The 56,790-nt window shown below is 63.2% G+C and carries 54 protein-coding genes and 2 pseudogenes (2 of these 56 running past the window's edge); 29 read left to right on the plus strand and 27 right to left on the minus strand.

The window, feature by feature from the left end; all coding sequences use genetic code 11:
- On the plus strand, positions 1–57 hold the final stretch of the coding sequence (gene flhC, locus BG60_RS02845) for a flagellar transcriptional regulator FlhC (protein WP_033535835.1). It extends 552 nt beyond the left edge of the window; only the last 57 of its 609 coding nucleotides appear in the window; its start codon lies off the left edge, out of view; its stop codon occupies positions 55–57.
- Positions 58–66: 9 nt separating this feature from the next.
- Here the strand turns inward: flhC and BG60_RS02850 are convergent, their stop codons facing one another.
- From BG60_RS02850 to BG60_RS02905, 12 genes are all read right to left on the minus strand, one after another.
- Positions 67–1,539, minus strand: coding sequence for a mechanosensitive ion channel family protein (locus BG60_RS02850; RefSeq protein ID WP_033535811.1), 1,473 nt, complete (start codon positions 1,537–1,539; stop codon positions 67–69).
- 82 nt (positions 1,540–1,621) lie between these two features.
- Positions 1,622–2,146, minus strand: coding sequence for a DUF2889 domain-containing protein (locus tag BG60_RS02855; RefSeq protein ID WP_008346878.1), 525 nt, complete (start codon positions 2,144–2,146; stop codon positions 1,622–1,624).
- Between the two features lie 2 nt (positions 2,147–2,148).
- Positions 2,149–3,081, minus strand: coding sequence for an electron transfer flavoprotein subunit alpha/FixB family protein (locus tag BG60_RS02860; protein WP_008346880.1), 933 nt, complete (start codon positions 3,079–3,081; stop codon positions 2,149–2,151).
- 2 nt (positions 3,082–3,083) lie between these two features.
- A complete protein-coding gene (locus BG60_RS02865; RefSeq protein WP_008346882.1) occupies positions 3,084–3,833 on the minus strand; it encodes an electron transfer flavoprotein subunit beta/FixA family protein in 750 nt (249 codons plus the stop codon).
- Between the two features lie 25 nt (positions 3,834–3,858).
- Positions 3,859–4,653 carry an HpcH/HpaI aldolase/citrate lyase family protein gene (locus tag BG60_RS02870; protein ID WP_008346884.1) on the minus strand — a complete coding sequence of 265 codons (795 nt, stop codon included), beginning with the start codon at positions 4,651–4,653 and terminating at the stop codon, positions 3,859–3,861.
- Between the two features lie 19 nt (positions 4,654–4,672).
- Positions 4,673–5,422: a GntR family transcriptional regulator gene (locus BG60_RS02875; protein WP_051078976.1), complete on the minus strand. Its 750-nt coding sequence runs from the start codon at positions 5,420–5,422 to the stop codon at positions 4,673–4,675.
- Between the two features lie 71 nt (positions 5,423–5,493).
- Positions 5,494–6,684 carry a CaiB/BaiF CoA transferase family protein gene (locus BG60_RS02880; protein WP_008346888.1) on the minus strand — a complete coding sequence of 397 codons (1,191 nt, stop codon included), beginning with the start codon at positions 6,682–6,684 and terminating at the stop codon, positions 5,494–5,496.
- Positions 6,681–7,865 (minus strand): acyl-CoA dehydrogenase family protein, encoded by a 1,185-nt coding sequence (locus BG60_RS02885; protein WP_008346890.1) that lies wholly within the window; start codon positions 7,863–7,865, stop codon positions 6,681–6,683. Before BG60_RS02885 ends, BG60_RS02880 begins: the two co-directional genes overlap by 4 nt.
- 27 nt (positions 7,866–7,892) lie before the next feature.
- Positions 7,893–9,290: an MmgE/PrpD family protein gene (locus BG60_RS02890; protein WP_008346892.1), complete on the minus strand. Its 1,398-nt coding sequence runs from the start codon at positions 9,288–9,290 to the stop codon at positions 7,893–7,895.
- The gene (locus tag BG60_RS02895) at positions 9,287–10,633 is read right to left on the minus strand and encodes an MFS transporter (protein WP_008346894.1); all 1,347 of its coding nucleotides are present in this window, start codon (positions 10,631–10,633) and stop codon (positions 9,287–9,289) included. The genes BG60_RS02890 and BG60_RS02895 overlap by 4 nt, the downstream gene beginning before the upstream one ends.
- A gap of 174 nt (positions 10,634–10,807) precedes the next feature.
- A complete protein-coding gene (locus BG60_RS02900) occupies positions 10,808–11,311 on the minus strand; it encodes a MaoC family dehydratase (RefSeq protein ID WP_008346896.1) in 504 nt (167 codons plus the stop codon).
- Between the two features lie 99 nt (positions 11,312–11,410).
- Positions 11,411–11,812: a hypothetical protein gene (locus BG60_RS02905; protein WP_008346898.1), complete on the minus strand. Its 402-nt coding sequence runs from the start codon at positions 11,810–11,812 to the stop codon at positions 11,411–11,413.
- Between the two features lie 193 nt (positions 11,813–12,005).
- Between BG60_RS02905 and BG60_RS02910 the strand changes: the two genes are divergently transcribed.
- The 3 genes from BG60_RS02910 (at position 12,006) to BG60_RS02920 (ending at position 15,455) form a co-directional block, all read left to right on the plus strand.
- Complete coding sequence (locus tag BG60_RS02910) at positions 12,006–13,043, plus strand: amino acid ABC transporter substrate-binding protein (protein WP_008346900.1); 1,038 nt, start codon at positions 12,006–12,008, stop codon at positions 13,041–13,043.
- Between the two features lie 18 nt (positions 13,044–13,061).
- Positions 13,062–14,402, plus strand: coding sequence for an ArsB/NhaD family transporter (locus tag BG60_RS02915; protein WP_008346901.1), 1,341 nt, complete (start codon positions 13,062–13,064; stop codon positions 14,400–14,402).
- Between the two features lie 216 nt (positions 14,403–14,618).
- Positions 14,619–15,455, plus strand: coding sequence for a bifunctional allantoicase/(S)-ureidoglycine aminohydrolase (locus BG60_RS02920; protein ID WP_008346903.1), 837 nt, complete (start codon positions 14,619–14,621; stop codon positions 15,453–15,455).
- A gap of 3 nt (positions 15,456–15,458) precedes the next feature.
- On the opposite strand, the gene BG60_RS02925 is transcribed toward BG60_RS02920, so the two are convergent.
- Positions 15,459–16,658 carry an amidohydrolase family protein gene (locus BG60_RS02925; RefSeq protein WP_008346905.1) on the minus strand — a complete coding sequence of 400 codons (1,200 nt, stop codon included), beginning with the start codon at positions 16,656–16,658 and terminating at the stop codon, positions 15,459–15,461.
- Between the two features lie 113 nt (positions 16,659–16,771).
- Between BG60_RS02925 and BG60_RS02930 the strand changes: the two genes are divergently transcribed.
- Positions 16,772–17,653, plus strand: a complete 882-nt coding sequence (locus BG60_RS02930; protein ID WP_008346906.1) for a LysR family transcriptional regulator — start codon at positions 16,772–16,774, stop codon at positions 17,651–17,653.
- Between the two features lie 46 nt (positions 17,654–17,699).
- Here BG60_RS02930 and BG60_RS02935 read toward each other — a convergent pair whose 3' ends face one another.
- Positions 17,700–18,629, minus strand: a complete 930-nt coding sequence (locus BG60_RS02935) for a LysR family transcriptional regulator (RefSeq protein ID WP_008346907.1) — start codon at positions 18,627–18,629, stop codon at positions 17,700–17,702.
- A gap of 57 nt (positions 18,630–18,686) precedes the next feature.
- The gene (locus BG60_RS02940) at positions 18,687–19,934 is read right to left on the minus strand and encodes an MFS transporter (protein ID WP_008346909.1); all 1,248 of its coding nucleotides are present in this window, start codon (positions 19,932–19,934) and stop codon (positions 18,687–18,689) included.
- A gap of 238 nt (positions 19,935–20,172) precedes the next feature.
- Here BG60_RS02940 and BG60_RS02945 point away from each other — a divergent pair, with 238 nt between their 5' ends.
- A complete protein-coding gene (locus tag BG60_RS02945) occupies positions 20,173–20,469 on the plus strand; it encodes a DUF4148 domain-containing protein (protein ID WP_008346912.1) in 297 nt (98 codons plus the stop codon).
- A gap of 50 nt (positions 20,470–20,519) precedes the next feature.
- Entirely contained in the window at positions 20,520–20,918 is a 399-nt protein-coding gene (locus tag BG60_RS02950) for an FKBP-type peptidyl-prolyl cis-trans isomerase (RefSeq protein ID WP_008346914.1), read from the plus strand.
- A 36-nt stretch (positions 20,919–20,954) separates the two neighbouring features.
- Here the strand turns inward: BG60_RS02950 and BG60_RS02955 are convergent.
- A pseudogene (locus BG60_RS02955) lies at positions 20,955–21,665 on the minus strand (GNAT family N-acetyltransferase); the annotation flags it as partial.
- 93 nt (positions 21,666–21,758) lie between these two features.
- On the opposite strand from BG60_RS02955, the gene BG60_RS02960 reads away from it, so the two are divergent.
- Both BG60_RS02960 and BG60_RS02965 read left to right on the plus strand, forming a co-directional pair.
- Positions 21,759–21,977 (plus strand): ATP-binding protein, encoded by a 219-nt coding sequence (locus BG60_RS02960; protein ID WP_404989940.1) that lies wholly within the window; start codon positions 21,759–21,761, stop codon positions 21,975–21,977.
- A 64-nt stretch (positions 21,978–22,041) separates the two neighbouring features.
- Entirely contained in the window at positions 22,042–22,575 is a 534-nt protein-coding gene (locus tag BG60_RS02965) for an SRPBCC family protein (RefSeq protein ID WP_008346919.1), read from the plus strand.
- A 72-nt stretch (positions 22,576–22,647) separates the two neighbouring features.
- On the opposite strand, the gene BG60_RS02970 is transcribed toward BG60_RS02965, so the two are convergent.
- The 4 genes from BG60_RS02970 to BG60_RS02985 form a co-directional block, all read right to left on the minus strand.
- Positions 22,648–24,228, minus strand: a complete 1,581-nt coding sequence (locus BG60_RS02970; RefSeq protein ID WP_008346921.1) for an isocitrate lyase — start codon at positions 24,226–24,228, stop codon at positions 22,648–22,650.
- A gap of 270 nt (positions 24,229–24,498) precedes the next feature.
- A complete protein-coding gene (locus BG60_RS02975) occupies positions 24,499–25,308 on the minus strand; it encodes a DeoR/GlpR family DNA-binding transcription regulator (protein ID WP_008346923.1) in 810 nt (269 codons plus the stop codon).
- Between the two features lie 54 nt (positions 25,309–25,362).
- On the minus strand, positions 25,363–26,712 hold the full coding sequence (locus BG60_RS02980; RefSeq protein WP_033537184.1) for a GntT/GntP/DsdX family permease: 1,350 nt from the start codon (positions 26,710–26,712) through the stop codon (positions 25,363–25,365).
- A 59-nt stretch (positions 26,713–26,771) separates the two neighbouring features.
- On the minus strand, positions 26,772–28,151 hold the full coding sequence (locus tag BG60_RS02985) for a homoserine dehydrogenase NAD-binding protein (protein WP_008346927.1): 1,380 nt from the start codon (positions 28,149–28,151) through the stop codon (positions 26,772–26,774).
- Positions 28,152–28,337: 186 nt separating this feature from the next.
- On the opposite strand from BG60_RS02985, the gene otnK reads away from it, so the two are divergent.
- Positions 28,338–29,639: a 3-oxo-tetronate kinase gene (otnK, locus tag BG60_RS02990; protein WP_034470207.1), complete on the plus strand. Its 1,302-nt coding sequence runs from the start codon at positions 28,338–28,340 to the stop codon at positions 29,637–29,639.
- The gene (gene otnC / locus BG60_RS02995; RefSeq protein WP_008346930.1) at positions 29,639–30,274 is read left to right on the plus strand and encodes a 3-oxo-tetronate 4-phosphate decarboxylase; all 636 of its coding nucleotides are present in this window, start codon (positions 29,639–29,641) and stop codon (positions 30,272–30,274) included. The genes otnK and otnC overlap by 1 nt, the downstream gene beginning before the upstream one ends.
- Before the next feature lie 132 nt (positions 30,275–30,406).
- On the opposite strand, the gene BG60_RS03000 is transcribed toward otnC, so the two are convergent.
- The gene (locus BG60_RS03000; RefSeq protein WP_008346931.1) at positions 30,407–31,192 is read right to left on the minus strand and encodes an IclR family transcriptional regulator; all 786 of its coding nucleotides are present in this window, start codon (positions 31,190–31,192) and stop codon (positions 30,407–30,409) included.
- Positions 31,193–31,380: 188 nt separating this feature from the next.
- Here BG60_RS03000 and BG60_RS03005 point away from each other — a divergent pair, with 188 nt between their 5' ends.
- Positions 31,381–32,664 (plus strand): MFS transporter, encoded by a 1,284-nt coding sequence (locus BG60_RS03005; protein WP_008346933.1) that lies wholly within the window; start codon positions 31,381–31,383, stop codon positions 32,662–32,664.
- Between the two features lie 4 nt (positions 32,665–32,668).
- Positions 32,669–33,115, plus strand: a complete 447-nt coding sequence (locus BG60_RS03010; RefSeq protein WP_008346936.1) for a type II 3-dehydroquinate dehydratase — start codon at positions 32,669–32,671, stop codon at positions 33,113–33,115.
- Here the strand turns inward: BG60_RS03010 and BG60_RS03015 are convergent.
- Positions 33,106–33,612 carry an NUDIX domain-containing protein gene (locus tag BG60_RS03015; protein ID WP_033537185.1) on the minus strand — a complete coding sequence of 169 codons (507 nt, stop codon included), beginning with the start codon at positions 33,610–33,612 and terminating at the stop codon, positions 33,106–33,108. The genes BG60_RS03010 and BG60_RS03015 overlap by 10 nt on opposite strands.
- 55 nt (positions 33,613–33,667) lie before the next feature.
- A complete protein-coding gene (locus BG60_RS03020; protein WP_008346940.1) occupies positions 33,668–35,215 on the minus strand; it encodes a methyl-accepting chemotaxis protein in 1,548 nt (515 codons plus the stop codon).
- A gap of 203 nt (positions 35,216–35,418) precedes the next feature.
- Between BG60_RS03020 and BG60_RS38100 the strand changes: the two genes are divergently transcribed.
- Complete coding sequence (locus BG60_RS38100) at positions 35,419–35,688, plus strand: hypothetical protein (protein ID WP_152563169.1); 270 nt, start codon at positions 35,419–35,421, stop codon at positions 35,686–35,688.
- A 133-nt stretch (positions 35,689–35,821) separates the two neighbouring features.
- On the plus strand, positions 35,822–36,709 hold the full coding sequence (locus BG60_RS03025) for a PTS sugar transporter subunit IIA (protein WP_008346942.1): 888 nt from the start codon (positions 35,822–35,824) through the stop codon (positions 36,707–36,709).
- Positions 36,710–36,723: 14 nt separating this feature from the next.
- Here the strand turns inward: BG60_RS03025 and BG60_RS03030 are convergent, their stop codons facing one another.
- Positions 36,724–37,182, minus strand: a complete 459-nt coding sequence (locus BG60_RS03030) for a septal ring lytic transglycosylase RlpA family protein (RefSeq protein ID WP_008346944.1) — start codon at positions 37,180–37,182, stop codon at positions 36,724–36,726.
- A gap of 125 nt (positions 37,183–37,307) precedes the next feature.
- On the opposite strand from BG60_RS03030, the gene BG60_RS03035 reads away from it, so the two are divergent.
- Entirely contained in the window at positions 37,308–37,901 is a 594-nt protein-coding gene (locus tag BG60_RS03035; RefSeq protein ID WP_008346946.1) for a BPSL1445 family SYLF domain-containing lipoprotein, read from the plus strand.
- Positions 37,902–37,907: 6 nt separating this feature from the next.
- Here the strand turns inward: BG60_RS03035 and BG60_RS03040 are convergent, their stop codons facing one another.
- Positions 37,908–39,944: an NADH:flavin oxidoreductase gene (locus BG60_RS03040; protein ID WP_008346949.1), complete on the minus strand. Its 2,037-nt coding sequence runs from the start codon at positions 39,942–39,944 to the stop codon at positions 37,908–37,910.
- 122 nt (positions 39,945–40,066) lie between these two features.
- Here BG60_RS03040 and BG60_RS03045 point away from each other — a divergent pair, with 122 nt between their 5' ends.
- Together BG60_RS03045 and BG60_RS03050 are read left to right on the plus strand one after the other, a co-directional pair.
- Entirely contained in the window at positions 40,067–40,690 is a 624-nt protein-coding gene (locus BG60_RS03045; protein WP_008346950.1) for a TetR/AcrR family transcriptional regulator, read from the plus strand.
- Between the two features lie 156 nt (positions 40,691–40,846).
- Positions 40,847–41,830 carry a phytanoyl-CoA dioxygenase family protein gene (locus BG60_RS03050; RefSeq protein ID WP_008346952.1) on the plus strand — a complete coding sequence of 328 codons (984 nt, stop codon included), beginning with the start codon at positions 40,847–40,849 and terminating at the stop codon, positions 41,828–41,830.
- A gap of 46 nt (positions 41,831–41,876) precedes the next feature.
- Here the strand turns inward: BG60_RS03050 and BG60_RS03055 are convergent, their stop codons facing one another.
- Complete coding sequence (locus BG60_RS03055; protein WP_008346954.1) at positions 41,877–42,767, minus strand: LysR family transcriptional regulator; 891 nt, start codon at positions 42,765–42,767, stop codon at positions 41,877–41,879.
- 97 nt (positions 42,768–42,864) lie between these two features.
- Between BG60_RS03055 and BG60_RS03060 the strand changes: the two genes are divergently transcribed.
- The 11 genes and pseudogenes from BG60_RS03060 (at position 42,865) to BG60_RS03110 (ending at position 55,856) form a co-directional block, all read left to right on the plus strand.
- Positions 42,865–44,064 (plus strand): YbfB/YjiJ family MFS transporter, encoded by a 1,200-nt coding sequence (locus BG60_RS03060; RefSeq protein ID WP_008346955.1) that lies wholly within the window; start codon positions 42,865–42,867, stop codon positions 44,062–44,064.
- Between the two features lie 74 nt (positions 44,065–44,138).
- Positions 44,139–45,011, plus strand: a complete 873-nt coding sequence (locus BG60_RS03065; RefSeq protein ID WP_034470248.1) for a GNAT family N-acetyltransferase — start codon at positions 44,139–44,141, stop codon at positions 45,009–45,011.
- A gap of 5 nt (positions 45,012–45,016) precedes the next feature.
- A complete protein-coding gene (locus BG60_RS03070; RefSeq protein WP_008346958.1) occupies positions 45,017–45,943 on the plus strand; it encodes a 2-hydroxyacid dehydrogenase in 927 nt (308 codons plus the stop codon).
- A gap of 172 nt (positions 45,944–46,115) precedes the next feature.
- Entirely contained in the window at positions 46,116–47,525 is a 1,410-nt protein-coding gene (locus BG60_RS03075; RefSeq protein ID WP_008346959.1) for an aspartate aminotransferase family protein, read from the plus strand.
- Positions 47,526–47,568: 43 nt separating this feature from the next.
- Positions 47,569–48,066 (plus strand): Lrp/AsnC family transcriptional regulator, encoded by a 498-nt coding sequence (locus BG60_RS03080; RefSeq protein ID WP_008346961.1) that lies wholly within the window; start codon positions 47,569–47,571, stop codon positions 48,064–48,066.
- A gap of 95 nt (positions 48,067–48,161) precedes the next feature.
- Entirely contained in the window at positions 48,162–49,226 is a 1,065-nt protein-coding gene (locus tag BG60_RS03085; RefSeq protein WP_008346962.1) for a tartrate dehydrogenase, read from the plus strand.
- Between the two features lie 17 nt (positions 49,227–49,243).
- Positions 49,244–50,716 (plus strand): NAD-dependent succinate-semialdehyde dehydrogenase, encoded by a 1,473-nt coding sequence (locus BG60_RS03090; protein WP_008346965.1) that lies wholly within the window; start codon positions 49,244–49,246, stop codon positions 50,714–50,716.
- Positions 50,713–51,693, plus strand: coding sequence for a M14 family metallopeptidase (locus tag BG60_RS03095; protein WP_008346967.1), 981 nt, complete (start codon positions 50,713–50,715; stop codon positions 51,691–51,693). Before BG60_RS03090 ends, BG60_RS03095 begins: the two co-directional genes overlap by 4 nt.
- 836 nt (positions 51,694–52,529) lie before the next feature.
- Positions 52,530–52,874, plus strand: coding sequence for a cupin domain-containing protein (locus BG60_RS03100; protein ID WP_008346969.1), 345 nt, complete (start codon positions 52,530–52,532; stop codon positions 52,872–52,874).
- Between the two features lie 196 nt (positions 52,875–53,070).
- Positions 53,071–54,132 (plus strand): ABC transporter substrate-binding protein, encoded by a 1,062-nt coding sequence (locus BG60_RS03105; protein ID WP_008346971.1) that lies wholly within the window; start codon positions 53,071–53,073, stop codon positions 54,130–54,132.
- Positions 54,133–54,139: 7 nt separating this feature from the next.
- Positions 54,140–55,856 (plus strand): annotated as a pseudogene (locus BG60_RS03110) (GMC family oxidoreductase).
- On the opposite strand, the gene BG60_RS03115 reads toward BG60_RS03110, so the two are convergent.
- On the minus strand, positions 55,844–56,790 hold the 3' portion of the coding sequence (locus BG60_RS03115) for an aldehyde dehydrogenase family protein (protein WP_008346974.1). The gene runs 481 nt beyond the window's last position; the window shows 947 of its 1,428 coding nt (coding positions 482–1,428); its start codon lies beyond the right edge, outside the window — the gene reads right to left on this strand; its stop codon occupies positions 55,844–55,846. The pseudogene BG60_RS03110 and the gene BG60_RS03115 overlap by 13 nt on opposite strands.

Here is a 56,790-nt window from a genome sequence, read left to right on the forward strand (position 1 = left end):
ACTGACGAGAATGTCATCGATCCGGCCGCGCTACCCATCTCCGCTGAAGCAGCTTGAGCCGTATGTTCAATCGCTTCGGGAGTCGTGATTCAGCGAATGCGCGTTCCATACTTTCCCGATCAACCACTGGAACAGCGAGTGGCCTTGTTCGTGCTCGGCGGGCATCGGAGTCGCGAGCTTGCCGAGCTTATCCTGCCGATACGCCAGAAGCTCGCACATTTGCTTCGCTACTTCCGGATGATCTTTGAGAAACGACGTCATGTCGTCCTTGGCCAGCTGAAATAGAACCGATGGCGTGAGCGTCGAGATCGATACTTGCATCGCGATTCCGGCGAGCAATCCCGCTTCCCCGAATGCTTCGCCCGGCCCGATGCGAGCAACCTCGCGAGCGCCTGCCGCTTCGACGACCGCGACCGAGAGCACGCCCGAATGCACGATCGACAAGCTATCGGGCACGGTGTCGGGCGCCAGGATCTGATGATTCGCCTGATATTCGTGTCGCGACAAACGCTTCGCGAGCCGCGTTATTTCCTCGCCTGAAAGGCTGTCGAACAAGTCGACGCGTCTTAACAAGGCTTCTTTTTCATCTCTCGATGCAAGCGCGGGCGCCGCTACGCCCAGCGCGCGCCATGCCACGCCAGCCGCGGTGAGATGGCGGTAGCAGAGGTCGAAGAGCTCGTTGCATACGGCGAGCTTTTTGTTCATGTCGTCGACGAAGGCCACCACTTCATACTGGACCGAGTTCGTCGTCGTGCGCTTCATGCGCGCGTATGGGGCCGGCGTCGCGAGAATCAGATTACAACCGGTAAGCGCGCGCCCGAGTCCGTCCAGCACGGTCTTCGGCCGCGCCTCGGGTTCGATCTCGAGGACGATCGATATGCCGTGGACGTCGCCCGGTCTGCTGTTATTGGTGATTTTCGCCTTCGCCGCGACAGCGTTGGGGACGATGAGCGTATTGCCTTGCCCCGTCAACAGATGTGTCGCGCGCCAGTTCATCTCGACGACCTTGCCCTCGACGTCGTCGATCGTCACCCAGTCACCTATCGCGTAGGGTTCCGTCGTGTTGATGACGATGCCCGCGAATACATCGCTGAGCGTGCTCTGGATAGCGAGGCCCAGCACGATCGCCAGTGCGCCCGATGTCGCAACGAGGCCGCGTACCGGCAGTTCGAGCACGAAGCCAAGCGCCGCCACGGCCGCCGCGAGAAACACCACGGCACCGAAAACGTCCGAGAACAGCCGCTGTTTTCTCCAGGCGCGTGGAAGCAGCAGCGTGTCGAGTGAGAGCGTGAGCAGGCGCGCGCCCATCAACCACCAGATGATTTCGAGAATTTGCCCCGCCCAGTGCAATTCGACGACGTCGGCGAACGGCGCCTGCGTGAACGGACTCAGACCCGACGAAAAGAGTACCCAGCTCAACAGAAAAAAGAGCGCGAGCCGTATGAAGAGCCGGGCCAGGTCATTGTCGGGCAATCGCGCGCGCCACACGATCACGTCGATTGCGACGATGCCGAAGCCCAGAAGCAAGGGGTATTTCACGGATGCTCCTCTCGAGGAACGACTTCGAGAGAATACACATTTGCTGGCAACGCGCGCTAGCCACGGCTCGCACGCCGATGCGTCACAGGCGCTTCGGCGCCTCGTACCACTTCGGATGAAATGCCTTCACGAGCGGACCATCCGTACGAAGCGCGTGACAGCCGTCGAGCTGGAACGGCCGCATGGTGCCGCTCGCGTTGATTTCCTCGCTCATCGTCTGAAATGCGGCGGTGGCCACCGCGCCGATGAGTTCGGTCAGATGCGTGCAGCCGCGCAAGCCGCCGAACACGTTTCTGATTTCGCGCATGAAGCCCGGCGCGAGCTTCATGCCTTCGAGCTTGCGATAGTCGGGCGCGATCGTTTCGCAATGGCCGACATACGGCACGATGATCGATTCGGCCTTCGCCTCGCGGATGACGAAATCGACGCCGATGGTCATGCGCAGCATCATCTCGTGCACCGGATCGCCCGCCTTGACGATCACGCCATGGGAATCGCGATCGTATGACTTCGTGTCGCGCAGATGGCCTTCGATGTCGTAGAGGCCATCCGCGCGTCTGAAGCCTTGCAGCGTGATCTGGCGCGTGTGCAGCGGCACTCGATCCATCGTCACAGCGTGCTCGCGAGATCCGGCACGACCGAGAACAGATCGCCGACGAGACCGTAATCGGCGACGCTGAAGATCGGCGCTTCGGGGTCTTTGTTGATGGCGACGATGACCTTCGAGTCTTTCATGCCGGCCAAGTGCTGAATCGCGCCCGAGATGCCGACTGCAACGTACAGTTGCGGCGCGACGATCTTGCCGGTTTGACCGACCTGAAAGTCGTTCGGGACATAGCCGGCATCGACTGCCGCGCGCGATGCGCCCAGCGCCGCGCCGAGTTTGTCGGCGAGCGGTTCTAGCGTCTTCGTGTAGTTCTCGCCGCTGCCCAGACCACGGCCACCCGACACGATGATGTGCGCGCTCGTCAGTTCCGGACGATCGAGCTTCGTCACTTCACGGCTCACGAACTGCGAGATGCCTGCATCGGTTGCGGCTTCGATCTTTTCGACCGATGCGCTGCCGCCTTCCGCCGCAACCGGATCGAAGCCCGTCGCGCGAACGGTGATGACCTTGATCGGATCGCTCGATTGAACCGTGGCGATGGCGTTGCCTGCGTAGATTGGGCGTTCGAAAGTATCGGCGCTATCGACGGCGGTGATGTCGCTGATTTGCGCGACATCCAAGTGTGCAGCGATACGCGGCGCGATGTTCTTACCGTACGCGGTCGCCGGAGCCAGAATGTGCGAATAATCCTTCGCGATGTTCAACACCGTAGCTTCGACGTTCTCCGCCAAGCCTTCAGCGAGTTGCGGCGCATCGGCGAGGAGCACTTTCGAAACGCCCGCGAGCTTCGCCGCCGCATCCGCCGCGCCCTGCGCGTTCGAGCCCGCGATCAGCACATGCACATCGCCACCAATCTTCGATGCCGCCGCAACCGTGTTCAGCGTCGCTGCCTTGATCGACGCATTGTCGTGTTCTGCAATTACGAGAATCGTCATGTTCAGATCACCTTCGCTTCGGTTTTCAGTTTTTCGACCAGCGTCTTCACGTCGGGCACGGTGATGCCCGCGCTGCGCTTCGGTGGCTCGACGACTTTCAGCGTCTTGAGACGCGGCGCGACATCGACGCCGAGATCGGCGGGCTTCACCGTCGTCAGCGGCTTCTTCTTCGCCTTCATGATGTTCGGCAGCGTCACATAGCGCGGCTCGTTCAGGCGCAGGTCTGTCGTGATTACCGCGGGCAGCTTCAACAAAAGCGTCTCGGCGCCGCCATCGACCTCACGCGATACAGTCGCTCTACCATCGGCGATAACGACCTTCGATGCGAACGTCGCTTGCGGCAAACCCGTCAATGCAGCAAGCATCTGACCGGTCTGATTCGAATCGTCATCGATAGCCTGCTTGCCGAGGATCACGAGTTCAGGCTTCTCCTGATCGACCAATGCCTTCAACAGCTTCGCCACCGCCAACGGCTGCAATTCCTCTGCGCTTTCGATCAGCACAGCGCGATCCGCACCGATAGCCAACGCCGTCCGCAACGTCTCCTGACATTGCGTAACACCACACGACACGGCGATCACTTCCGTAGCGACGCCCGCTTCCTTCAATCGCACCGCTTCCTCAACAGCGATTTCATCGAACGGGTTCATCGACATCTTCACGTTCGCGATATCGACACCCGTGTTATCCGATTTCACGCGGACCTTCACGTTGTAATCGACGACGCGCTTCACTGGAACCAATATCTTCATTCGGTTGTTCTCCGTTGAACCGCGTTCACGCGGCTTGAATTCTTCGCGCGCGATCGACGATCGGCTTGTCGACCAGTTTCCCGTCCACCGAGATCGCGCCGCGCGGATTCGCTTCCAGCGCAGCGAGCACGCGTGCCGCCCATTCGCGTTCGGCGGCGCTCGGTGCGAAGCCGTCATTCACGGCGTCCACCTGCTTCGGATGAATGCATAGCTTGCCGCCGAAACCGAAGCGGCGCGCATCGAGCACGTCGGCGTTGATCGCGTCGAGGTCGCCCGTCGCGAGCGTTACGCCGTCGATCGGCGGCGGCAGGCCCGCAAACCGCGACTCGATCACGAACTGCGAACGCACATAGTCCAGTTCGCGCCCGGTGCCGTCGATGCCCGCGTCCACGCCGAAATCGAACGAGCCGAACGCGAGCCGCGCAACGCGCCCGCATTGCGCGATCTCGCGCATACGCACCACGCCCGCAACGCTCTCAACCAGCGCGATCAACTCGACGTCATCGGCGCAACGTGCCGCGATATCCGCGAGTTGCGCCGCATCTTCGGCCTTCGGCACCATCACGGCGCGCACGTTCGCCGCGCGAATCATCGCGACGTCTTCTTCGTGCCATGGCGTACCGAAAGCGTTGACGCGAATCACGACGCGCTCATGCGTCTCACGTAACCAATGCGCGATCTGCGCGCGAGCTTGCGCCTTGGCATCGACGGCCACGGCATCTTCCAGATCGATGACCACGCGATGCGCGTGCGTCGCCAATGCCTTGTCGAACCGTTCCGGACGATCGCCCGGAACGAACAGAAAACTGCGTGCAATCATGCGGATTTCCTCGAATGCGTCAGGTGCCGCTCCAGCCGCGCTGGAACGTCTCCGAATAACTGAAGCGGTCGGCGGGATGAATGCTGACCGCCGCTTCGACGATCTCGCCGCGCTTGTTGAAGTAGCGGCGCGACAGCCATAGCGCGGGCGAACGCGCCTTCGCGTTGACGAGACGCGCGATGTTCGCGGGCAGCGCCACCGCGCGAATCTCCTGCTCCACGCGCGCGATCTGCTCGCCGAACTGACGCTCGATCATCGTGAAGATCGGCGTGTGTGGATCATCCTCGATGCCTGTCAGCGAACGAAACGCCGGCTGGATATAGACCTCGGTATGACAGATCGGATCGACGCTCTCCGGCGAACGACGAATGCCTTCGAGACGCAACCACGTTTCGCCGGGCTTCGCCTGCAACATCTTGCAGAGCGACGCATCGCTCACTTCGACGGTCTCTTTCTTCAGGACCTCAAGCGCGGTATCGGCGGAATAGCGATGCAGGTCGCTCAACTGCTGCATGACCTGCCGATAGCTGCCTTCCGAATTCACGGCCTTGACGGTCGTGCCGATGCCCGCCTGCCGCACGACCATGCCGAGCTGCACGAGCTGCTTGACTGCCTCGCGCACGGTCGAGCGGCTCGCGCCGAACTGCTCGCAGAGTTCGAATTCGGTGGGAATGGTGGAGCCCACCGGAAAGCGCCCGCTCTGTATTTCGTTAATGAGCGTCTGCGCCAATTGCAGATAGCGCGGCTGCTGACCGAGCACGTTGACCATCTTTTGCACGCACGATGAAGGATTGACGGAGGGATCCGCCTGTCGCGCGACATCATCCGGTGCGAGCATCGTCATTGCACCGCACCGCTCTCGCGCAACCGGGCGATCCGACCAGCATCGTAACCGAGTTCGGCGAAAAGCCTCGCGTTGTCCTGTCCCAGTTCGGGCGCCGAACGCGCGGGCAAGGTCTCGTTCACGCGAACCGGCGCCGCCACGTTGCGCACCTTGCCGAAGCGCGGATGCTCCGCTTCGGTCACGCCTTGCCGCTCCGCGACGAACGGATTGTCGAGCGCCTGCTTGATGTCGTACACCGGCGCGGCGGGCACGCGTCCGCCCAGACGTGCGAGCCATTCGGCGGTCGTCGCGCGCGAAAGCGCCGCATCGAGTTCCTGTTCGACGAGATCGCGATTCGCGAGCCGCGCCTTGAAATTGCAGAAGCGTTCATCGGTGATCCACGAAGGCTTGTCGAGTATCTCCGCCAGCACGCCCCAGAACTTTTCCTTGTTGCACATCAGGAAGATCCAGCCGTCCTTCGTCTTGTACAGCTGGCTCGGCGTCAGCGACGGATGCGCGGAGCGCCGGTCCCGTCCTGTCACCGTGCCGCCGTTCAGATACCAAGTGCCGACATACGCGAGGTTATGCAGCGCGACATCGAAGAGACTCGTGTCCATGTCGCGGCCGATGCCCGTCGTGCGCGCCTGCACGAGACCCGCGAGCAGCGCCATCGCGGCGGTGGTGCCCGTCATCAGATCGATGATCGACAGACCGAAGCGCGCCGGCGGACTGTCCGGCTCGCCAGTGACCGAGAGATAACCCGCTTCCGCCTGCATCAGATAGTCGTAGCCGGGCCACGATGCGCGGCTGCCGGTGCGTCCATATGCCGACAAATGCGCGCATACGATAGCCGGATTCGCGTCCTTCAACTGATCGTAAGTGAGACCCAGCTTCACGGGCAGATCGCCGCGCAGATTGTTGAAGACGGCATCGCTCGACTTGACGAGATCGAGCAGCACGTCGCGCCCTTCGGGCTTCTTCAGATCGAGCGTCAGACTGCACTTGTTGCGATTGAACGCTTCGAAGAAGTGGCTATCGCCTTCGCCGAAAAAATGCGGTCCCACGTTGCGGCCCACATCGCCGCCTTCGCGGAAGTTTTCGATCTTGATGACTTCCGCGCCGAGATCGGCGAGATGTTGGGTCGCGAACGGACCTGCGCCGTATTGTTCTATGGCGACGATGCGTACGCCGGAAAGAGGCAGGCTCATGCAGGGTTCCTCGCAATCAGCATCTTGGCGATGATCAGGCGTTGCATCTCGTTGGTGCCTTCGCCGATGGTCAGAAGCGGCGCATCGCGATACAGCCGCTCGACGTTGTATTCCTTCGAATAGCCATACGCGCCATGAATGCGCATTGCTTCCATGCTGTTCTCGACAGCCGCTTCGGTTGCGAAGTACTTCGCCATGCCCGCTTCCATGTCGCAGCGCAGACCTTTGTCGTATGCGCGCGCGGCCGAGTCCGTCAGAAGGCGCGCGGCTTCCACGCGCGTCGCCATTTCGCCGAGCTTGAGCGCAATCGCCTGATGCTCGCAGATCGGCTTGCCGAAGGTCTTGCGCTGCTGCGAATACGCGACCGCTTCATCGAGCGCGGCTTGCGCAACACCGACCCCGCGCGCGGCGACATTGATGCGGCCCAGCTCCAGCCCGCTCAGAATCTGCTTGAGGCCGAGCCCTTCCTGCCCGCCGATCACGCTCGACACCGGCACGCGAAAATCGGTGAACGTAAGCTCGCACGTATCGATGCCCTTATAGCCGAGCTTTTGCAACTGACGGCTCACTTCGAAGCCCGGTCCCTTCTCGACGATCAGAAGGCTCATGCCCTTGTGACGCGGCTGCGCTTCCGGATCGGTCTTCACGAGCAGCGCGAGGATGTTGCCGTACTTGCTGTTCGTGATCCACGTCTTGCTGCCGTTGACGACATAGTGATCGCCGTCGCGCCTCGCGACCGTGCGGATCGCCTGGAGGTCCGTGCCGCAATCCGGTTCGGTCAGGCCGATGCCGCCGCGCAACTCGCCCGTCGCCATGCGCGGCAGGAACTCGCGCTTCTGCGCTTCGGTGCCGTTGCGCTGGATCGTCATCGCCATGATGAGATGCGAATTGATGATGCCGCTCACCGACATCCATACCGCGGAAATGCGATCGACGATCTTCGCGTACGTCGAAGTCGTGAGACCGAGGCCGCCGTACTCGGGCGAGATCAGGCAGCCGAAGAGTCCCATGTCCTTCATCTTCTCGACGATCTCGTGCGGATACTCGTCCTTCGCATCGAGTTCGTGCACGTAGGGTTTCACTTCCGTCTTGAGGAAGCGGTCGAGCATGTCGAGAATGAGCGTCTCGTTCTCTTCGTAATTGCTCATGTCCTGCTGTTGATCGGCGTCGATGGTGGCCATTGCTTCTCCTGTATTCGTGTGTACGTCTTATGCGAGCGCTTGCGCAAGCGTGCGCGCCGGTCGCGTGTCGAGCGAGAGCACCGCTTCGCAGATGCGCTCGGCGGCATCGCGCGAAACGTTGCGCTGCGCGTTGTCGAAGAACTTCGCGACGATGTCCTCATTCGTGAGCGGCCTGTCGGACGAGCCGCGATTGATCGACTCGCGATGCGTCAGCATGCGGCCGTCCCGCGTATGGACGATCACTTCGCCGGTGTAGTGACGCGGAAACGTCGAGTCCTGATCCGCTTGGTGCGTGACGCGGGCCGCGACGGCGCGCACGGTTTCATCGGCGAGCGCTTCGGCTTCGAGATCGTCGAGCGTGAAGCGGCCGCGCAACAACCCCGTCGCGACGATGTACGGAATGCTGAACTGCGCGTCATAGCTGTTCGACGGCCTTTGCTTCGGCGCGACCGGCTCGCACACGATGGGAATCGTCGGGCCGGGCACGCGCACGATCACACGCTCGATGTCGTCGGCTTGCAAACCATGTGCGCGATGAAGCGCGATGGCCGCATCCGACGAAGCATGCGTGAAGTGACACGCGGGAATCGGCTTCAACGCAACGCCGTCGATCTCCCATGTCTCGCCGAGGCCCGCCGTTGCGATATCGATATCGCCCGCTTCGAGCGGCGTCTTCATGTAAAGCGCATAGAGACCGAAGCGTCCTTCATAAGCCGCGCCCGGACCGATATAACCATGCTTCGCGAGCGTCGCCGAAGTCGCGCCCGCTACCGCCGCCCATCCCGGATGCAGACGCTTGGTCCACGCGCCGTCCTGCAGGAACTCGAGATTGCCCGATGCCATCGACAGCACGATGCCTTGCGCATGCTGCGCCGCTTCGATCGGCAGACCCAGAAGACGCGCCGCGCCGAGCGCGCATCCGAATGCGCCGACGAGTCCCGTCGGATGAAAGCCCGCGTGATGAAAGCCGCTCTTCGCCGCCGAGCCGACGCGCGTCGATACTTCCATCGCGCAGAGATACGCGGTGAGCAGATCCGCGCCGCTCGCGTTCTCGCGCTCGGCGAGATTGAACGCGACCGGAAACGCGCTCGCCGTCGAGTGGATCACGCCGCGTGCATGCGTGTCGTCGAAGTCGAGGCTGTGAATCAGAAGGCCGTTGAGCAGCATCGCATCGCGCAATGCGAGCTTCTGCGTGTGGCCGAACACCGTCGCTTCGCCGCTGCCGAGCTCCTGCATCGCGGCGAGCGTCGAGGTCGCGTACGGCAGTTTCAAGGTCGCATAAGCCAGGCCGATGCTGTCGAGAATCAGATGCTTCGCGCGCTCGCGCACGCTTTGCGGCACGTCGCTCAATTGCAGATGCGTCGAAAACGATGCAAGGCGTTGCGATACGGTTTGCGCCTGCTGCATGTCGTTGCGTGCGTTCATCGCGTGGCTCCCTGATGGTTGAGCGGCAGATCGTCTGCGTTGGCTTCTTCATCGGGCGAGACTTCTTCCAGCGAGAACTGGTTCGCATCCACGCCGAGACTCAGCACGGCGATCACGAGCAGGATCAGAACGCCCGCGACCATGCCGAGCACGCCGAACAGCCCGAGTTGCGCATACAGGATCACGGCGGCATACGACGTGAGCATCGACGCGATACGTCCGCACACGCCCGCCACGCCGGTGCCGCGCAGGCGCAGCGCGGTCGGGAAGAGCTCGGGCACGTAGCCGAAGAGACCCAGCGTGACGATGCCGAAGATGCAACTGACGAGCGTGAAGCCGACGATGGCGATCGCCGCGTTGGCCGTCATCTGCGGATAGACGAAGCCCAGCACGATCGCGATGACGCTATAGAACACGAGACCTTTCGCGCGTCCGAGGCGGTCGGCGGTGAGGTAGCCGAGCACTGCGCCGAACGGTGCGCCGAACGACATCAGCGTCGTGAAGCCGAGCGACGTGACAATATCGCGCCCTTCGTGGACGAAGAACGTCGGCAGCCACGCGACGAAGCCGTACACCGCGACGTTCACCGCGATCGCCGTCAATGCGGCCGTCAGCGTGCGTCCGATCATGCCGCGGCGAAACAGCGCCGACAGCGGCGCGCGCGGCACTTCGAGATTCTGCGTGCGCGCACAGTCGGGCAGCGGTCCCTTCTGATGCGCGACTTCCGCTTCGATCGCGCTCACGGTGTCCTCGGCTTCCTGCGTGCGTCCGACCGATTCGAGCCAGCGCGGCGATTCCGGCATGCGATGACGCAGCGCCCATACGATCACCGCGCCGATGCCCGCGATGCCGAACATCCAGCGCCAGCCGAGATGCGGAATCACCACGTAACCGACACTCGTCGCGAGCACGAGACCCGAATTGACGATGAGACCGAGCAGCGAAATCCAGCGTCCGCGATACGCGGGCGGAATGAACTCGCACAACGTGCCCGCCGCGACGACCAGCTCCGCGCCCAGCCCGATGCCCATGACGAAGCGCGCGCCGATCAGCCACTGGATATTCGGTGCGAACGCGGCGACGAAGGACATCAAACCGAAGAGCGCGAGATTGAACTGATACGACGAGCGGCGTCCGAAGCGATCGCCGAGATAGCCGGACAAGCCCGCGCCGATCACCATGCCGAAAAAGCCCGACGACACGAACAATGCGTTGAGCTGCATCGTCGAGAAACCCGCCTTGAGCATCGCGGCGGATACGCCGCCCGCGAGATAGACGTCGAACGCGTCGAGGCACGCGCCCGCGCTGATGAGGCCCAGAATCTTCCAGTGAAAACGCGACATCGGCAGCCGGTCCAGCCGGGCGCCCGAGCTAACGTAATGACTCACAGTTGTCTCCAGTACTGTGACGATGAACCGTCTCGCCGCCGTGCGCCGATGCATCGATGCAATCGAACGGTCTTGTATGCGAAACGGAAACGGGACGCCGGCGCGCGACAACGCCGGCGATATGTGCGGTCAGTCTTCGGCGGTGCCGTGGCCGCGCTTGGCGATCAGCGCGGTACGGATGAAATCCATGACGGGCTTGCCGTCCTGATTGAACGCGCGCGTGTGCACCGTGACGATGCCCTGCGTCGGGCGCGATTTCGATTCGCGCACTTCGAGCACTTCCGACTCCGCATAAAGCGTATCGCCCGCAAAAACAGGGCCCGTCAGGCGAATTTCCTTCCAGCCGAGATTGGCGATGGCCTTGCCGCTCACGTCGTTCACCGACATGCCGAGCACGATCGCGACCGTGAGGCCGCTGCTCACGAGAAGCTTGCCGAACTCGCTCTTCGAGGCGTGATGCGCGTCGCAGTGCATCGGATGAAAGTTCATCGTCAGCAGCGAGAACTGAATGTTGTCCGCGTCTGTGATCGTGCGGCCCGGGCGATGCTCGTATATATCGCCGACTGTGAAATCCTCCAGATAACGGCCGTAACTCGCCCGATATCGCTGCTTGCCTACTCTGTCCGAATGCATTGCGTCATGCCTCCTGTCTTAAACATCACTTTGTACGGACAAAGTATCAGGCGCAGCGCAGCCGACGTCAAGCAGGAATGGATTGCGGTAAACCCTCGCTTACTTAGCGGGGCTGGCGGGCGGCGGCGGCGGGCACTGCATGTCCGCGCCTTTCGCGCCATCGAGATTCTTCAGCGATACGAGCAGCCTGCTTCCCGTGTTCGCCGTGATGATGTGCCCGTAACTGACGGTCGGGATGAACTTGATATCGGGCGCGACGGCGACGGGCGGAGTCTGCGCGCCATCGACGGTCAGATCGAGTTCGACGGTGATCGAATCGATCGCCACGCCGTAGTTCTGCTTGCGCTCGGCCTGCGTCTTCCGGAAGTTGCACACGCCATCGAGGACGTTCTGAAGCGCCGTGGGTATGTCCACCGATTTGCCCGGCGGAATCGGCGGCGTGTTGCACGCGGCGAGAAGGATCGGCAACGCAAGAACCGGCAGCGAGACGAAGGCGCGCATCGAATTCTCCCAGCCCCTGGCGGGGCAACAGTATCCGGTAAATGACCGCTTGAACTGAATCCGTTTTCGTCTACAACCTTATTGTCACGTGTCTCTTCGAACGGGTAGAAACAAGCAATATCACACGCTCGCCTTTCGAGCATGAACTGCGTGGCAATACGCCGTGAACGGAAGTCTTCAACAAGAGAAGACGATGGCAAACGCATCGGGGAGATTCATCGCGATCGTCGGCGCCGTGCTGCTCGCGCTGCTGACATCGGGCGCGCCCGTCCTCGCGGCGGGATCGGACACGCTCGCGCAAGTCAAGGCGCGCGGCGTTCTGCGATGCGGCGTCAGCGACGGCATCGCGGGCTTTTCACAGCAGGATGCGTCCGGACACTGGTCGGGCATCGACGCGGACTTCTGCCGCGCGGTGGCCGCCGCGACGCTCGGCGACGCGAACAAGGTCGCCTTCGTTCCACTCAGGACGTCCGCGCGTTTTCCGGCGCTCAGGACGGGCCGCGTCGATCTGCTCGCGCGCAACACGACCTGGACGCTGCTGCGCGAAGGCACGCTCGCCGTGCAGTTCGCGGGCGTGCTGTTCTATGACGCTCAGGCGTTCATGGTGCCGGCGAAGAGCGGCATTCGCACGCTCGCGTCGCTCAGGGGCGCCACGGTCTGCGTGCAACGCGAGACCACGAGCGAAAGCAATCTCGCCGGCTATTCGAATGCGAACGCGCTCGACCTGAAGCCGCTCGTGCTCGGCTCGGTGACGGAACTGGAGCACGCGTTCGTCTCCGGCCGATGCGGCGCCGTGACCGCCGATACCTCCCTGCTCGCCACGCTGCGCAGCCGCGCGCCGGGCGGCCCGTCGTCCATGACGATCCTGACCGAGCGAATCTCGAAGCAGCCGCACGCGCCCGCCGTGCGCGGCGACGATCACCGCTGGCTCGTCATCGTCCGCTGGGTGCTCTTCACGCTCATCACCGCCGAAGAAGTCGGCGTGACGCGGAGCAACGAAGCGGAGCGCGTCCGCGATCCGATCGTGGCCCGCGCGCTCGTGCCGGATGCGAGCGTCACCGCGACGCTCGGCATCGACCCCGGCTGGACGATTCGTGCGCTGAAAAGCGCCGGCAATTACGGAGAAATGTTCGACCGCAATCTCGGCACCGGAAGTCCGCTCAAACTCGAACGCGGACTGAACGAACTCTACCGACGCGGCGGCCTGATGTACGCGCCGCCGATGCAATAGCGCCCGCGCGAGCCCATCATGAGCGATTGGCAAATCTATCTCGTAGTCGGCGTGTTCTCGGCGGTGATCCTCGTGATCGCCTTCGATCTGATCGACATGGCCGTCGCCGCGCTCGTCGGTGCAAGCGTGCTGATCGCGCTCGGCATCATCGACGAGCAGGATCTGATCGCGACCGCGCGCACCGCGGCAGGACCGATCAGCCTGCTGTTCGGCGGCATGATCGTCGCGCGGATTCTTTCGACGACGGGTCTCTTCGATCTCGTCGGCGAATACTATCTGCGCGCGACGGCGGGCAGCGGCAAGCGCTTCCTGCTTCTCTTGATCGTGATCGTCGCGCCGCTATGCGCCTTGCTTCCCAACGCGACGACGGTGATCCTGCTCGCGCCGATCATCGTTCGCGTCGCGCGCGCGCTCGAACTCGATATCGTGCCGCCGCTGATCCTCACCGCCCTGCTCAGCAACGCCGCCGGCCTGCTGACGCTCGTCGGCGATCCGGCGACGTTTCTCGTCGGCAGTTCGATCGGCATGAGCTTCGGCGAGTATCTGCGGCGCGCGAGCCTCGGTGGTCTGCTCGCGATCATCGTCGTGATTCCGCTCTTGCCGATCCTCATGCGCGGCATCTGGCGCAGCGTCACGCCGCTACCGCCGCGCAGCCCGGGAACGAAGCTCAAGCGGCCCGTGTACGCGGCGCTCGCCGTCGTCGTGCTCGCGCTGATGATGGTCCTCTTCGTGCTCGGCGAAGAGTTGCCGACGCGCATCGTGCCACCCGTCGTCGCCGTGATCGCGAGTGCGCTCGCGCTGCTCGTCGCGTATGCGTTCAGGGTCGAGCCGACCGATCGCGTGCTGCGCGACGTCGACTGGAAGACGCTGCTGTTCCTCACCTGCATTTTCTGTCTCGTGCAGGGCATGGCCAAGACGGGACTGCTGCAAGTCATGTCGCTCAAGCTGTATGAAGTGTTCGGCACGCGACTCGCGCTCGTCGCGCTCGCGATGATCGGCGGCATCGGCCTGCTCTCTTCCGTGCTCGCGAACGTGCCGGTCGCGGCTGCGTCGATCGTGATGGTCAAGGGCTATCTCGTCACGGCGGAATTCGTGCCGGAGGCCGCGCTCTCCGACCAGTTCACGCAGTGGCCCGACGCGGTGATTCCGGTCTTCATCGGCATGATGTACGGCGCGACGCTCGGCGGCAACGCGACGCTCGTCGGCTCGGCGGCGAACATCGTGGCAGCGGGAATCTGCGCGCAGGAAGGCGCGCCGGTCAGCTTCGGGCGCTTTCTGCGCTATGGATTGCCGTTCACCTTATGTCAGCTTGCGATCACGGCGGTGTATGTGATCGTGCTCGGGCATGTTCTTCGCTGATCTTCGTAAGCGTCTGCATAAAGAATCGTTCGCTGCCCCATTCAGGAAATGGATACCCTGCATTCGAACATTTAATTTGTCGATAGCGCGCATCTCCGATATTTTGTATGTGTTCTGCCGGGTAAATTCGTCGCGCCTGTCATTCGCGTCCGGGAAAGCCGGACGACCAAGGCGTCGAAATCACGACGACGGCGTGAACCTAACGGAGACTTTCGTATGTCAAGCAACACGTACTACGCGCCGCACGGCGGTCATCCATCGCAGACCGAGCTGCTCACCGATCGCGCGATGTTCACTGAAGCGTATGCCGTCATTCCCAAAGGCGTGATGCGCGATATCGTCACGAGTCATCTGCCGTTCTGGGACAAGACGCGTCTCTGGGTGCTCGCGCGTCCGCTTACCGGATTCGCCGAGACGTTCTCGCAATACATCATGGAAGTGGCGCCGGGCGGCGGCAGCGAAAAGCCCGAACAGGACCCGAATGCCGAAGGCGTGCTGTTCGTCGTCGAAGGCGAGATCGAACTGACTTTGCAAGGCACCTTGCATGTTCTGAAGACAGGCGGGTATGCGTTCATTCCGCCCGGCACGAACTGGCAGTTGCGCAATCGTCATAAGGATGCGGCGCGTTTTCACTGGGTTCGCAAGCACTATGAAGCCGTCGATGGCGTGCCGCTTCCCGAAGCGTTCGTCACGAACGAGCAGGACATCGAGCCGATTCCGATGCCGGGCACCGAAGGCCGCTGGGTGACGACGCGTTTCGTCGATACCAGCGACATGCGTCACGACATGCACGTCAACATCGTTACGTTCCAGCCGGGCGGCGTGATTCCGTTCGCAGAAACGCACGTGATGGAGCACGGCCTGTATGTGCTCGAAGGCAAGGCGGTGTATCGGCTGAATCAGGACTGGGTCGAAGTCGAAGCCGGCGACTTCATGTGGCTGCGCGCATTCTGTCCGCAAGCCTGTTATGCGGGCGGACCGAGCCGCTTCCGCTATCTGCTGTACAAGGACGTGAACCGCCATATGAAGCTGACGCTCAACGCACCGCGTTGAGCGTCATGCGCGAGGCGGCGTCAGCACGCCGTCGCGCGCGACGATACGTCCGTTCGCAACGACGAGCTTGCGCACGGGCCGCGTCACGACCGCATGGGCGACGGTCTCGGCATCGACGAGCACGAGATCCGCGCGCGCGCCCACGCGCAGGCCGTAGTCCGCGAAACCGCAGCCGCGCGCTGCCGCATCGCTCACGCAATCGAACGCGATCGTGAGATCGTCGTCGCGCCGCAAGTCGTAGCGCATGCCGATCAGCATCGCGCGTTCGAGCATGTCGGGCACGCCGTACGGCGTCCATGTATCGCGGATGCCGTCGTTGCCGCCGAACATCGTGATGCCCTTCTCGCGGCATAGCTTGAGCGGCGGCACCGTGCACGAAGGCGGCGCGCTCGTCAGCAGCGCCACGCGCAAATCAGCGATGCGATCGAGCAGCACATCGCGCTCGCGCTCCGGCAGCGCGCCAAGACAAAAGCCGTGACTGACGACGACCTGTCCCTGCATGCCCGACGCTTGCACGCGATCCAGCAGCAGTTTCAGCGTGAACGCGCCGATCTCGCCCGGTTCGTGCAGATGGATGTCGATCGGCTTGCGATAGCGTTGCGCGAGCGCCAAGGTCGCGTTCAACGATGCGACCGGATCGCCGTCGATCAACGCGGGATCGAGCGCGCCGAGCACATCGGCGCCTTCTGCGAGCGCTTCGCCGAGCAGCTCGACGGTGCCCGGACGAATCAGCATGCCCGACTGCGGAAACGCGACGATCTGCATGTCGAGCGTATCGCGCATCGTCTGCCGTGTTGCGAGTACGCCTTCGAGATGGCGCAGGCGTGCGTCGGTGTCGATATCGACGTGCGTGCGCAGACGCGTCGTGCCCGCAGCCACGAATGCACGCGACAGCGCGAGCGATTGCGCGGCCGCATCGTGTCCCGATGTCCTGCGCCATTCGCGTTCGTTGCCGATGCGATCGGTGAGCAGCGGGCCGACTTCGTTGCGATACCACGGACGCCCCCAGTTGCTCTTATCGACATGCGTATGACCTTCGACGAAGCCCGGCAGCAGCAACGCGCCGCCGCCGTCTTCGATCTGCGCATCGCGTGGGGCGGCGGCATCTGCGCCGAGCGCGTCGATACGACCATCGACGATGGATACGGAAACCTGTTGGCCATCGGCCAGGCGGACATTGCAGAGATAGAGAGAACGAGTCATGTCGGCGATATCGGTAAGCGGACGCACTGCCCTACCGGAACACTATCACGCGATTGCCAGCGCCCTTCGCGCGTGATAGAAGTCGATGTCCCATTCGAAGATCCATCGGGTCGATGAAACACCTTCCCAACGCACGCACGCCGCTGTTCGACCTCGACTTGTTGAAGGCCATCGTCATGGTGGCCGATTGCGGCACCTTCACCGCCGCATCCGCGCGGCTTCATTCGACGCAATCGACGATCAGCCAGAAGGTGCGCCGGCTCGAGGACATGGCGGGGCACAAGCTGCTCGAACGCGGCAGCGGCGATGTTCGCCCGACCGACGCCGGTGAAACCCTGCTCGCCTACGCGCGCCGCATGCTCGCGCTCAACGACGAAATGATCGAGGCGCTATCGGGCGCGAACGTCGGCGTGACGGTCCGGCTCGGCGTGCCGGAAGACTTCGTCGGCGGACCGACGACGCACATGCTCGCGGCCTTCAATCGCAAGCATCCGCAAGTGAAGCTCGAAGTGACGAGCGGACTGGTCCGCGATCTGAGCAACAGCTACGATCGCGGCGATCTCGATCTCGTCCTCGTGAAGCAGCGGCGCAATAGCCGCGAAGCCGTCGCGACATGGCCCGAGCAATTGCGATGGATCGACAGCGCGACGAATCCGTCGATTCAACTCGATCCGATTCCGCTCGTCGCGTTTCCGCCGCGCGGGCTGTATCGCGACGACATGACCCATGCGATCGAAAGCATCGGCCGACGCTGGCGGCTCGCGTTCATCTGTTCGAGTCTGAGCGGCATCCAGGCGGCCGTCGCCGATGGTCTGGGCATCAGCCTGCTTCCGGCGCGCGCCGTATCGCCGGATCACGTCGTGCTGACAGCGAAAAGCGGCTTGCCCGCCATCGAGACAATGGATATCGCGCTGCTGCATCACCCGACTGCCGATGCCGTTGTGAAGGAACTCGCGCGGGCCTTGTCGCGCATGTTCGGGCCGCAGCGTCGTTGAGCGCGTTGTTCAAGGGACGGGCGCGAAAGGACAGTTAGTTGCATGGCTAACTAACCCATCCTCGTTCGATGAGCGGCACGTCCCACGCCGGCTCCGGACCCAGCCGCTCGGCGAGAAATTCGACCAGCGCTTTCACCTTGAGCCCTTGCCGCTGCGTCGCGGGATAGACGGCTGCGAAGTTCATCGGAGAGAGCGCGTAGTCCGGCAGAATCGGCACGAGCGAGCCATTGAGCAGCGACGCGCTCGCGACGAGCGTCGGCAGGCACACCACGCCGCCGCCCGTCAGCGCGTAGTCGTGCAGCAAGTGCACCGAATTCGAACGCACGATGCCCGGCAGTTCTATTTCGACGACCTCGCTGCCGCGCGTCATCGTCCAGCGATTGCGCGACGGATAGCCCGAGTAAAGCGCCGTCCTGTGATCGAGCAGTTCGCGCGGATGCCGGGGCGCGCCATGTTCGTTCACGTAGGAAGGCGCGGCGCAAAAGAGCCGCCGGACGGTGAAGAGACGCCGCTCGATCAGCGATTCGGAGATCGCCGGAAAGATCTGGAACGCGACGTCGAAGCCCTCTTCGATCGGATCGACGACACGGTCGTTGACGATCACGTCGAGCTGGATGCCGGGATACCGTCGATTGAATTCGGCCAGCGATGCGCCGAAGTGACCCAGCGCGAAGCCCGGCAACATCTGAATGCGCAGCCGCCCGGTCGGTGTCGCGCGCAACTCGCGCATCTGGTCGGTCAGTTCGTTGACGCGCCCCACCACTTCCGCGCAGTCCCGATAGAACGCCTCGCCGACATCGGATAGCCTGACGTGCCGCGTGCTGCGATGAAACAGCGGCACATTGAGGAATTTCTCCAACTGCTGAATGCGCGTGGTGACGACCGAACTGGCGACGCCGAGCTGCCGCGCCGCTTCCGCGAAGCTGCTGGTCTCCGCCACGCGCACGAAGGCCTCTATGCTGAGAAAACGATCCATGCTGGTCCCTTTCGAGCGTGTCCAGCATGTCAGTGTATCCGCAGCGCGCGTATGCGCTTACTCGGGCTGCTCGCCTCCGACGAGCCCCACGCCGCGCGCTTTTCCGCGCACGCGGGCGGGCGCGGTCTCTTCGAGCAGCAGGCTCACGCCGATGCCCAGAATCACCGCGCAAATCGGGAGCCAGAGAATATTCTGGATTCCGAATCGTGTAGCGACGAAACCCGCGATCGCGGGCGCCACGCCGCCGCCGAAGATCTCGCCCGCGCCGACGACGATGCCGATCGCCGTCGACACCATGCCGATCGGCGCCGCTTCCGTCGCGACCGGCCCTGACAGCAGCGAAACGAGGCCGAGCGTGAAGAACGACGCCACGAACAGCACGATGAACAGAACGAGCGGCTGCGCCCCGACGCCGCGAAACACGTACAGCATGACGGCCGTGCCCGCGAAACCGGCGATGCTCGCAAGCCGCCGTCCGACGAGATCGGAGAGTCCCGGCAACGCGAACTGGCCGACGAATCCGCCAAAGCCAATCGCCGATACGACGATGCCCATGCGCTGCGTGTCGAGCGCGAGATAGTCGGTGAGGTAAAGCGGCAGCATCGCGCCGAGCACGAAGACGCCCGTCATCGCGCAGAAGAGCGCGACCATCGCGACGGGAATGTTGCGGCTCTTCAGCACGTCGCGCCAGTTGCCCTTCGCGGCCTGCTGTTGCGCAGGCGCCGACGCCGGTTCGCGAATCACGAAGAACATCAGCACGCCGAGTATCAAGCCGGGAATGGACACGAGCGCGAACACCCAGCGCCACGACACGACGTTGAGCAGTTGCGTCGCGATGATCGGCGAAAGCGCAAGCCCGAAGAGCGCGAATCCGCTTTGCTGCAGCCCGAGATTGAAGCCGCGCCGCTTCGGATGCGAGGCGTCGGCGGTCGCGGCGAAACTCGTCGGACAGAACGAGCCTTCGGCGACGCCCATCAGCGAGCGCACGGCGAGCAGGCTGGCGAGGCCGCCCGCGACGCCCGAAAATCCGGATAGCAGCGAAAACGCGATGATCGCGGGAATCAGCACTTTGCGACGTCCGATCTTGTCGGAGATGCCGCCCATCAGCGCGGCGAACACGCCCCACGACAGCCCCAGTATGCCGATGCAGTTGCCGACATCCTGCGCGGTGAGATGCAGGTCCTTCATCATTGCCGGAAAGAGCGGCGCGATCAGCCATCGATCGAGGCCGACAAGGCCGAATCCGAGCGCAAGCAGCGTCACGGCTTTCCATTCGTAGGACGTATCCCACCGGTTCGAGGTCATCTTTGTCTCCTGAGTCAGAATCGCGCGCCGCGTGGTTGAAATGCGGCATCGTCGACGCAACAGAGGGTGACTCAGACGCGCTTCGAAAAGAACGGGCGAACCGCCGAATGCGTCATTCGCGATTCGCAAACAATGGCGCGGCTGCAGCGCTCGCCGGGCTGCGCGAAGCAGTTCGAGCGGATTTCCGCTCAACTAGGGATACTTCCGATAGACGCCCCGAACCGGAGGAAAACGCAACATGAAAACACTATCGATGATCCCGGCGCTCGCCATTGCGCTCGCCGGTTGTGCCGCAGGCGGCTCGCAGCCAGGCGCGCCGAATCTGAGCGCTGCGCAATGCCGCGATCTCACCGCGCTCAGAAACCACGCGCCGCTGACGCGCGAGCGCAATCTGAGCGAACTGGCCGCGCTCGAACGAGCGGGCTACGTTCCGTCGAAATTTTTCGACCCGTACTATCCCGACGATCTGCATGCGGCGCAACGTCAGGTCGATATCTGGTACCGGACGGAATGCCCGGAGGCGCGGACGAATTGAGGCCAAAGGGCTGTCGATATAATGGCCCTTCCGTTCAACGAGGTTATCGCATGAAATCAGTCATCGCTCTGCTCGCCGCATCCGCCATCGCAACCACCGCGTTCGCCGCCAACACCACCGAGAAGCTGCCGTCGGGTGTCGTCGTCGAGCACCTCAAGCAAGGCACCGGCGCGCAACCCACCGCCGACGACACCGTGAGCGTCAACTATCGCGGCACGCTCGCCGACGGCACCGAATTCGACAGCTCGAGCAAGCACGGCGGCCCCGCGACCTTCCCGCTCAACCGCGTGATTCCGTGCTGGACGCAAGGCGTGCAGAAGATCAAGGTCGGCGGCAAGGCGAAGCTGACCTGCCCGGCCGCAACCGCCTACGGCAGCCGCGGCGTCGGCACGATTCCGCCGAACAGCGACCTGACGTTCGAAGTCGAACTGCTCGAGATCAAGAAGTAATCGAAGCACGCGCAATCGCGGACGATGCGCTTTCTAAGCGGCCTCGTCCCGCAATTGCGCGAGCGATGCACGCTGCCTGCCGTTCACGTCGAAGTTATCGTCGGCGAGCCAGCGTTCGAAGCCGCGCCGGATGCGCGGCCAGTCCTTATCGATGATCGCGTACCACGCCGTATCGCGATTGCGTCCCTTGTAGACGATCGCCTGCCTGAAGATGCCTTCGAACTCGAAGCCGAGCCGAAGCGCCGTCTTGCGCGAAGGCGCGTTCAGGCTGTCGCACTTCCATTCGTAGCGCCTGTAGCCCAAATCGTCGAAAACATGGCGCATCAGCAGATATTGCGCTTCCGTCGATATGCGCGTCTGCTTGAGCAGGGGCGAGAACGTGACGCTGCCCATTTCGATGACGCCATGCACAGGCTCGATCCGCATCAGCGCGAGCGTGCCGACCGCCTTGCCGCTCGCCGAATCGATGACCGTGTAATGCAGCGGATCGGCGGACGCGGCGGCTTTCGCCAGATAGTCGCGAAAGGTTTCGAAATCCGCGAACGGCCCGACGAAAAGATAAGTCCAGTCGCTGCCGTCCGGTGCGCGGCCGTAGGCATCGAAGAGATCGGCCGCGTGGCGATCCAAGTCGAGCGGCTCGATGCGGCAATGCCTGCCGTCGATGCCGATGCGCGCCGGGCGCTCACGCGTTTTCCAGTCCGTTACCGCTTCGCCGATCGGCTGCTGATATTCGTTGGTTCTCGTCATGCGTGAAGCGCTCCGTTGCGTGAAAGGGCAACTCGCAGTCTAAAAGCTCGGCCATCGAAAATCGAGCGATTCTGAAATTTCGGAATGCGGCGCGTGCCGCGAACCTCGCCTTCGGAAAACTTCGCGCATCTGTTCGATCCGCTCGTCACGACCAAGCCGCGCGGACACGGACCCGGCCTCGGGCTCGCGATCACGTCGCCCATCGTCGACGGATTCGGCGCGCGGATCGCGGCTGTCAATCGCGAAGAAGGTGGCGCACAATTCACCATCGCATTGGTGGCGGCGAACGGCCGGAGCATCGACAGTGCATGAAAGCATGAACGTTTCGACGCGCTGGACACGGTCATCGAGGAACTCGAACGCAAGGAGAAACGTGATGGTCGCAAGCAGAGAAAATGAGTCCGCCCGCACGAACAACCGCACGAGCAACCGCACCGCATCGGAGCGCAAGTCCGAGCGCGAGATGGTCATCACGCGAATCTTCGACGCGCCGCCGCGGCTCGTGTTCGAAGCGTGGACCACGCCCGAGCTTTTCCGGCAATGGTGGGTACCGAAGTCGAGCGGTGCGACCCTGCTCTCGTGCGAACAGGACGTGCGTGTCGGCGGGCGCTATCGGCTGGCGTTCGCTCATCCCGAGGCATCGGCGCCCATGGCGTTCTTCGGCAGATACCTCGACGTGGTTCCGGATGCGCGCCTCGTCTGGACCAACGAGGAAAGCGACGATGGCGCCGTCACGACCGTGACCTTCGAAGAGAAGGATGGCAAGACGCTGCTCGTGATGCACGAGCTGTATCCGTCGAAGGAAGCGCTCGACGTCGCCATCGAGGGAATGGACGAAGCAATGCCCGAAACGTTCGAGCAACTGGACGAATTCCTGATTCAGCGCGGCGCGTTCCCCGGTAGGTCTTGATGAACGCAAATATGGCCCGATCAGCGCAAGCCGATCGGGCCATTTGTCATTTCGCGTGAAGTACGAGCGCGATCAGAACTGGTTCATCGTGTTGTCTTTCCCCGCCGCCTTCAAAGCCGCTTCGCCGCTGAAATACTCCTTGTGATCGTCGCCGATGTCCGAGCCGGACATGTTCTGGTGCTTCACGCACGCGATGCCCTGACGGATTTCCTTGCGCTGCACGCCCGCCACATAACCCAGCATGCCCTGGTCGCCGAAGTATTCCTTGGCGAGATTGTCGGTCGACAGCGCGGCCGTGTGATACGTCGGCAGCGTGATCAGATGATGGAAGATGCCCGCTTCGCGCGACGCGTCGGCCTGGAAGGTGCGGATCTTTTCATCGGCGAGCTGCGCGAGTTCGGTCTGATCGTATTCCACGCTCATCAACTGGGCGCGGTCGTAGGCCGAAACATCCTTGCCCGCGGCCTTCATCGCGTCGTACGCCTGCTGGCGGAAGTTCAGCGTCCAGTTGAACGACGGGCTGTTGTTGTACACCAGCTTGGCGTTCGGAATGACCTTGCGGATCTCGCTGACCATGCCGCCGATCTGCGCGATATGCGGTTTCTCGGTTTCGATCCACAGCAGGTCGGCGCCGTTCTGCAGCGCGGTGACGCAATCCAGCACGCAGCGCGCCTCGCCCGAGCCGGCACGGAACTGGAACAGGTTGCTCGGCAGGCGCTTGGGACGCAGCAGCTTGCCGTCACGCTTGATGATGACGTCGCCATTGCCCAGTTCGTCCGCCGTCAGTTCTTCGCAATCGAGGAACGAATTGTATTGATCGCCCAGGTCGCCCGGTGTGCGCGTCACGGCAATCTGCTTGGTGAGGCCCGCGCCGAGCGAATCGGTACGCGCCACGATGATGCCGTCGTCGACACCGAGTTCCAGGAACGCGTAACGGATCGCGCGAATCTTGGCGAGGAAATCCTCGTGCGGCACGGTGACTTTCCCGTCCTGGTGACCGCACTGCTTCTCGTCGGACACCTGATTTTCGATCTGGATGCAGCACGCGCCCGCTTCGATGAACTGCTTGGCAAGCAGATACGTCGCTTCCGCGTTGCCGAAACCCGCGTCGATGTCGGCGATGATCGGCACGACGTGCGTCACGTGGTTGTCGATCTTTTCCTGAATGGCGGCCTTGGCAGCGCCTTCGGCCGCATCGAGCTGACGGAACAGGCCGCCCAACTCACGCGCGTCGGCCTGGCGCAGGAACGTGTACAACTCGCGGATCAGCGCGCTGACCGAGGTTTTTTCGTGCATCGACTGATCCGGCAGCGGACCGAACTCGGAGCGCAGCGCGGCGACCATCCAGCCGGACAGATAAAGGTAACGGCGCTCGGTGCTGTTGAAGTGCTTCTTGATGGAGATCATCTTCTGCTGGCCGATGAATCCGTGCCAGCAACCGAGCGACTGCGTGTACTTCGACGGGTCGGCGTCGTAGGCGGCCATGTCGGCACGCATGATTTTCGCCGTGTACTTCGCGATGTCGAGGCCCGTCTTGAACTTGTTCTGCGCACGCATGCGCGCGGCATATTCGGGATTGATGGCACTCCACGCGCTGCCGTGATTCTCTTTCAAACCGGCAACTGCCTTGATGTCGTCTTGATACTGGGCCATGTGACTCTCCTAAGAACAAAGCGCGTTAGATGAATAGTCGAAGCGAAACCGCATGACTACATGGTAACGCCCTTTCTTTGCTGGCGAGCCAAGTCTTATATAAGACACAAGACAGTATTTATCGTTTTAAATCAACGAGATGGCCGATCGTTTTTGCGATGCAAAACACGCTTTCAAGCCGCGAAAAGTCGAAGCGCCGCACGCGCGACGCGTGTCCCGCGATGTGAAACGCGCTTTCGAAAAATGGATGCGTGCGGCGAGCCGCCGGGATCACTCGACTGCGGCCAGCGCCAGATCGATTCCCGATTGACGGATGCCCGTTGCGGCAGCCGGGGCGAGGCCATCGTCGGTGATGACCTGATCGAAGCTTTCGAGACTCGCTACCTTGTATAGCCCGACCGTTCCGTATTTCGAACTCGCGACCGTGAGCACGTTGCGCGAGGCGGCTTCCATCGCAGCGAGCTTGACTTCGACTTTCGGCGCGGAAGGCGTGGTCACGCCACGGCGCAAGTCCCACGAACTCGCCGAGATGAACGCGACGTCGAGCACGACCTGGCGCAGCGTCGCCGCCGCGAGCGTGCCGACGCTCGACAGGTTCCGGTGATCGAGCTGTCCGCCGATGTGTATGACGTTCACATGCGTCGCGCTGGCGAGTTCGCGCACGATCTGGAAGTCGTTGGTCACGACCGTCATGTCCGACAGCTCGACGATATGCGGCACGAACGACAGCATGGTCGTGCCGGCATCGAGATAGATCGACATGCCGGAGCGCAGACCTTCTGCGGCGCGGCGCGCGATGGCCTGCTTCTGCGGCTGTTCGACGACCGCCTTCGACTGATGGCTCGGCTCGCTGTTCAGATGACTCGCGATCCGCACGCCGCCCGGCACCGTATAGACGAATCCGGCTTCCTCGAGTGCGGCGATATCGCGCCGCACCGTCATGTGCGAACAGTTGAACGATTCCATCAGCTGATGCACCGACAGCACCTTGTCCCGGCGCAACTGGCGCAGCATGGCCTCGCGCCGCTGATCGGGAATCAGCGGGACATCGGATGCATCGGGTTTGGCCTGGCTCGACATGAGAAAACCTTCATTAAGCGCCCCGGCGCGCGGGCTCGCCGGGGGTCGCTTATCTTAGCCGATGAACATGTTGATGAGCAGCACCCCCGCGAGCCCGACCAGCGACTGCACGCACAGCATCAGCGTCCACGTCCGCAGGGTCTGCGAGACCGTCAGCTGGAAATACTCCTTGAAAAGCCAGAAGCCGGAGTCGTTCACATGCGACAGCATCACCGCGCCGGATGCGGTCGCGAGCACCATCAGTTCCGGCGAGACGCCCGGATGCGACATAAGCAGCGGCGCGACGATGCCCGAAGCCGCCACCGTCGCGACCGTCGCCGAGCCGACGCACACGCGCAGCAGCGCGGCGATCACCCATGCCAGCACGAGCGGGCTCACGGCCCAGCTCGCCGTGTGCGTGACGATGATGGTGTCCAGATGGATCGATGTCAGCATCTGCTTGAAGCCGCCGCCCGCGCCGAGAATCAGCAGGATCGCCGAGAGCGGCGCGATGCCCTTGCCGATCATCTTCTGCATGTCAGCGAGCGGGAATCGCGCCTTGATGCCGAGCGCGAAGAACGCGAAGATCACCGCGGCAAGCAGCGACAGGATCGGATCGTTGAGCGACTGGAAGAACACGTATTGCCCGGTGCCCTTCGTGCTGTAGTCCATCCCGACGGTGCCCGCGAGCATCAGTCCGGGCGGAATCAGCAGGCACAGCACGGACAGCGCGAGCGACACGTCGGTGGCGTTCTCCGCATCGGTGCGCGTGCCGCCGGGGCCCTTCGAAAGATCGGGCGCCGGGCCGAAGCTGCGTCGCGCGAACGCGGTGAAGAGCGGACCGGTAATCACCGCCGCCGGAATCGCGATGATGAGACCGTAAAGCAGCGTGAGGCCGGTGTTGGCGTGATACGCGGTCACGGCGAGCGTCGGCGCCGGATGCGGCGGCAGCAGACCGTGCGACACGTAAAGGCCGGCTGCGAGCGGCAAGCCGATATACAGCAGATGGCTGCCGGTGCGCCGCGCGATCGTATAGACGAGCGGCGCGAGCATGATGAAGCTCACGTCGAACAGATGCGGCATGCCGATCAAGAGCGCCGCCGCGCAGACCGTCCACGGCGCGAGCCACAACGGCCGCTTGCCGACGAACGCATTCGCGATGCGGTCCGCGCCGCCCGTGCCGATCATGATGCCGCCCAGCACCGCGCCCAGACCCACGACCGGCCCGGTGCGCGCCAGCGCGCCGCCGAAGCCCTTCGTGAAGCTGTCGATCGCGTGCTCCGGCGTCACGCCCGCCGCGAGCCCGAGTCCGAGCGCGACCAGCGTCAGCGCGATGAACGGACTCAGCCTGTATCGCGCGATCAAAACGATCAGCACGACAATCGCGATCACGGCCATCGTGATCGTCCCGAATTCTCCCCGCATGGTGTCCCCTTCCTGATTCAGTGTTCGAATGATTTCGTCGTTATCGGAACGTGCGGCGCTCAGGCGCAGCCCGTCGTCCATGCGCTCAACAGCGCTTCGTCGGGGTTGTATAGATCGGCGATCGTGATGAGTTCGCCCGCCTTCACATCGCGTGCGAGCGTCGTGTGAGCCGCGAGATACAGCGGCGCGACATCGGCGGGGGCGTTCCTGCGATCGAGCAGCACGGCCTGCACGCCGGTCACGTCGTGATGATGGCCGCCCATGTGCAGCACCGTGCCCGCGGCGATATCCACGTTCGCGCGGCCCGCCAGCACGACGCATTGCGCCGGCTTCGCCGCGCCCGACGGACGCCCGTGCAGCACCGCGTCGAGCAGCGTGATCGGCGTCTCGACGCCCATGAAGTGATACGGCAGATACAGGCACGCGTAGCGGCCGTTGCGGCTCACGACGTGGCCCTTTTGCGCGAGCAGTTCCCACGTCGGCGCATCGAAGGTACGCACGACGACGAACACGCCGCCCGCGAAGCTCGCCTCGTCGGGACGGCGCAGCATGTTGAACACGTCGATGACGCCCGAGCGCGACAGCACGCCGCCGTCTTCGCGCAGCGCGTAGATGTCGGCAAGTTCGGTCGTGCGCGCGACCGGGTAATGCAGCAGTTCGACGTCGGATACGAGGTTCGTGTTCGTCGCGACGACGCTCATCTCGCAGTAATCCGCCGTCGCCGATGTCTTGCGGCCGCGCAGCGCTTCGCGGCGCGCGGCGAGCGTCGCGGGAATGTCGTCGCCGAGCGACATGAGGCCGGCGAGTTCCGGCGCTTCGAACGTCTGATCGAGCTGTGTGACCTTGCCGGTCGCATCGTCGAACACGAGGTCGTATTCGCTCGACTTGCCCGCCGCGACGACATCGAGCCCCAGCACGCGCGCCCACGTCACCCAGCCGATCAGGTTCGACGGCTGATCGCCGTCCGCCGTCGTGTAGACGACGCCCTGGCGCTGGGCGAGCCGCGCGAGCGACACGCCCGCGACCGAATCGACTTCCTTGCTCACCATCGCGACGTGGCGCTTCGCGATGAGCGCCGCGACCGCCACGCGATAGCCCACCGACGGATTGCCGGTCGCTTCGACGAGGATGTCGTACTGCGCCGAGGCGATCAGCGCGACGTCGGCGACGAGCGCGATCTTGCCGGCGTCGAGCGCGGCGACGCTCGCGGCATCGGCGCATTCGACGAGCGCGGCTTCATCGAAACCCAGCTCGATGCACATCGCGCGCAACCCGGCGACGTCGAGATCGCACAGGACCGCCGGAAAGAGGCGCGCCATCAGCCGCGTCTGCGCGAGCAGCGTGCGGGCGAAACCGCCCTTCGCGCCGGTCAGCGCGTAACGCACCGGCTGGCCCGCGTGCGCCGACGAAGCCGGGGAAAACAGAAGTTCGAAGTTCATCTTGGGATCCGCGCAAAAAAGCGTTGCCGACGCACGTTAGCCGGCGAACGGGGTGACAGGTCGCGGACACAGCCCGCGCCCAATGGAGCAGACGTTAACGCTCTTTATCATTACAGTCAATTTTTTTAACATCGATTAACACGGAATGTTCACTGCGCCGTACAATCGGCCGCCGGAGGGAACACCATGCAAACAAGCCATCGCCGTCCCGTTCTGGGATGCATCGCCGACGATTTCACCGGCGCCACCGACCTCGCCAGCACGCTGGTGCGCGGCGGCATGCGTACGATCCAGACCATCGGCGTGCCAGCATCCGCCGTGCTCGACGATGTCGACGCGCTCGTCGTCGCGCTCAAATCGCGCACCATCGCTGCGGACGACGCCATCGCGCAGTCGCTCGCCGCGCTCGACTGGCTGCGCGGCCAGGGCTGCCGTCGGTTTTTCTTCAAGTACTGCTCGACCTTCGATTCGACCGATGCGGGCAACATCGGACCGGTTGCCGAGGCGCTGCTCGATGCGCTCGCCGACGGCGGCGAAGGCGACTTCGCGATCGCCTGCCCGGCGTTTCCGGAGAACGGGCGCACCGTGTATCGCGGACATCTGTTCGTCGGCGATGCGCTGCTCAACGAATCCGGCATGGAGAACCATCCGCTCACGCCGATGCGCGATCCCAACCTCGTGCGCGTGCTGCAGCGTCAGTCGAAGTCGACAGTCGGCCTGATCGCGAGCGCGACGGTCGCGGCGGGCGCCGATGCCGTGCGCGACGCGATCGCGAAGCTGCGCGCCGACGGCGTGCGCCTCGCCATCGCCGATGCGCTCACCGATGCCGACCTGCGCACGCTCGGCGAAGCGTGCGCGGAGTTGCCGCTCGTCACGGGCGGCTCGGGCGTCGCCATCGGATTGCCGGAAAATTTCCGCCGCGCGGGACTGATCGAGCCGAACGACAAGGCCGCCGATCTTCCGGCCGTCAGCGGCCCGGCGCTCGTTCTGGCAGGCAGCGCGTCGAAGGCAACCAACGCGCAGGTCGCGGAATGGCTCGAGACGCGCCCCGCGTACCGCATCGATCCGCGTGCGCTCGCGCGTGGCGAAGCCGTCGTCGAGGCAGCGCTCGCTTTCATCGATACGCACGCGACGCAGCCGGTGCTGGTCTATGCGACCGCCGCGCCCGACGAAGTGAGCGAAGTGCAACGCGAGCTGGGCGTCGCGGCGGCGGGCAAGCTCGTCGAGGATGCGCTCGCCGCCATCGCCCGCGAGGCGAAGGCGCGCGGCGTGCGCAAGTTCGTGGTGGCGGGCGGCGAGACCTCGGGCGCGGTGGTGCAGGCGCTCGGCGTCGACATGCTGCAGATCGGACCGCCGATCGATCCGGGCGTGCCCGTCACGGTCGCGCTCGGCGAGACGCCGCTCGTGCTCGCGCTCAAGTCGGGCAACTTCGGCGCACGCGATTTCTTCGCGAAGGCCCTGCGCTATGCCGAAGGAGAACGTTCGTGATGACCGACGCGAAATTGCGCGAGGAAATCTGCGCGGTCGGCGCGAGCCTCTATGCGCGCGGCTATACCGTGGGCAGCGCGGGCAATATCAGCGCGCGCTGCGACGATGGCTGGCTCATCACGCCGACCGACGCCTGTCTCGGGCGGCTCGATCCGGCGGACATCGCGAAGGTCGATGCGCAAGGCCGGCATGTGTCGGGCGCGCGGCCATCGAAGACGCTGGAACTGCATCGCCGAATCTACGAAAACAACGCCGATACGCGCGGCATCGTGCATACGCATTCCACTTCGCTCGTCGCGCTGACGCTCGCGGGCGTATGGAGCGATGAAGACGTGCTGCCGCCCATCACGCCGTACTACGTGATGAAGGTCGGGCATGTGCCGCTCGTGCGATACCGGCGTCCGGGCGACCCGCAGGTGGCCGCGGAAATCGCGCGGCGTGCGTCGTCCGTGCGGGCCGTATTGCTCGAACGGCTCGGGCCGGTAGTGTGGGAACGCAGCGTCTCGCACGCTTCGTATGCGCTCGAGGAACTCGAAGAAACCGCGCGTCTGTGGCTCATGACGACGCCGCGTCCCGCTCCGCTGGATCAGTCCGCCATCGCTGACTTGTGCGCGGCTTTTGGCGTGCGCTGGTAGCGGCGCAGCAAGCGAATCGGTGAGATGTGCGTTCGATCGTCGACAGAACGCCGTCGCGATCAGAACTTGTGCACCAGGCCGATCCCGATGCCGCGCGAGTCGCTGCCGGGCGCGACCGAAAGGGCCGAACGCTCATCCCTTGCCGAGCGGCGGCCGGCTCGGAAATCCCGCGAGATTGCTCAACTGGGCCAGCTCATTGGAAGCTTCGAGCAGCAGGACCGAATACTCGTGAATCTTCTCGGCGGTCAGCCGCACGCGCGGACCGGCCAGGCTGATCACGCCGACGCAGCGCGAGCCGCTGACCACAGGCACGGCCACCGCCGACATGCGCGGCGCAAACACCTCGTCGATCATCGCGTAGCCACGCACGCGCGCCGCGTGCAGGAAACCGAGTAGCGCCTTGAGCGTCGTCGGCGCATTGGGTCCGAACTCGTTCGGCTGCCCGAAGCCCTGCTTCAGCACGAGCGCGGCCGCGCGTTCATCGGACATCGTCATGAGCCATGCGTGTCCGGTCGATGTGCACGAAAGCTGCGCTGCCTGGCCCATGTCGGGATCGTAGCGAAAGCCGGTGCGTTGCCCGTCTGCCTTCCCTACCCAGATGATCGCTTCACCGTCCACCAGCGACAGACGCGCCAGTTCGCCGGTCCGCGCGGCGACGCGTTCGATGATCGGCTGGGCGATATCCGCGATGCCCGTGAGACTCAGGAATTCCAGCCCGTTCGATGTCATCCGCATGGTCAGGATGTAGCGGCCGTGATCGGCCATCTGCCTGACATAGCCGCCTTCGACGAGCTCGACGAGCACGCGGTGGCATGTGCTGCGCGGCAAGCCGAGCGCATCGGCGATGGCCAAAAGGCCCGCGCCTTCGCCTTGCGACGCGAGAAAGTCGAGGACACGCAGACCGTTTTTCAGCGACATCGTTTGGCTATTTTCGTGATATGAAACGCAGTTCCGGTGCGGAACGCCTCGCTTTGGCAGCGCAAACAATAGCATCTGTTCGTCACCAGAAACGAACGTTTGAAGATACCGAAAATTCAGGAGACGTCATGTCAGTCATCGCTGACCCAAACATTGCCGCGAGCGAACGATCCGCACAGGCTCACTTGATGGCGCGTCGCGCGGTGGCGGGCGCCACCGTCGGTACGGCGCTGGAATGGTTCGACTTCGCGTTGTACGGCGTGGTCGCGGCCACGATCTTTCCCAAGCTGTTCTTCCCGTCCCTCGACCCGACCGCCTCACTGCTCGCATCGCTCGCGAGCTTCTGGGCCGGGCTTGCCGCGCGGCCCCTCGGCGCGGTGATCTGCGGCATGCTCGGCGATCGCTGGGGACGCCGCAACCTCATGCTGATAACGGTCTCGGTGATGGGCGCGTCGTCGTTCCTGATGGGACTGCTGCCCACTTATCAGCAAGTCGGCATCCTCGCGCCCACGTTGCTGGTCTCCTTGCGCATCGTTCAGGGTTTCGCGCTCGGCGGGGAATCGACGGGCGCGCAATTGATGGCCGTCGAACACGCATCCGCTTCGAAGCGCGGGCTGTATTCGGGCCTGCTCGGCATTTGCTCGCCGCTCAGCCAGATACTCGCCAATCTCGCGCTCTTCACGTTGTCCGCCTTGCTGTCGGCCGATGACTTCGAATCGTTCGGATGGAGAATCCCGTTCCTCGCGAGTTTCGTGCTCGTGCTGCTCGGCATCTATATCCGCATGAAGGTCAGCGAGACGCCGGCATTCGAGGCGCTCAGGAAGAAAGGCGAAGGCGCGCGCGCCGCGAATCCCCTCGGCGTCGTATTCAAGTTCCACTGGCGCACCGCGCTGCGCCTCACGCTGTTCTTCTGCGGCCCGGCTGCGCTGTTCTATCTGATCGTGGTGTTCTCGCTCAGCTATCTGACGAAGAACCTCGGCGTGCCCAAACAGACCGGCTTCATGCTGCTGATGGTCGCCAATGTCTGCGCCATCGTGGGCGCTCTGGCGGGCGGCTATCTGAGCGACCGGATCGGGCGCAAGCGCGCGCTGATGATCGGCTCCTTCTGCACGCTGATCTGCTGCCTGATCTACTTTCCGATCCTCAATCAGCACTCCATCGCCATGACGATGGCCGTGATGGGCGCCTTCCTCGGCTTCACACAGTTCCAGAGCGGCATTCAGCCGGTGTGGTTCGCAGAATCGTTTCCGACCGAAGCGCGCTACACGGGCTCCGCGCTGTCCTACTCCGGCGCCAATCTGCTCACCGGCGGACCGATGCCGATCGTCGCGGTCGCGCTGCTCAATGCCTTTCACGGTTCACCGTGGGCCATCGTCGCTGTCTGCGGCTCGCTGAACCTGCTTTCCTTCCTCATGATCGCGACGTCGCGGGAAACCAAAGACACGTCCCTCGAACGCAGCGCTACCCACTGACACCATGGCTCGCAAACTCTACATTCTCAACGGCTCCAATCTGAACATGCTCGGCGCACGGGAGCCGCACATCTACGGGCATACGACGCTAAAGGACATCGAACAGAACTGTCTCGCGCTCGGCGAGACGCTCAAGTTCGACTGCGTATTCCGTCAGACCAACAGCGAAAGTCAACTGATCGACTGGATTCAGGAGGCGTTCTTGCAGGACGCCGCGCTGATCATCAACCCGGCAGGTTTTTCGTTCGGGCGGATTCCGGTGCTCGACGCGGTCAAGCTGATTCGCCGGCCGGTGGTGGAAGTGCACATCACGAACATTCATCGGCGCTCAGAGGAGTATCGCCATTCGACGATCTCGGTGGCCGCCACCGCGGTCATCTGCGGAGCCGGCGCGAACGGCTACTTGCTCGCGATCCGCGCGGTCGACGACCTCTGGGGCGATCAAAGCTGAGTCTCGCAATACGCGGCCGCTGCGTCCGTCAACGCAAGGCCGCGCAATTCTTCCGGCGACGCCCAGTGCACGGCGATGATCTCGCGATTATCGAGCCGCAATCCGGGCATCGCATCGAGATGCAGCTCGAAGAAATGCACGGTGTCGCGCCGTCCGTCCCATATGCCGCACGCGCTGCCCGCAGGGCGTAGCGGATGCGACGTGAGGCCGATCTCTTCTTCGAGTTCGCGCAGCGCCGCGGCATGAGGCGTCTCGCCCGGGTCGATACTTCCGCCGGGCAAGTTCCATTCGAGCCGATACGACGGCTTCACCAGGAGGAGCATCGATCCGACGTAGATCGCCACGAGCGCGCCTTCGTGCTCAGGCTGTCGAAGGCTCCACCACGCGCGCGCGAGCCGGAACGCGACGCGAAGCATCACGCGCCAGACAGAGTCGATCAGCGTGGCCGGCCGCGCCTGGTCGTGATTGCGCGTGGGGGCTCGCTCCTTTCGTTGCATCGTCAGAGAGTCTTCCGTTTCGTTGCGTTCATGCGGCACAGTTTATCGCGCGTGCTCATGCAGCCTGAACCGCGTCACCGCGCAATCTGAACACCGCCACCGCGTCACGCAGCGACGCGGACTGTTCCGCCAGCGCGTGCGCGGCCGCGGACGCCTGCTCGACCAGCGCGGCATTCTGCTGCGTGACTTCGTCCATTTGCGTCACGGCCAGATTGACTTGCTCGATGCCGCTGCGCTGCTCTTCCGACGCCGCCGAAATCTCGCCGACGACGCCCGTCACGCGTTGCACCGAACCGACGATATCGGCGATGATCGCGCCCGCATCGCGCACCAGCGCCGCGCCGGTTTCGACGCGGCCCGTCGACTGTTCGATCAGCACCTTGATCTCCTTCGCCGCCGACGCGCTGCGTTGCGCGAGCGAGCGGACTTCGGCCGCGACGACCGCAAAGCCGCGCCCTTCCTCGCCGGCGCGCGCTGCTTCCACGGCCGCGTTCAACGCGAGGATGTTGGTCTGGAACGCGATGGCATCGATGACGGCGATGATCTCGCTCACCTTGCCCGAGCTTTCGGAGATGCCTTGCATGGTCTCGATGACCTGCTCCATCGTGTCGCCACCGGACGCAGCGGTTTGCCATGCGGTTTGCGCGAGCGACGACGCAGCGGCCGCGTGCTCCGCGTTCTGCCGCACGGTCGCCGTGATTTCTTCCATGCTGGCCGCGGTTTCCTGCAGCGATGCGGCCTGTTCCTCGGTACGCGAGGACAGATCGAGATTGCCCGATGCGATCTGCGCGCTCGCGGTCGCGACGCCTTCCGCGTTATGACGCACCTGCCCGACCACCTTCGCGAGACTCGTCTGCATGTGCTTGAGCGCGACGAGCAGTTCCGCGATTTCGTCCTTGCCGCGCGCATCGAACTCGAGCGACAGATCGCCCGTTGCAACAGCCTGCGCGCAGCCCAGCGCACGATTGAGCGGACGCGACACGCTGCGGCTGAACACGTATCCGCCGATGAGCGCGAGCGCCAGCACGACGAGCATCAACGCGATGCTGGCGAACGATGCCTGCCGCGCATCGGCGTCGGCTTGCGCGGAGACGCGGGCGCTGTCGGCGGCGATTTTCCTCGCGGCCTGTTCGAGCAGCTCGGCCGGTTCACGGTCGACGCCTGCAACTGCGCTATCCCCGGCAGATGCCTCGAATCCCGCCGACTTGAACGCTTCGAAGCCGCGCCGGTATCCGGTGCCCATCGCGAGGTGCGCGGACGCGAATCGCTCGATCAGATCGCGGCCTTCTCCTGCGGGCAGCGTGCGCTTGAGTTCGTCCGCGAGCTTGTTGACGGTGCGCTCGCGGGTTTCGAAAGCGCTCCAGTACTTCTGCAGCTTCTGCGGATCCTTGCCGCGCAGGAGCGTGTCCTTCCACTCCTGCACCTGCAGCTTGAACGTGACGAGCATCTCCGAAACCATGCGCTCGCTGGCGACGTTGGCCGCGACTTCGGTGCGGTACGCATCGATGGAGCCGTTGAGCGCGAAAATGCCATAGAGGGCGCCGGCGAACATCAAAACGAGCGCGGCGGCGAATGCGAGGGGAATCTTGAGACTGAGTTTCATCGGGAAAGTGTGGATAGACGCTGCGAGCGCTTTGGGACGCGGATCGCTGGTTTATCGGCAACCCCGGCCGGAACTGGAGGGCGGCGAGCCCGAAAAACGCCATGAGCCACCCGTTTGGGATCAGTTACGGACGGCCATTCCATCGACGAACCCGGCTATTCTGAAATGGCGCTTTGGCCCCCGCCTCAGCGCGCTCGCAACGCATGGCCCGCCCTCTCTCACGGCGGGCTTTTTCTCGTATCGGTGACAGATTGAGCAAAGAATTGACGGTAATCGACCGCCATATTCAAGACTGCAAGGGGATGATCGCCCGGCAGCAGACGCGCCTCGCAAAGCAAAGGCAACTCGGACGCGAAGATCAGTCTTCCGCGTATCTTCTACGCTGCCTGCAACATAACCTGCATGCACTGATCGGCGCGCGCGTCGCGTTTTGCTCTTCCGACGTGCGCGATTTGTCCCTTCCGTCCCTCTGATCACGATGCAAAGCGCCGTGAGCGCTTCATACGAGTCTCGCTCTCCACACGCCTGAGCATTTTTACGTCGTCTTCATGTGCGCGGGTTTATGCTGAAGTGCTTGCTTCGCCACGCGTCCGTAAAGGAGTCGACATGGTCAGCGCGCTGTCAGCCTTCATCGCGCGATTGGGCTTCGCGAGAACCGCGCCGGGCCGCGTCGCGCCATTCGGCGAGAGCCGTCATGTGATGGTTCACGTAACCATCGACGCAAAACATGCCACGCCGCTGCGCCGCTCGCTCGTGCGCGACTGCGTGGGCGAACCGTGGACGATACGCGTCACGCCACTGCACGAACGCGATCGCGTCCGGCTCACGCTGATCCTGCCGCGAACGGCCCTTCACGGCGCGATCGATCGTCTGTCCGACGTCGCGCCATCGGCAAAAGTAAGCGGCTTGCTCGAAGTTCCGGACACGCCTTCCGATGCCTGGCGCAACCTCATGGAACACAGCGTTTCGATCGGCGGTGATTCGGCGGCGCATATCGTCAAGCCGCGCGACGAACCGACTTCGCTATCCGGCCTGCTGACGCCGGAGCACATATTGCTCGGCGCGGATATCGCGAATCGGGACGCGCTTTTCAGCACGATCGGGCGCTTCGTCGACCATCGATATGGATTCGCGGCGGATCAAGTCACGTCATGCCTCGCGGCCCGCGAGGCGCTCGGTTCGACCGCGCTTGGCGAAGGCGTTGCCGTCCCGCACGGACAACTCGAAGAAGTGAATCAGGCGATGGCGCTGTATATCCGCCCCGCAGCGCCGATTCCCTACGCCGCGCCCGATGGAAAGCCGGTGACGGATGTGATCGCCCTCTTCGTTCCCGAGCGCGTGAGCATGACGCATCTGCATTTGCTCGGTGAAGTCGCGGAGCACTTTTGCGATCATCGGTTCCGCGAGCAACTTCATCTCTGCCGCAATGCGACTGCGGTATGCAGGCTTTTCGCGGATTTCCCCGTCAGCGGACCCGCGCGAAGCGCGACGTGATTTATTTCGCCATCCTACTTTGTTTCCGCCTGCGGAACTTCGATCGGCTTTACTTCGACGGGTGCGGTGCCATCCTTTTTGATCCCGAGCTTGTCCGCCGTCTTCGGCGATACATCCACGATCCGGTTCTTCGCATAAGGACCGCGGTCCTTGATCTCGACGACATCGCTGTTGCCGTTCTCGAGATTCGTGACGCGCGCCTTGGTGCCGAGCGGAAGGGTCTTGCTCGCGGCCGCGTTGGACTGCGGATCCATGTGTGTGCCATCGGCCATTTTTTTCTTGTAGAACTTGCGGCCGTAGTACGAAGCCTCGCCCTTGCGCGGCTTGCCTGAGCGATCGATCCCGCTTGCATGCGCGGACTTCGCCTTGGCGTGATGACGATGATGATTCGGCGATGCCGTCTCGTGCGCCGCATAAGCGCTGCTCAAACACGTCGACATCAACACGCATACGAATGCCCGAAGCCGCTTCATGTTCTTATCCTCTCGAATCCGATGTCCCGACTTTGCATCGGCGTAGCAGACTTCGGACCGTTTCCCTCTGCGCAATACGCTTGTATAGTGCGAGAGCCCACGATACTGTCGATGAGAGGAACCGTATGAATCAGAAGAACAAGAGGCGTCTTTTGCTCACCGGCGGCATGGCGGCGGCGGCGCTGTGCATTGCCGGATGCACGACCACGGGTCCGTCGTCCGGCGAAACCGCAGCCGGCACGGCCGATCGCGATCGCGCCATCGACGCCGCCGTCGATGCGACGCTGCAACGGTTATATGTTTCCGTGAACGGCTCGCGCGAACTCGTGAGCAAGGCGCGCGGCGTGCTCGTTTTTCCTCGCGTGATCGCGGCGGGCTTCTGGTTCGGCGCGCAATATGGCGAAGGCGCATTGCGTATCGATGGCCGCACCGACGGCTACTACAGCACGGCGGGCGGCTCGTTCGGCTTGCAGATTGGCGCGCAATCGAAAGCGATCATCTATGTGTTCCTGACCGACGATGCGCTCGCGCAATTCCGTCGGCGCGACGGCTGGGCGGCCGGCACCGATGCGACCGTCGCGGTCGCCAGGCTCGGCGCGAACGGCCAGCTCGATACGACCACGGCCACGAATCCCGTCGAGGTCTTCGTGCTGACGAATGCCGGTCTCATGGCCGGCGTGTCGCTCGAAGGCACGAAGGTCAGCCGGCTGAGTCCGTAACCGCGCTCACAGATCCTTCACCAGACGAAGTGCGTCATAGATCGCGGCGTGCGTGTTGCGCGCCGATACCGCATCGCCGATTCTGAAAAGCTGGAACTGTCCTTCGGGATTCGTCTCTCCGCTCTGCGGCCTGCCGTCGATGAGTTCGTCGTAATTCACCGCGCCGCGGTTTTTCGATAGCGGCTTGAGCTCGAAGTAAAGCTCGTCCATCGGAATCGTGCCGTGATTGACGACGATCTGATCGTGACGCTGCTCCTTCGTCACGCCGCCGTAATCGCTGCCGATGGTCGCCACCAGTTCACCGCCTTCGCGACGCACCGATTCCAGCCGGAACGTCACCGTGAAGGTGGTCGCGAGCTTTTGCAGCGAGCGCATGTAGGGCACGAGATTCATGCTCATGACTTCGGGCGAGAACGAGCGGTCGGGCGTCATCACTTCCACCTTGCCGCCCGCCTGCGCGATCGTTTCGGCAGCCTGAAGCGCGGCGTGATCGCCGGCATCGTCGAAGATGAGCACGTTCGCGCCGGGCTTCACGTCGCCGGAAATGATGTCCCACGACGAGACCACATGCTCGTTGCCTTCGCTGCAAACCTCCGTGTGCGGCATGCCGCCGGTCGCGACGATCACTACATCGGGTTGCGCCGCGAGCACCGTTTCCGTATCCGCCCACGTGTTGAACTTGAACCGGACGCCGAGCTTTTCGCACTGCGCCATGCGCCAGTCGATGATGCCCATCATCTCCTTGCGGCGGACGTTCTGCGCGGTGAGACGAATCTGGCCGCCGGGATCGTTCATCGCTTCGAGCACGACGACGTCATGCCCGCGCTCGCCCGCGACGCGCGCCGCTTCGAGTCCCGCCGGCCCCGCGCCGACGATGACGATCCTGCGCTTCGTCGCGGCCGGCGCGATGGTGTGCGGCATCTCGAGTTCGCGGCCCGTCGCGGCATTGTGGATGCACAGCGCCATGCCGCCCTGATAGATGCGATCGAGACAATAGTTCGCGCCCACGCACGGACGGATGTCGTCCTCCCTGCGCTCGATGATCTTGCGCACGATATGCGGATCGGTCATGTGCGCGCGCGTCATGCCGACCATGTCGAGCTTGCCGGCTTCGATCGCATAGCGCGCCGTGGCGACGTCCTGAATGCGCCCGGCATGAAACGTCGGAAAGTCCGTTGCCCGCCTGATCTCGCCCGCGAACTCCAGATGCGGCGCGCTCTTCATGCCCATGATCGGGATTACGTCGGTCAGGGCGGCATCCGTTTCCAGATGCCCGCGAATGACGTTGAGAAAATCGACGAGACCGCTGTTCTTGAGGCGCATCGAAATCTCGATGCCCTCTTCCTTCGTGATGCCGCCCGCGAGCATTTCATCGGCCGTATAGCGAAGGCCGACGAGAAAGCGCTCCCCGACGCGCTCGCGAATCGCGCGCAACACATCGAACGTGAAGCGCATGCGGTTATCGAGCGAACCGCCATATGGACCTTCGAGCGTATTCGTCAGAGGCGACCAGAACTGGTCCATCAAATGACCATACGATTCGATCTCCATCCCGTCGAGCCCGGCTGCTTTCATGCGCTCGGCGGCATCCGCGAAATCGCGCACGATGCGTTCGATGTCCCAGTCTTCCAGCTTCTTCGGGAAGGTCCTGTGCGCAGGCTCGCGGCAATGCGAAGGCGACACCGCGGGCAGCCAGTCGCCCGTGTCCCAGCGCGTGCGCCGGCCCAGATGCGTCAGCTGGATCATCACCTTCGCGCCGTGCTCGTGACATTCGTCGACGAGATCCTTCATCCACGGCACCACTTCGTCCTTGTACGCGAGGATGTTGTTGAAGACCGGCGGACTGTCCTTCGAAACCGCTGCGGAGCCGGCTGTCATCGTCAATGCGATTCCCGCTTTCGCCCTTTCGACGTGATACGCCCGATAACGCTCCTTCGGCATCCCGTCGTCGGCGTAAGCCGGTTCATGCGAGGTCGTCATGATCCGGTTTCGAAACGTGAGATGTTTCAGCGTATAGGGCTGCAGCAGCGGATCCGTGGACATGAGCGCCTCTTCGAAGCAAGTGGGAACGAACGCCGGTTGTGAATCAAGCGTAGAAGCTCTGTACACATGTGTCAAGTAGAGAGACAATGGTGTACAGCCGAACGCATACAGGAAAAAACGAAATGGATCAGACCCTCGACGCGGTGCGCGGCTCCGCCGACATGTGGCTGGACGCGGCGTACGAAGGGCTTGTCGAAGGAGGCGTGGATGCGGTCCGCATACTTCCGCTCGCAAAGAAGCTGAATCTTTCGCGCACGAGTTTTTACTGGTTCTTCAAGGACCGCGAGGAACTGCTTGCCGCGTTGCTCGGCCGATGGAAGCAGAAGAACACCGGCCACTGGATCGAACGAACCGAGGCATACGCGGACAGCGTGTGCGAAGCGATGCTCAACGTCTTCGACTGCTGGTTCGACGATTCGCTCTTCGACTCGCGCTTCGAAGCCGCGATGCGCAGTTGGTCGCAGCAATCGCAGGAGATCGCGGAGCAGATGGCGCAGGACGATGCGCAACGCATCGCGGCATTGACGGCGCTGTTCGTGCGCTTCGACTATGAACCGCGCGCCGCCGACGTCCGCGCGCGCGTCGCGTATTACACGCAGGCCGGCTATGTGTCGATGAAGCTCCACGAAGACATGGCGGTGCGCATGTCGCGCATTCCGGAATACGTCGAAGTTTTCACCGGCGTGCGGCCGCAGCAACACGAGCTTCAGCGCTTCTACTCGCGGCGCAACTTCGAGTTCGAGTGAGCGGCCGCTTATTGCCGCTTATTGCAGCTTATTGCCGCTTGAGGCCATTCCCTTGGCGGAATCGGTCAGGTGCGACGTGAGTCCGATCGCCCGGCATAGGCTTGTGCGGAACATTCAGTCCGCGTGCAGCCGGTCTGTTCCGCCTTTGGGGCCATCATGTACAAAATCCTCAGTCCGATTGGAACCGAGATAGAAATTCCGGAAACGGTCGAAGAAAATTCGGCCACGTTCGACCTGACCGACCTCGCTGGCGCAAAGCAATACTACGAGGAAAACGGCTATGTGGTCGTGCGCCGCGTCGTGGACGGGGCCGCGTGCGATTCGATCCGCAATGCATTCGATAAAACGGTCAAGCAGTACCCCGGATACATCTACCGGCAGGCCACTGCGAATCCGGAAAAAAACCGGATCAACGAATACGGCTTCGTGATGAATCCGCTGCTCAACCTTCAGTCGCTCGGCGACGTAGCGTTCGCGCCGCTCAAGAATCTCGCGGTGAAGGCGTTCGCGAGCACGCCTGTCAAAGCCATTACACGCGAGATTTTTTCGGAAGAAGGCAAGCTCGTGCAGAGCATGTATTTCGAAGGCAACGCGGAGACGTGGCCGCATCAGGACACGTATTACCTCGATAGCGAACTGATCGGCACGATGGTCGGATGCTGGTACGCGCTCGAAGATATCGACGCGGGAGCCGGGCGTTTCTTCGTCGTGCCGCAAAGTCATCGCATCGACATGGTGAAGAACGGAAAAAACTTCGACGTCGCGTTCAATCACGGCCAGTACAAGGAGCTGGTCAAGAAGATCCTCTCCGAACAACGGCTCGAATTTCGCGCGCCATTCCTGCAAAAGGGCGACGTGCTTCTATGGAATTCGAAAACGATTCACGGCAGTCTGCGCACGACGCGTCCGCAATTTTCGCGCAGCTCTCTGACGTCGCATTTCATTCCGGTTTCTCACCGCTTCCTGCAGTTCCAGTCGAAGATCAAGCCGCTGAATCTGCGCGAGTTCAACGGCATGGCGTTCAATTGCCCGAAGGACATGGAGCGGTTATCGAGCCGCGTCGTGCTGGGCATCGAAACGACCTTTCCCAAGACATTCCAGATGGCAAAGAAACTGGCCATCAAGGCGCTCGTGAAATGAGCTTCGCCCGCGTCATTCGATAGCTAACTGATGTCAGACGACATCGTCACGCCGCCTTTGCGTCATCGGGACGTTCCGCCAGAAGCTCGCGCATCGCGTTGAGCGCGGCCGAAAAATGCCCCTTGCGCCAGACGAGCAAGGTGTCGATGCGACCGAATTCGCCCATCGGATGCAGATCCACTTCGTCATCCAGACGCGCGAGTTCGAGCACCGAGCGCGGCGCCACCGCGACGCCCGCACCGGCCGCCACGCACGCGACGATCGCGTGATACGAACCCAGTTCCAGCACCCGCGCGGGACGGATGCCCTGCTGCTCGTACCAGCGCGTCGCGTATGAGCGATACGCGCAGCCACGCTCGAACGCGATGAGCGTGAGGCCGGCGCTCGCCTGCGCCATCGTCGACGGATGCTGCCCGCGCGGCGTGACGAGCGTCAGTTCCTCCTCGAACACTGGCACGGACTCGAATTGCTCGGCGGGCAGCGTGTCGGGCTCGATCGGCCGCGCCATCACCGCCGCGTCGACTTCGAACGCACGCACGCTGTCGATGAGCGCGCGCGTCACGCCCGTCGTCAGTTCGAGCGTGACCTGCGGCCAGCGCTGGTGATACGCGGCCAGCACGCGCGGCAGACGGCTCGCGGCGGTGCTCTCCATCGTCCCGAGCCGCAGCCGCCCCTGCGGACGATTCTCGCTGACCGCATGACGCGCCTCCTCCGCGAGCGCGAGCAGACGTTCGGCATACGGCAGCAGGGTTTCGCCGGCGGGCGTCAGCACGAGACGGCGGCCATCGCGGATGAAGAGATCGGTGCCGAGCGTCTCCTCCAGTTGACGGATGCGCGTCGTCACGTTCGACTGCACGCGATTGAGCTTCGCGGCCGCGCGCGTCACGCCGTTTTCGCGCACGACGGCCCTGAAAATGTTCAATGCAGACAAATCCATGATCTTTTCCGAAGATTGATCTCATCTCGATTATTCATTTTTCAAGATGGATCGGTCAAGCTACGATGGGGTTTATCCCTTCTTCGCCGACCGACTCATGGCCTCGCACGCTCACGCTTCGCCGCTGCCCGCGCATCACGCCCGAAACGCCGCGCTCGCGTGCGCCGTCGTGCTGGCGGTGGCGCTCGGCGTCGGCCGGTTCGCCTTCACGCCGCTCCTCCCGCTGATGCTCAACAGCGGCGCGCTCGATATCCGGCACGGCGGCTGGCTCGCATCGGCCAATTACGCCGGCTATCTGATCGGCGCGTTGTCGTGCGCGGCGATCCGCATCGATCACGCGCGCATGGTGCGTCTCGCGCTCGCGTGTACCATCGCGCTGACGCTCGCGATGGGCGTCATCCATCTCTTCTGGATGTGGGCCGCGATACGTTTCGCGGCGGGCGTCGTCAGCGCGTGGGCCTTCGTGTTCGCGTCGCAATGGGGATTGCGGCGGCTCGCGGAACTCGATGCGCACGGTCTCGCCGGCGTCATCTACGCGGGGCCGGGCGTGGGCATCGTCGCGACCGGTTTGCTCGGCGCGGCCGCCGCGGCGCTCGGCGTGCCCGCGCCATCGGTATGGATCGGATTCGCGCTCTGCTCGGCGGTGGCGGGCGTGTTCGTGTGGCAGGCGTTCGCGCATCGGGCGCCGGTCGCGCGCAGCCCGGCGCATGCCGCCAAAAGCGTGGCGAACGCATCGGCGCGCGTCGATTCGACCGGGCTCGTCGGCCTTTACGGTCTCGCGGGATTCGGCTACATCATCACCGCGACGTTTCTGCCCGTCATCGCGCGACAGGCCTTGCCGGGCTCGCCGTGGCCCGATCTCTTCTGGCCTGCCTTCGGACTGGCGCTGATCGCCGGCGCGCTGGTCGCCGCGCGGCTGCCGCTGTCGTGGGACAACCGGCTGCTTTGCGCTGCGTGCTATCTGATTCAGGCGCTCGGCATCTTGCTCGGCATCGTGTTTCCGAGCGCGCTCGGCTTCGGCATCGGCAGTTTGCTGCTGGGCTTGCCGTTCACCGCCATCACCCTGTTCGCGATGCGCGAAGCGCGCCGCCTGCGTGGCGAAGCCGCAGCCGGATTGATGGGATACGCGACCGCCTCATACGGGCTCGGTCAGATCGCGGGACCGCTCGTCGCCGCACCGATCGCCGCGCACACCGGATCGTTTTCCATCGCGCTGTGGATCGCGGTCGCGGCGCTCGGATTCGGCGCGGCCGGATTGACGTGGCTCGGAATGCGCAACAAGGCAAGCGCCGCGTAAGCAACAGGATCGTCCTATCCGCGCGCGAGGGCCGCGTGTCACAGTGGCGGGCATCCTCTGACGTGGAGCATGCCGTGTCCGCTGCCGAAACATCCACTCTGCTGTATCGCCCTTTCACCGCCGATGACATCGCCGCCGCTCACGCGCTTTCGGTCGAAGTCAAATGGCCGCATCGCGCCGACGACTGGCGCTTCGTGCTCGACGCCGGCGCGGGCTTCATCGCGCAGGAAGGCGAGCGTGTCGTCGGCACCGCGCTGTGCTGGAAGTACGGCGACGATGGCGGATCGCTCGGCATGGTGATCGTCGCGCCGGACTGCCAGGGCAAAGGCATCGGCCGCAAGCTGATGGAACTGCTGCTCGAAGCGCTCGGCAAGCGCATCACCGTGCTGCACGCGACGCCCGCAGGCGAGCCGCTTTACGCGAAGCTCGGGTTCGCGCGCATCGGTGCGATTCATCAGCATCAATCCGCCGATTTCGCCGTGCCGCGCATCGATCTCGCGCAAGGCGAGCGCCTGCGTGCGATCGATCCGCGCGATACGGATGCACTCGTCGCGCTTGCATCGCGCGCAAGCGGACTCGATCGAAGCACGCTCCTGCCTGCGCTGCTGAAAATTGCCGACGGCATCGTGCTCGAACGCGACGGCGAAGTGCTGGGCTTCGCGCTGATCCGCGAATTCGGGCGCGGCCATGCGATCGGTCCGGTGGTTTCCGTCACCGCCGACGCGCAGCACGCGCGCCGCGCGCAAGCGCTCATCGCCCATTGGCTCGCGCATGACGAAGGCAAGTTCACGCGCATCGACACGCCCGATGAAAACGGCTTGTCGGCGTGGCTCGAAAGCATCGGCATGAAGCGCGTCGATACCGTCATCAAAATGGCGCGCAATGGCACGCCGCCGCATGACGCATCGGTAGCGCAGTTTGCGATCATCAACCAGGCGCTGGGTTGAACACGATGACGATCCTCTATAAAGCCGATCCCGAACGCGGCAAGCAATGGGCCACGCACTTCGCGCTGAAAGCGCCCGACGTGCCGTTTCGCGTATGGCCCGATATCGGCGATGCCAATGCCGTGCACTATCTCGCCGCGTGGCAGCCGCCCGCGGATGTCATGCAGACATTCCCCAATCTCGACGTGATCTTCTCGGTCGGCGCGGGCATCGATCAGTTCGATCTGTCCGGCGTGCCGCCGCATGTCGCGGTCGTGCGGATGACGGAGCCGGGCATCGTCGAAGGCATGGTCGAGTATGTGACGCAAGCCGTGCTCACGATTCATCGCGATCTTTTCGATTACGCCGCGCAGCAACGCGAGCGCGTGTGGCGCGAGATGCCGGTGCGCGCGGCTTCGACGCGGCGCGTCGGCGTGCTCGGTCTCGGCATGCTCGGCACCGCCGTGCTGAACACGCTGCGTGCGTTCGGCTTCGATTGCGCGGGCTGGAGCCGTTCGCCGCATGAGATCGAAGGCGTCGAATGTCATGCGGGCGCGGCATCGCTCGATGCGTTTCTCGCGCGCACCGATATCCTCGTGTGCCTGCTGCCGCTCACGGATGCGACGCGCGGGCTTATCGGCAAACGCGTGTTCGAGACCTTGCCGAAGGGCGCATCGTTCATCAATGTCGGGCGCGGTCCGCATGTGATCCAGCAGGATCTGCTCGATGCGCTCGATAGCGGGCATCTGAACGCCGCGATTCTCGACGTCACCGATCCCGAGCCCTTGCCGCGCGAGCATCCTTTCTGGACGCATCCGCGTGTGCGTCTCACGCCGCATATCGCGAGCGCCACGCGGCCCGAAACCGCCGTCGAAATGGTGCTGGAGAACTTGCGCCGTCATCGCGCGGGCGAGCGCATGATCGGCGAAATCGACCGCACGCGCGGCTATTGAATCGTCGGGCAAAGACCGCGAAGGCCGCAGCAGAAAATGCTGCGCGCCCCCCGCAAAACGCTGCGGATTCGCTTTTTGGCGATTTTTTTGGCGATGCACGCGATGCGGCTCTGCCGATAGTATGAAACGGTCAAGAGCCATTCCGCCCCCTTCGCGAAGAGAGAGCCGCATCATGTCGATCAAGTCGCTTGTCGAGTCCGACCGTAAGCATCTGATTCATCCAGTCGTCAGTTATCGCGCGCATGAAGCGCGCGGCGTCACCGTGCTCGATTCCGCCGATGGCGTGTTCCTGCGCGACATCGAAGGCCGCGAACTGCTCGATGCGTTCTCCGGCCTGTGGTGCGTGAACACGGGTTATGGACACGCGAGCATCGTCGAGGCCGCCGCGAAGCAGATGGCGAAACTGCCCTACGCCACGGGCTATTTTCATTTCGGCTCGGAGCCTGCCATCGAACTCGCCGCGAAGCTCGTCGAGCTCGCGCCTGCTTCGCTGCAACATGTGTACTTCACGCTCGGCGGCTCCGATGCCGTCGATTCCGCGCTGCGCTTCATCACGCACTACTACAACGCGACGGGCCGTCCGTCGAAGAAGCATTTGATCGCGCTGCAACGCGGCTATCACGGATCGTCGTCGATCGGCGCGGGCATGACCGCGTTGCCTGCGTTCCATCGCAACTTCGATTTGCCGCTGCCGACGCAGCATCACATTCCTTCGCCGTACGCGTACCGCAACGATTACGCCGATGACGCCGCGCTCATCGCCGCTTCGGTGCAAGCGCTCGAAGCCAAGGTCGCGGAACTCGGCGCGGACAACGTCGCCGCATTCTTCTGCGAGCCGATTCAAGGCTCGGGCGGCGTGATCGTGCCGCCCAAAGGCTGGCTGAAGGCGATGCGCGAAGCGTGCCGCAAGCTCGATATCCTCTTCGTCGCGGATGAAGTCATCACGGGCTTCGGCCGCACTGGCCCGCTCTTCGCGTGCGAAGGCGAAGGCGTCGAGCCCGATCTGATGACGGTCGCGAAGGGACTCACCGCGGGTTATGCGCCGATGGGCGCGGTCCTCATGTCCGATGCGGTCTACCAGGGCATCGCGGATGGCGGAGATGTGTCGGCGGTCATCGGTCATGGACATACGTATTCGGCGCATCCGGTGAGCGCAGCGATCGGCCTCGAAGTGATGCGGCTGTATCACGAAGGCGGCCTGCTCGCGAATGCGCAATCGCTGGCGCCGCGTTTCGCGCAAGGGCTCGATGCGTTGCTCGATCATCCGCTCGTCGGCGATTCGCGGCATCGCGGCTTGCTCGGCGCGCTCGAACTCGTCGCCGATAAAAACAGCAAGCGCGGCTTCGATGCATCGCTCAAGCTGCCCGACCGCATTGCCGCCGCAGCTTATGCAAACGGCCTCGTGTTCCGCGCATTCGGCGATAACATTCTCGGCTTCGCGCCCGCGCTTTGTTATACCGAAGCGAACTTCGACATGCTGTTCGAGCGCCTCACGAAGACACTCGACGATGTACTCGCGCAAAGCGACGTGCGCGATGCATTGAAAGGCGCATCGGGCTTTAGTTCGCGCGCGGCTGCGTGATAACATCGACCGACCGCCGACATGCGAGACCGAACCCGCCGCGATGAGCACCGACAGCAAGCTGGACCGAATCGATCTGCGTATCCTCTCGCAATTGCAGAAGCGCGGGCGCATCACGAACGTGGAACTCGCCGATGCGGTCGGCCTCTCGCCCAGCCCTTGCCTGATTCGCGTGAAACGGCTGGAAAAGGCGGGTTATATCGTCGGTTATGGCGCGCAGATTCAGCTCGAAAAGCTCGGCGACGTGCAGGTGGTCTTCACCGAAGTCACGCTCGCCGATCATCGCCGCGAAGACTTCATCAACTTCGTGAATGCCGTGAAGGATGTCGACGAGATCGTCGAATGTCATCTCGCGAGCGGCGGTTACGACTATTTGCTCAAGTTCGTCACGCGCAGCGTGAGTCACTATCAAAGTATTATCGAAGGGCTGCTGGAGCGCGGCATCGGCATCGAGAAGTACTTCAGCTACGTCATCATCAAGACGTCGTTCGTGAAGACGCATTACCCGCTCGAAACGCTCTTCTCGCAGAACCATCACTGAGGCGCGCGCCTCTCATTCTCATGCATTCAACGGACGCACGCGCTTTATGCACGTGCGTGCTTTTTATCGTCGATCATTTTCACGCGGAGTAGCACATGTCCAGCAAATATCGTATTGCCGTGATTCCGGGCGACGGCATCGGCAAGGAAGTGATGCCCGAAGCAGTGCGCGCGCTCGACGCGGTGAGCAAGCGCTTCGGTATCGAACTGGAGTACCGGCATATCGAATGGGCAAGTTGCGATTACTACGCGCAGCACGGCCAGATGATGCCGGACGACTGGAAGGCGCAGTTGCAAGATGCCGATGCGATCCTGTTCGGCGCGGTCGGCTGGCCCGATACCGTTCCCGACCATATCTCGCTGTGGGGCTCGCTGCTCAAATTCCGGCGCGAGTTCGATCAATACATCAATCTGCGCCCCGCTCGTCTTTTCGACGGCGTGCCCTCGCCCCTCGCGAATCGCAAGGCGGGCGATATCGACTTCATGATCGTGCGCGAGAACACCGAAGGCGAGTATTCATCGGTCGGCGGCACGATGTTCGAAGGCACCGAACGCGAGTTCGTATCGCAGACGTCGATCTTCACGCGCAAGGGCGCGGAGCGCGTGTTGAAGTTCGCATTCGATCTTGCGCAAAAGCGCGAGAAGAAAGTTACGGTCGCAACTAAAAGCAACGGCATTTCGATCAGCATGCCGTGGTGGGATACGCGTGCCGCCGAAATCGCCGCGCAGTATCCCGAGATCAAGTGGGACAAGCAGCACATCGACATTCTGTGCGCGCGCTTCGTACTGAGCCCGGATCGCTTCGATGTGGTCGTCGCCACCAATCTCTTCGGCGACATTCTTTCCGATCTCGGTCCGGCCTGCACGGGCACGATCGGCATCGCGCCTTCGGCCAACATGAATCCGGAGCGCAACTTCCCGTCGTTGTTCGAGCCGGTGCATGGCTCCGCGCCGGATATCGCGGGCAAGGGCATCGCGAATCCCGTCGCGATGATCTGGTCGGCGGCGATGATGCTTGACTTCCTCGGCGAACGCGAAGCACACGATGCGATGCTTGCCGCGATCACGGCGGTATTGAAGGAAGGTCCGCATACGGGCGATCTCGGCGGCAAGGCGAAGACGACGGAAGTCGGCGCGGCCATTGCGCAAATGCTCGCCTGACTTTTCTGGAGACCACCATGACGCAACGATATGAACTGAGCGATCTGATTCGCGCCGATAACTTCATCGACGGCAAATGGGTTGCCGCTGCAAGCGGCCGACGCTTCGCCGTCACCGATCCCGCGACGGGCGACGTCATCGCGCAAGTGGCCGACAGCGGCCCCGCCGATGCCCGCGCCGCCACCGATGCCGCCGCGCGCGCCTTCCCCGCGTGGCGCGATACGCTGCCGAAAGATCGCGCCGCGGTCCTGCATCGCTGGCACGCGCTGATCGTCGAGCATGCCGATGCGCTCGGACGTCTCATCTCGCTCGAACAGGGCAAGCCCTTCGCGGAAGGCCGCGGCGAGGTGATGTACGGCGCGTCTTACGTCGCGTGGTTCGCGGACGAAGCCACGCGCATCTACGGCGACATCATTCCGCAGCAGCAACGCGGCAAGCGCATGAGCGCGGTGAAGGAACCGGTCGGCGTCGTCGCTGCGATCACGCCGTGGAATTTCCCGCTCGCGATGATTGCGCGCAAGATCGCGCCCGCGCTCGCGGCGGGTTGCACGGTCGTCGGCAAGCCGGCCGAAGATACGCCGCTCACGGCGCTCGCGCTCGTGATGCTCGCCCATGAAGCGGGCGTGCCGGCGGGCGCGTTGAATCTCATCAGCGCATCGCGCGAAAACGCGCAGGACGCGGTCGCCGACTGGCTCGAAGATGGCCGCGTGCGCAAGATCACCTTCACCGGCTCGACGCCGGTGGGCAAGTATCTCGCGCGGGAATCGGCGGGCACGTTGAAGAAGCTGTCGCTGGAACTCGGCGGCAATGCGCCTTTCATCGTATTCGACGATGCCGATCTCGATGCCGCCGTCACCGGATTGATGGCATCGAAATTCCGCAATGGCGGACAGACTTGCGTGTGCCCGAATCGCGTCTATGTGCAGTCGTCCGTGTATGACAAGTTCGCTGACCTGCTCGCGAAGCGCGTCGCCGCATTGAAAGTTGCGCCTGCAACTGATTCCGATGCGCAGATCGGCCCGATGATCAACGCGCGCGCGGTCGAAAAGATCGAGCGTCATGTAAACGACGCGTTGAAGCGCGGCGCACGCGCGCTGACGGGCGCCAAGCGTCTCGCGGAACTCGGCCCCAACTATTACGCGCCGACCGTGCTCGCCGATGCAACGTCCGACATGCAGTTGAGCTGCGAAGAAACCTTCGGCCCGGTCGTGCCGCTGTTTCGCTTCGACGACGAAGCCGAGGCGATCCGCGCCGCCAATGACACGCCTTTCGGCCTCGCAGCGTACTTCTATAGCCAGAACCTGAAGCGCATCGATCGCGTATCGCGTCTGCTCGAATCGGGACTCGTCGGCATCAACGAAGGCGCGATTGCGAGCGAGGCCGCACCGTTCGGCGGCGTCAAGGAATCGGGCTATGGTCGCGAAGGCTCGAAGTACGGCCTCGACGATTACCTCTCGATCAAATACCTCTGCCAGGGCGGGCTCGAATGAACGCGCATTCAAACGCATACCCGATCGAGATCGCGTTCCCCGATATCGGCGCGCATGCCTCGGGCAACGCGGGCGTGCCGTATGTGCATACGTTCGATTCGGGCATCGACGGTCCGCATGTGATGATCAACGCGCTCACGCACGGCAACGAAGTGTGCGGCGCGATCGTCGTCGATGCCTTGCTGCGTGCCGGACTGCGCCCGCGGCGCGGCAAGCTCACGCTCGCGTTCGCGAACGTCGATGCTTACGCGCGTTTCGATGCGAGCAAGCCCGATGCATCGCGCTTCGTCGATCAGGACTTCAATCGCGTATGGACCGCGCAAGCGCTCGATGACATGTCGCGCGATTCGAGCGAGCTGCGCCGCGCCCGCGCGATGCGGCCCGTCATCGATACGGTGGACCTTCTGCTCGATCTTCATTCGATGCACGAGAAGAGCAAGCCGTTGATCGTCGCGGGACCGCTCGATAAAGGCATCGACTTGTCGGCGAGGCTCGGCACGCCTGCGACCGTGATCTGCGACGAAGGTCATCCGGAAGGACGGCGCATGCGCGATTACGAAGGCTTCGGCGATCCTTCGAGCGACAAGAACGCGTTGCTCATCGAATGCGGACAGCACTGGGAAGCGAATGCCGTGACCGTCGCGCGCGACGTGACCGCGCGCTTTCTTTTGCTATCCGGCGTGATCGACGAAGAAGACTTGCCCGCCGGATGGGTTCAGCCATCGCCGCAGGAAATGCTCGTTGTCCGTGTGACGGAACCGGTCGTAGCCAGGAGCATGGACTTCCGTTTCGCCGATGCCTACACGGGGCTCGAAGTGTTTCCGAAAGCGGGCAGCGTGATCGGCTGGGCGGAGGGCGTTGCGGTCGAAACGCCCTATGACGATTGCATGCTCGTGATGCCGTCGCTGCGGCAGTTGCGTCCGGGCGTGACGGTCGTGCGGCTCGGCAAGATCGAACGGCGCATTCGAGCTGTTTAGAACCGTGGCAGGTGGTTTGGCTCGTTGAAGCACTGTTCTACGGTTGTGATGTGAGGTCGCCGGATCCCGTGTACTTGTCGGTCTATCAGCGCTGCCCCTGTGCGGGGCGGCACTCACTTTCCTTCCAGTAGTCGCCGGATCCCGCTTTCGCGTCGGTCTATTAGCGTTGCCCCTGTGCGGGGCGGCACTCACTTTCTTTGCTGCTGCAAAGAAAGTAAGCAAAGAAAGCAGCTTTTCAGGCCCGCGGTCACACGCAATTTGGGTAGTTCTCTCGTCCTCGATGGCACTCGCCTAAAGAGTGCCCTCATCACAATAACCGGGCTTGGCTCGCGCACGGTCCGCCGCCCGAAAACGCTGAGGACACTGGTTCAGCACGAAAGAGCTTCGGCACAGCGCTACGCGCTGCCGCCGGGTCTGCAAGGGAAACCAAAGGGCGGCGATTGCAGCGAGATGGAGACGTTAGTAGAGAAGCACGCGCATTCCCGATGGACCCATCGGCCGCGAAGCGAGCCGGAGCTATTTGGTGCTGAACCAGTTTGTTGTGTGGTGCGATGTGGCAGACCGTGCGCGAGCCAAGCCCGATGGGGCCTATGAGGGCACTCTTTAGGCAGCCCACGAACGACGAGAGGACTACCCAAACTGCGTGTGACCGCGGGCGTATCGGAAGCTGCTTTCTTTGGTTGCTTTCTTTGAAAGGACCAGAGTAAGCGCTAAAGCGCTAACTCTGGTCGACGGCAAAGAAAGTGACTGCCGCCCCGCACAGGGGCAACGCTAATAGACCGACGCGATAACGGGATCCGGCAATCACCCAAAACCATCAAGAGGCAAGAAAGCAAATGAAAGTACAGCAACTCAAACAGAGCATAGCAATCGAAGGACTGGAAGACTGGGGCACGGCGGGACTTCCCGGCACGCAGGAAATAAAGATATCCGGCGTGCAAAAAGTGATTCCCGGCAGCGAAGCAATCGATACGGGCGTATTCGAATGCACGCCGGGCACGTACCGGCGTTCGGTGAAGGAAGCGGAGGTCATGCATTTTCTGGCCGGCCGTGGCCGCTTCACGCCCGATGGCGAGGACACGATCCACTTCACCGGCGGTGATACGCTCTTCTTCGCGGCCAACACCGAAGGCACATGGGAAGTCGATGAAACCATGCGCAAGGTCTACGTGATCTTCTGAACGTGCATCGGACGTGGCCATTGCGCTGACATAACATCAGGTCATGGTCACTCCAACAATTCCGGCGTTGCCCCCGCGTATTTGACTCAATATATTTTTAGTCATCCGCGCGCCGTCCTCGTCTTCGCTCGAAGCCGGACGGGACCGCGATCTGCAGGACGTCCACTGCTTCAATCTTGTCGAGGAAAACGCCGTGATGAAGATTGCAAGATTCCGCTGTCCGCACTTTCCCGTTCGTCCGCTGGCCATGACATTGCTGCTCTCCATCGCGAGCGCGGCGCCGTCGTTCGCAGCGGGCAAGATCACGTTCGTATCGCAAGGCGGCGCGTATCAGGAAGCGCAAACCAAGGCGATTCTCGATCCCGCCGCGAAAGAGCTCGGCATCACGATCAACCAGGACAGCATTCCGGATGCGTGGCCGCAGATTAAGGCGCAAGGCTCAACCGGCAAGCCGATCTGGGACGTCGTCGATACGCCCACGTCGAACTGCTTGCGCGGCGGGCGCGAAGGGCTGCTCGAAAAGCTCGACTTCTCGAAGTTACCCAACGCCGCAGCCATTCCCGAAAAATACCGCACGCCCTATTCGGTGGCGTACGAGTTCTATTCGACGGTCATCGGCTATAACAAGAAGTCGCTGAAGAAAGTGCCGCAAAGCTGGAAGGACTTCTGGGACGTCAAGAACTTCCCCGGCACGCGCGCACTGCGCAACGATCCGATGACGGTGCTCGAAGCCGCACTGCTCGCGGATGGCGTGCAGCGCGACAAGCTCTATCCGCTCGACGTGGATCGCGCGTTCAAGAAGCTCGAAGAGATCAAGCCGAACGTCACGGTGTGGTGGACTTCGGGCGGACAGTCGGCGCAATTGCTGCACGACGGCGAAGTCGACATGACGATGATCTGGAACGGCCGCGCGAGCGCCGTGATGAAGGACAATCCGGATGTCGCCTTCACGTTCAACGACGGCATTCTGCAGAACACGCAGCTTTGCATCCTCAAGAACGCGCCGAACATGAACGAAGCCGTGCGCTTCCTTAACGCGGCCGTATCGCCGGAATTGCAGGCGAATCTGCCGCTTTATATCGATTACGGTCCGGGCAATCCGGCTGCATTCAAGACCGGCAAGATCACCGACAAGCGCGCATCCGAATTGCCGAGCGCGCCCGCGAATGCGGCGAAGCAGGCGTTGCTTTCCGAAGAATGGTGGGCTTCCGAGTCCGGCATTCAGGCGAAGGCGCGCTGGCTCAAGTTCATGCAATAACGCCGACGTGTTCGACTTTCTGATTCTGGGCGGCGGCTCGGCCGGCTGCGTGCTGGCCGCACGCCTTTCCGAAGATGCGCGCGCGACCGTGTGTCTCGTCGAAGCGGGCCGCGACATCTCCGCGCGCACGATGCCCGATGCCATCCGCAGCCGCTATCCGGGCCGCGCATATCTCGACACGCGCAACATCTGGCAGGCATTGAAAGCGCGCATGAGCGAACGCGCCGCGGCGCTGCGACGCTATGAACAGGCGCGGCTTCTCGGCGGCGGCTCGGCGATCAATGCGTTAATGGCCAATCGCGGCTCTCCATCCGATTACGATGAATGGGAAGCGCTTGGCGCCGATGGCTGGAACTGGCAAGCGTGTCTGCCCTACTTTCGCAAGCTGGAAACCGATTGCGATGTCACCGGCCCGCTGCACGGCAGCGATGGCCCGTTACGCATTCAACGCACGGCATGGCCGCGCATTTCGCCGTTCGTGCGCACGGTGCTCGCCTCGCTTGCCGATAGGGGCCACGCCTTGCGCGACGATCAGAACGGACCTTGGGAAGACGGCACGTTCATCGGTGCGATCGCGGTCAGCGCGAACGCAGAACGCATACCGACCTCGGTTTGCTATCTCGACGATGCCGCGCGCGCTCGCGACAATCTGACGATACGCACCGGCGATGTCGTCGAATGCATTCTGTTCGATGGCAAGCGCGCGATCGGTGCGCGCATCGTTCGCGCCGACGGCACGCGTCAAGACTTGCGCGCGCATCGCGTGATCGTATCGGCGGGTGCGATTCACAGTCCCGCATTGCTGATGCGAAGCGGCATCGGCCCCGGCGATGAACTCGCCGCGCTCGGCATCGACGTAGTGACGGATCGTCCCGGCGTCGGGCGCAATCTGATGGAACATCCTTCGATAGCGGTCTCCGCGTTTTTTGCCGCGCGCCGCACGCACGCCGTTTCCGGATGAACATCACGAGCAGGCGATCGTGCGCTTTTCATCCGGCCTGGCCGACACCGTTCAAGGCGACATGCACGGCGCGATCCTGTCGCGTTCGGGCTGGCATTCGGTGGGTTATCGGCTGGGCACGATCTTCTTCTGGGTCAACAAGTCCTATTCGCGCGGACGCGTCACGCTGGCATCGGCGAATGCATTCGATGAACCCAACGTCGACTTCGCGATGCTCTCCGATTCCCGCGATCTCGAACGGCTCAAGCTCGCGCTGCGTTTCGGCGCTGCAACGCTTGCATCGGCTTCGATGGATGCGATCTTTCCATCGAGCTATTCACCGCGCGTTGCAGCGGTGGCGGTGCCGGGAACATGGAATGCGCTCCAGCGCGGCGCGTTGAGCGCGCTGCTCGATATCGCCGGGCCGTTGCGTGGTGCGTTGATCAAAGGCGTCGTGACGCAAGGCATTACGATCGACGAACTGCTCGCCGATGATCGCAAGATGACTGAGTTCGTCATGCGCCATGTCGGCGGGACATGGCATCCGTCGGGAACGTGCCGCATGGGTTCATCGAGCGATCCGCTGGCCGTGACCGATGCGCGCGGCGCGGTGCATGGCATCGAAGGTCTGCATGTATGCGACGCGTCGTTGATGCCGTCGATTCCATGCGCGAATACGAACGTGCCGACGATCATGATCGCCGAGCGCGTGGCGGATGCATTGCGCGGCACGGTCCTCGACAAGCATGAACCGGCCGCGCACGCCGTGACTCAGGCGCCGTAACCCACGATGCCCTTCACTTCGAGAAACGCTTCCAGTCCCCACTCGCCATATTCGCGCCCATTGCCCGACTGCTTGTAGCCGCCGAACGGCGAGCCCGGATCCCACGCCGGATAGTTCACGTAGACACTGCCCGCGCGCATTCTCATCGCCACGCGGCGCGCGCGCTCCTGATCCTGCGATTGCACGTAAGCCGCCAGGCCATAAGGCGTGTCGTTCGCGATGGCGATCGCTTCTTCTTCATCGCGATACGGCATGATCGCGAGCACCGGGCCGAAGATTTCCTCGCGCGCGATGGTCATCGAAGGATTCACGTTAGCGAACACGGTCGGCTTCACGTAATAACCGCGTTCGAGTCCAGCGGGACGCCCCGCGCCGCCCGTCACCAGTGCAGCGCCCTCTTCTATGCCGACATCGATCATCCGCTGCACGCGTTCGAACTGCACGTCGCTGACGACGGGGCCCATCGTCGTCGCCGGATCGCTCGGTGAGCCGACGCGCTGCTTCTGCGCCGCGCGCAACGCGATCTGCACCGCTTCGTCGTGCCGCGATGCGGGCACGAGCATTCGCGTCGGCGCATTGCAGGATTGACCGCTGTTGCTGAAGCACGAATTCACGCCGGCCGTGACGGCTACTTCGAAATCGGCATCGTCCAGCAGGATGTTCGCCGACTTGCCGCCGAGTTCCTGATGCACGCGCTTCACGGTCGGCGCGGCCAGCTTCGCGATCTCGATGCCCGCGCGCGTCGATCCGGTGAACGACACCATGTCCACATCCGGATGCGCGCTCAACGCCGCGCCGACGGTCGGACCATCGCCATTGACGAGATTGAAGACGCCTTTGGGCACGCCGGCCGCATCGATGATTTCGGCGAAAAGCACGGCGTTCATCGGCGACACTTCGCTCGGCTTCAACACGACCGTGCATCCCGCCGCGA

It is taken from the genome of Caballeronia zhejiangensis, from assembly GCF_000698575.1.
In the GTDB taxonomy this organism is placed as follows: Bacteria; Pseudomonadota; Gammaproteobacteria; order Burkholderiales; family Burkholderiaceae; genus Caballeronia; species Caballeronia zhejiangensis.

Coding starts and splice junctions, on each gene's coding strand:
- BG60_RS02855 (WP_008346878.1), bottom strand. CDS start 2,146: ATGGATCGAGTGCCGCTGCACACGCGCCAGATCACGCTGCAAGGCTTC.
- BG60_RS02860 (WP_008346880.1), bottom strand. CDS start 3,081: ATGACGATTCTCGTAATTGCAGAACACGACAATGCGTCGATCAAGGCA.
- BG60_RS02895 (WP_008346894.1), bottom strand. CDS start 10,633: ATGTCGCGTTTTCACTGGAAGATTCTGGGCCTCATCAGCGCGGGCGCG.
- BG60_RS02870 (WP_008346884.1), bottom strand. CDS start 4,653: ATGATTGCACGCAGTTTTCTGTTCGTTCCGGGCGATCGTCCGGAACGG.
- BG60_RS03005 (WP_008346933.1), top strand. CDS start 31,381: ATGGCGCGTCGCGCGGTGGCGGGCGCCACCGTCGGTACGGCGCTGGAA.
- BG60_RS02900 (WP_008346896.1), bottom strand. CDS start 11,311: ATGCATTCGGACAGAGTAGGCAAGCAGCGATATCGGGCGAGTTACGGC.
- BG60_RS02875 (WP_051078976.1), bottom strand. CDS start 5,422: ATGGTCAACGTGCTCGGTCAGCAGCCGCGCTATCTGCAATTGGCGCAG.
- otnC (WP_008346930.1), top strand. CDS start 29,639: ATGACCGACGCGAAATTGCGCGAGGAAATCTGCGCGGTCGGCGCGAGC.
- BG60_RS38100 (WP_152563169.1), top strand. CDS start 35,419: ATGGCCCGCCCTCTCTCACGGCGGGCTTTTTCTCGTATCGGTGACAGA.
- BG60_RS03080 (WP_008346961.1), top strand. CDS start 47,569: ATGAGCACCGACAGCAAGCTGGACCGAATCGATCTGCGTATCCTCTCG.
- BG60_RS03085 (WP_008346962.1), top strand. CDS start 48,162: ATGTCCAGCAAATATCGTATTGCCGTGATTCCGGGCGACGGCATCGGC.
- BG60_RS02930 (WP_008346906.1), top strand. CDS start 16,772: ATGAAACACCTTCCCAACGCACGCACGCCGCTGTTCGACCTCGACTTG.
- BG60_RS03020 (WP_008346940.1), bottom strand. CDS start 35,215: ATGAAACTCAGTCTCAAGATTCCCCTCGCATTCGCCGCCGCGCTCGTT.
- BG60_RS03040 (WP_008346949.1), bottom strand. CDS start 39,944: ATGTCCACGGATCCGCTGCTGCAGCCCTATACGCTGAAACATCTCACG.
- BG60_RS02945 (WP_008346912.1), top strand. CDS start 20,173: ATGAAAACACTATCGATGATCCCGGCGCTCGCCATTGCGCTCGCCGGT.
- BG60_RS03045 (WP_008346950.1), top strand. CDS start 40,067: ATGGATCAGACCCTCGACGCGGTGCGCGGCTCCGCCGACATGTGGCTG.
- BG60_RS03075 (WP_008346959.1), top strand. CDS start 46,116: ATGTCGATCAAGTCGCTTGTCGAGTCCGACCGTAAGCATCTGATTCAT.
- BG60_RS02980 (WP_033537184.1), bottom strand. CDS start 26,712: ATGCGGGGAGAATTCGGGACGATCACGATGGCCGTGATCGCGATTGTC.
- BG60_RS02940 (WP_008346909.1), bottom strand. CDS start 19,934: ATGACCTCGAACCGGTGGGATACGTCCTACGAATGGAAAGCCGTGACG.
- BG60_RS02970 (WP_008346921.1), bottom strand. CDS start 24,228: ATGGCCCAGTATCAAGACGACATCAAGGCAGTTGCCGGTTTGAAAGAG.
- BG60_RS03030 (WP_008346944.1), bottom strand. CDS start 37,182: ATGAAGCGGCTTCGGGCATTCGTATGCGTGTTGATGTCGACGTGTTTG.
- BG60_RS03000 (WP_008346931.1), bottom strand. CDS start 31,192: ATGTCGCTGAAAAACGGTCTGCGTGTCCTCGACTTTCTCGCGTCGCAA.
- BG60_RS03025 (WP_008346942.1), top strand. CDS start 35,822: ATGGTCAGCGCGCTGTCAGCCTTCATCGCGCGATTGGGCTTCGCGAGA.
- BG60_RS02880 (WP_008346888.1), bottom strand. CDS start 6,684: ATGAGCCTGCCTCTTTCCGGCGTACGCATCGTCGCCATAGAACAATAC.
- BG60_RS03095 (WP_008346967.1), top strand. CDS start 50,713: ATGAACGCGCATTCAAACGCATACCCGATCGAGATCGCGTTCCCCGAT.
- BG60_RS02885 (WP_008346890.1), bottom strand. CDS start 7,865: ATGGCCACCATCGACGCCGATCAACAGCAGGACATGAGCAATTACGAA.
- BG60_RS03050 (WP_008346952.1), top strand. CDS start 40,847: ATGTACAAAATCCTCAGTCCGATTGGAACCGAGATAGAAATTCCGGAA.
- BG60_RS02975 (WP_008346923.1), bottom strand. CDS start 25,308: ATGTCGAGCCAGGCCAAACCCGATGCATCCGATGTCCCGCTGATTCCC.
- BG60_RS03090 (WP_008346965.1), top strand. CDS start 49,244: ATGACGCAACGATATGAACTGAGCGATCTGATTCGCGCCGATAACTTC.
- otnK (WP_034470207.1), top strand. CDS start 28,338: ATGCAAACAAGCCATCGCCGTCCCGTTCTGGGATGCATCGCCGACGAT.
- BG60_RS03010 (WP_008346936.1), top strand. CDS start 32,669: ATGGCTCGCAAACTCTACATTCTCAACGGCTCCAATCTGAACATGCTC.
- BG60_RS03060 (WP_008346955.1), top strand. CDS start 42,865: ATGGCCTCGCACGCTCACGCTTCGCCGCTGCCCGCGCATCACGCCCGA.
- BG60_RS03035 (WP_008346946.1), top strand. CDS start 37,308: ATGAATCAGAAGAACAAGAGGCGTCTTTTGCTCACCGGCGGCATGGCG.
- BG60_RS02890 (WP_008346892.1), bottom strand. CDS start 9,290: ATGAACGCACGCAACGACATGCAGCAGGCGCAAACCGTATCGCAACGC.
- BG60_RS03105 (WP_008346971.1), top strand. CDS start 53,071: ATGAAGATTGCAAGATTCCGCTGTCCGCACTTTCCCGTTCGTCCGCTG.
- BG60_RS02965 (WP_008346919.1), top strand. CDS start 22,042: ATGGTCGCAAGCAGAGAAAATGAGTCCGCCCGCACGAACAACCGCACG.
- BG60_RS02925 (WP_008346905.1), bottom strand. CDS start 16,658: ATGACTCGTTCTCTCTATCTCTGCAATGTCCGCCTGGCCGATGGCCAA.
- BG60_RS03070 (WP_008346958.1), top strand. CDS start 45,017: ATGACGATCCTCTATAAAGCCGATCCCGAACGCGGCAAGCAATGGGCC.
- BG60_RS02910 (WP_008346900.1), top strand. CDS start 12,006: ATGGCAAACGCATCGGGGAGATTCATCGCGATCGTCGGCGCCGTGCTG.
- BG60_RS03055 (WP_008346954.1), bottom strand. CDS start 42,767: ATGGATTTGTCTGCATTGAACATTTTCAGGGCCGTCGTGCGCGAAAAC.
- BG60_RS03100 (WP_008346969.1), top strand. CDS start 52,530: ATGAAAGTACAGCAACTCAAACAGAGCATAGCAATCGAAGGACTGGAA.
- BG60_RS02865 (WP_008346882.1), bottom strand. CDS start 3,833: ATGAAGATATTGGTTCCAGTGAAGCGCGTCGTCGATTACAACGTGAAG.
- BG60_RS02985 (WP_008346927.1), bottom strand. CDS start 28,151: ATGAACTTCGAACTTCTGTTTTCCCCGGCTTCGTCGGCGCACGCGGGC.
- BG60_RS02915 (WP_008346901.1), top strand. CDS start 13,062: ATGAGCGATTGGCAAATCTATCTCGTAGTCGGCGTGTTCTCGGCGGTG.
- BG60_RS03015 (WP_033537185.1), bottom strand. CDS start 33,612: ATGCAACGAAAGGAGCGAGCCCCCACGCGCAATCACGACCAGGCGCGG.
- BG60_RS02905 (WP_008346898.1), bottom strand. CDS start 11,812: ATGCGCGCCTTCGTCTCGCTGCCGGTTCTTGCGTTGCCGATCCTTCTC.
- BG60_RS02935 (WP_008346907.1), bottom strand. CDS start 18,629: ATGGATCGTTTTCTCAGCATAGAGGCCTTCGTGCGCGTGGCGGAGACC.
- BG60_RS02950 (WP_008346914.1), top strand. CDS start 20,520: ATGAAATCAGTCATCGCTCTGCTCGCCGCATCCGCCATCGCAACCACC.
- BG60_RS02920 (WP_008346903.1), top strand. CDS start 14,619: ATGTCAAGCAACACGTACTACGCGCCGCACGGCGGTCATCCATCGCAG.